At 38.5% G+C, this 55,716-nt stretch carries 51 protein-coding genes, 2 tRNA genes and 1 pseudogene; 25 read left to right on the top strand and 29 right to left on the bottom strand.

Going from position 1 to position 55,716, the window contains the following annotated elements:
• Positions 1 to 540 precede the first annotated feature (540 nt).
• The 3 genes from ACKTS5_RS14200 to ACKTS5_RS14190 all read left to right on the top strand — a co-directional run bounded on the left by ACKTS5_RS14200 (position 541) and on the right by ACKTS5_RS14190 (position 2,617).
• Positions 541 to 1,083, top strand: a complete 543-nt coding sequence (locus ACKTS5_RS14200) for an SMI1/KNR4 family protein (RefSeq protein ID WP_408044539.1) — start codon at positions 541 to 543, stop codon at positions 1,081 to 1,083.
• A 587-nt stretch (positions 1,084 to 1,670) separates the two neighbouring features.
• The gene (locus tag ACKTS5_RS14195; protein WP_408044538.1) at positions 1,671 to 1,997 is read left to right on the top strand and encodes a gamma-glutamylcyclotransferase; all 327 of its coding nucleotides are present in this window, start codon (positions 1,671 to 1,673) and stop codon (positions 1,995 to 1,997) included.
• Between the two features lie 116 nt (positions 1,998 to 2,113).
• Positions 2,114 to 2,617, top strand: a complete 504-nt coding sequence (locus tag ACKTS5_RS14190) for a hypothetical protein (RefSeq protein ID WP_408044537.1) — start codon at positions 2,114 to 2,116, stop codon at positions 2,615 to 2,617.
• Positions 2,618 to 2,718: 101 nt separating this feature from the next.
• Here ACKTS5_RS14190 and ACKTS5_RS14185 read toward each other — a convergent pair.
• Both ACKTS5_RS14185 and ACKTS5_RS14180 read right to left on the bottom strand, forming a co-directional pair.
• Positions 2,719 to 2,792, bottom strand: a tRNA-Met gene (locus tag ACKTS5_RS14185).
• Between the two features lie 339 nt (positions 2,793 to 3,131).
• Positions 3,132 to 3,205, bottom strand: a tRNA-Met gene (locus ACKTS5_RS14180).
• A 106-nt stretch (positions 3,206 to 3,311) separates the two neighbouring features.
• Between ACKTS5_RS14180 and ACKTS5_RS14175 the strand changes: the two genes are divergently transcribed.
• Complete coding sequence (locus tag ACKTS5_RS14175) at positions 3,312 to 3,695, top strand: START-like domain-containing protein (protein ID WP_408044536.1); 384 nt, start codon at positions 3,312 to 3,314, stop codon at positions 3,693 to 3,695.
• Positions 3,696 to 3,792: 97 nt separating this feature from the next.
• A complete protein-coding gene (locus tag ACKTS5_RS14170; protein WP_408044535.1) occupies positions 3,793 to 4,626 on the top strand; it encodes an aminotransferase class IV in 834 nt (277 codons plus the stop codon).
• Here ACKTS5_RS14170 and ACKTS5_RS14165 read toward each other — a convergent pair.
• The 9 genes from ACKTS5_RS14165 to ACKTS5_RS14125 form a co-directional block, all read right to left on the bottom strand.
• Entirely contained in the window at positions 4,623 to 5,186 is a 564-nt protein-coding gene (locus ACKTS5_RS14165) for a YqgE/AlgH family protein (RefSeq protein WP_408044534.1), read from the bottom strand. The genes ACKTS5_RS14170 and ACKTS5_RS14165 overlap by 4 nt on opposite strands.
• 72 nt (positions 5,187 to 5,258) lie before the next feature.
• Positions 5,259 to 6,008, bottom strand: a complete 750-nt coding sequence (locus ACKTS5_RS14160) for a LytR/AlgR family response regulator transcription factor (RefSeq protein WP_408044533.1) — start codon at positions 6,006 to 6,008, stop codon at positions 5,259 to 5,261.
• Between the two features lie 5 nt (positions 6,009 to 6,013).
• Complete coding sequence (locus tag ACKTS5_RS14155; protein WP_408044532.1) at positions 6,014 to 8,065, bottom strand: sensor histidine kinase; 2,052 nt, start codon at positions 8,063 to 8,065, stop codon at positions 6,014 to 6,016.
• 77 nt (positions 8,066 to 8,142) lie between these two features.
• On the bottom strand, positions 8,143 to 9,231 hold the full coding sequence (locus tag ACKTS5_RS14150) for a hypothetical protein (RefSeq protein ID WP_408044531.1): 1,089 nt from the start codon (positions 9,229 to 9,231) through the stop codon (positions 8,143 to 8,145).
• Positions 9,232 to 9,235: 4 nt separating this feature from the next.
• On the bottom strand, positions 9,236 to 9,451 hold the full coding sequence (locus tag ACKTS5_RS14145) for a hypothetical protein (RefSeq protein ID WP_408044530.1): 216 nt from the start codon (positions 9,449 to 9,451) through the stop codon (positions 9,236 to 9,238).
• Positions 9,452 to 9,597: 146 nt separating this feature from the next.
• Positions 9,598 to 11,787 (bottom strand): PepSY domain-containing protein, encoded by a 2,190-nt coding sequence (locus ACKTS5_RS14140; RefSeq protein ID WP_408044529.1) that lies wholly within the window; start codon positions 11,785 to 11,787, stop codon positions 9,598 to 9,600.
• 8 nt (positions 11,788 to 11,795) lie between these two features.
• Entirely contained in the window at positions 11,796 to 12,290 is a 495-nt protein-coding gene (locus tag ACKTS5_RS14135; RefSeq protein WP_408044528.1) for a DUF2271 domain-containing protein, read from the bottom strand.
• Positions 12,291 to 12,294: 4 nt separating this feature from the next.
• Positions 12,295 to 13,785, bottom strand: coding sequence for an ankyrin repeat domain-containing protein (locus ACKTS5_RS14130; RefSeq protein ID WP_408044527.1), 1,491 nt, complete (start codon positions 13,783 to 13,785; stop codon positions 12,295 to 12,297).
• 51 nt (positions 13,786 to 13,836) lie between these two features.
• The gene (locus ACKTS5_RS14125) at positions 13,837 to 14,742 is read right to left on the bottom strand and encodes a DUF6607 family protein (protein ID WP_408044526.1); all 906 of its coding nucleotides are present in this window, start codon (positions 14,740 to 14,742) and stop codon (positions 13,837 to 13,839) included.
• Between the two features lie 98 nt (positions 14,743 to 14,840).
• On the opposite strand from ACKTS5_RS14125, the gene ACKTS5_RS14120 reads away from it, so the two are divergent.
• From ACKTS5_RS14120 to ACKTS5_RS14110, 3 genes are all read left to right on the top strand, one after another.
• A complete protein-coding gene (locus ACKTS5_RS14120) occupies positions 14,841 to 16,931 on the top strand; it encodes a TonB-dependent receptor plug domain-containing protein (RefSeq protein WP_408044525.1) in 2,091 nt (696 codons plus the stop codon).
• 33 nt (positions 16,932 to 16,964) lie between these two features.
• Positions 16,965 to 17,588, top strand: a complete 624-nt coding sequence (locus tag ACKTS5_RS14115; protein WP_408044524.1) for an HmuY family protein — start codon at positions 16,965 to 16,967, stop codon at positions 17,586 to 17,588.
• A 183-nt stretch (positions 17,589 to 17,771) separates the two neighbouring features.
• The gene (locus ACKTS5_RS14110; RefSeq protein ID WP_408044523.1) at positions 17,772 to 20,666 is read left to right on the top strand and encodes an FG-GAP-like repeat-containing protein; all 2,895 of its coding nucleotides are present in this window, start codon (positions 17,772 to 17,774) and stop codon (positions 20,664 to 20,666) included.
• Positions 20,667 to 20,761: 95 nt separating this feature from the next.
• Here the strand turns inward: ACKTS5_RS14110 and uvrA are convergent, their stop codons facing one another.
• The 11 genes from uvrA to ACKTS5_RS14055 form a co-directional block, all read right to left on the bottom strand.
• Positions 20,762 to 23,560, bottom strand: a complete 2,799-nt coding sequence (gene uvrA, locus ACKTS5_RS14105) for an excinuclease ABC subunit UvrA (protein ID WP_408044522.1) — start codon at positions 23,558 to 23,560, stop codon at positions 20,762 to 20,764.
• Positions 23,561 to 23,708: 148 nt separating this feature from the next.
• The gene (locus ACKTS5_RS14100) at positions 23,709 to 24,059 is read right to left on the bottom strand and encodes a hypothetical protein (protein ID WP_408044521.1); all 351 of its coding nucleotides are present in this window, start codon (positions 24,057 to 24,059) and stop codon (positions 23,709 to 23,711) included.
• 262 nt (positions 24,060 to 24,321) lie between these two features.
• Positions 24,322 to 24,813, bottom strand: a complete 492-nt coding sequence (locus ACKTS5_RS14095; protein WP_408044520.1) for a DUF1842 domain-containing protein — start codon at positions 24,811 to 24,813, stop codon at positions 24,322 to 24,324.
• Positions 24,814 to 25,096: 283 nt separating this feature from the next.
• Positions 25,097 to 25,816: a hypothetical protein gene (locus tag ACKTS5_RS14090; protein WP_408044519.1), complete on the bottom strand. Its 720-nt coding sequence runs from the start codon at positions 25,814 to 25,816 to the stop codon at positions 25,097 to 25,099.
• Positions 25,817 to 25,927: 111 nt separating this feature from the next.
• Positions 25,928 to 27,016 (bottom strand): linear amide C-N hydrolase, encoded by a 1,089-nt coding sequence (locus ACKTS5_RS14085; protein WP_408044518.1) that lies wholly within the window; start codon positions 27,014 to 27,016, stop codon positions 25,928 to 25,930.
• Between the two features lie 27 nt (positions 27,017 to 27,043).
• On the bottom strand, positions 27,044 to 28,120 hold the full coding sequence (locus tag ACKTS5_RS14080) for a hypothetical protein (RefSeq protein ID WP_408044517.1): 1,077 nt from the start codon (positions 28,118 to 28,120) through the stop codon (positions 27,044 to 27,046).
• Positions 28,121 to 28,339: 219 nt separating this feature from the next.
• Positions 28,340 to 30,013 (bottom strand): FAD-dependent oxidoreductase, encoded by a 1,674-nt coding sequence (locus ACKTS5_RS14075; protein WP_408044516.1) that lies wholly within the window; start codon positions 30,011 to 30,013, stop codon positions 28,340 to 28,342.
• 179 nt (positions 30,014 to 30,192) lie between these two features.
• Positions 30,193 to 30,687, bottom strand: a complete 495-nt coding sequence (locus tag ACKTS5_RS14070; protein WP_408044515.1) for a hypothetical protein — start codon at positions 30,685 to 30,687, stop codon at positions 30,193 to 30,195.
• Positions 30,688 to 30,907: 220 nt separating this feature from the next.
• The gene (locus ACKTS5_RS14065; protein ID WP_408044514.1) at positions 30,908 to 31,654 is read right to left on the bottom strand and encodes a LytR/AlgR family response regulator transcription factor; all 747 of its coding nucleotides are present in this window, start codon (positions 31,652 to 31,654) and stop codon (positions 30,908 to 30,910) included.
• Positions 31,647 to 33,380, bottom strand: a complete 1,734-nt coding sequence (locus ACKTS5_RS14060; RefSeq protein ID WP_408044513.1) for a tetratricopeptide repeat-containing sensor histidine kinase — start codon at positions 33,378 to 33,380, stop codon at positions 31,647 to 31,649. Before ACKTS5_RS14060 ends, ACKTS5_RS14065 begins: the two co-directional genes overlap by 8 nt.
• A 17-nt stretch (positions 33,381 to 33,397) precedes the next feature.
• Positions 33,398 to 33,898 (bottom strand): hypothetical protein, encoded by a 501-nt coding sequence (locus ACKTS5_RS14055; RefSeq protein WP_408044512.1) that lies wholly within the window; start codon positions 33,896 to 33,898, stop codon positions 33,398 to 33,400.
• Positions 33,899 to 34,200: 302 nt separating this feature from the next.
• On the opposite strand from ACKTS5_RS14055, the gene ACKTS5_RS14050 reads away from it, so the two are divergent.
• Positions 34,201 to 34,785 (top strand): RNA polymerase sigma factor, encoded by a 585-nt coding sequence (locus ACKTS5_RS14050; protein ID WP_408044511.1) that lies wholly within the window; start codon positions 34,201 to 34,203, stop codon positions 34,783 to 34,785.
• A gap of 239 nt (positions 34,786 to 35,024) precedes the next feature.
• On the opposite strand, the gene ACKTS5_RS14045 is transcribed toward ACKTS5_RS14050, so the two are convergent.
• Positions 35,025 to 35,660, bottom strand: a complete 636-nt coding sequence (locus tag ACKTS5_RS14045; protein WP_408044510.1) for an endonuclease III domain-containing protein — start codon at positions 35,658 to 35,660, stop codon at positions 35,025 to 35,027.
• Positions 35,661 to 35,767: 107 nt separating this feature from the next.
• Here ACKTS5_RS14045 and bcp point away from each other — a divergent pair, with 107 nt between their 5' ends.
• Positions 35,768 to 36,223, top strand: a complete 456-nt coding sequence (bcp, locus tag ACKTS5_RS14040) for a thioredoxin-dependent thiol peroxidase (RefSeq protein ID WP_408044509.1) — start codon at positions 35,768 to 35,770, stop codon at positions 36,221 to 36,223.
• A 58-nt stretch (positions 36,224 to 36,281) separates the two neighbouring features.
• Here the strand turns inward: bcp and ACKTS5_RS14035 are convergent, their stop codons facing one another.
• The 5 genes from ACKTS5_RS14035 to ACKTS5_RS14015 all read right to left on the bottom strand — a co-directional run bounded on the left by ACKTS5_RS14035 (position 36,282) and on the right by ACKTS5_RS14015 (position 41,474).
• Positions 36,282 to 37,232 carry a sterol desaturase family protein gene (locus tag ACKTS5_RS14035; protein ID WP_408044508.1) on the bottom strand — a complete coding sequence of 317 codons (951 nt, stop codon included), beginning with the start codon at positions 37,230 to 37,232 and terminating at the stop codon, positions 36,282 to 36,284.
• A gap of 75 nt (positions 37,233 to 37,307) precedes the next feature.
• Complete coding sequence (locus tag ACKTS5_RS14030; RefSeq protein ID WP_408044507.1) at positions 37,308 to 37,946, bottom strand: alpha/beta hydrolase; 639 nt, start codon at positions 37,944 to 37,946, stop codon at positions 37,308 to 37,310.
• A 5-nt stretch (positions 37,947 to 37,951) separates the two neighbouring features.
• On the bottom strand, positions 37,952 to 38,269 hold the full coding sequence (locus ACKTS5_RS14025) for a hypothetical protein (protein ID WP_408044506.1): 318 nt from the start codon (positions 38,267 to 38,269) through the stop codon (positions 37,952 to 37,954).
• 5 nt (positions 38,270 to 38,274) lie between these two features.
• On the bottom strand, positions 38,275 to 39,531 hold the full coding sequence (locus ACKTS5_RS14020) for a dihydroorotase (protein WP_408044505.1): 1,257 nt from the start codon (positions 39,529 to 39,531) through the stop codon (positions 38,275 to 38,277).
• Positions 39,528 to 41,474, bottom strand: a complete 1,947-nt coding sequence (locus tag ACKTS5_RS14015) for a BatA domain-containing protein (protein WP_408044504.1) — start codon at positions 41,472 to 41,474, stop codon at positions 39,528 to 39,530. Before ACKTS5_RS14015 ends, ACKTS5_RS14020 begins: the two co-directional genes overlap by 4 nt.
• A 177-nt stretch (positions 41,475 to 41,651) precedes the next feature.
• Here ACKTS5_RS14015 and ACKTS5_RS14010 point away from each other — a divergent pair, with 177 nt between their 5' ends.
• The 14 genes and pseudogenes from ACKTS5_RS14010 (at position 41,652) to ACKTS5_RS13945 (ending at position 54,780) form a co-directional block, all read left to right on the top strand.
• Positions 41,652 to 42,317 (top strand): class I SAM-dependent methyltransferase, encoded by a 666-nt coding sequence (locus ACKTS5_RS14010; protein WP_408044503.1) that lies wholly within the window; start codon positions 41,652 to 41,654, stop codon positions 42,315 to 42,317.
• Positions 42,318 to 43,913: a bacillithiol biosynthesis cysteine-adding enzyme BshC gene (gene bshC, locus ACKTS5_RS14005; protein ID WP_408044502.1), complete on the top strand. Its 1,596-nt coding sequence runs from the start codon at positions 42,318 to 42,320 to the stop codon at positions 43,911 to 43,913.
• A 32-nt stretch (positions 43,914 to 43,945) separates the two neighbouring features.
• Positions 43,946 to 44,791, top strand: coding sequence for a 23S rRNA (adenine(1618)-N(6))-methyltransferase RlmF (gene rlmF / locus ACKTS5_RS14000; protein ID WP_408044501.1), 846 nt, complete (start codon positions 43,946 to 43,948; stop codon positions 44,789 to 44,791).
• A gap of 145 nt (positions 44,792 to 44,936) precedes the next feature.
• Positions 44,937 to 45,674 (top strand): hypothetical protein, encoded by a 738-nt coding sequence (locus tag ACKTS5_RS13995; RefSeq protein ID WP_408044500.1) that lies wholly within the window; start codon positions 44,937 to 44,939, stop codon positions 45,672 to 45,674.
• Positions 45,659 to 46,504, top strand: a complete 846-nt coding sequence (locus tag ACKTS5_RS13990) for an SMI1/KNR4 family protein (protein ID WP_408044499.1) — start codon at positions 45,659 to 45,661, stop codon at positions 46,502 to 46,504. The genes ACKTS5_RS13995 and ACKTS5_RS13990 overlap by 16 nt, the downstream gene beginning before the upstream one ends.
• 228 nt (positions 46,505 to 46,732) lie before the next feature.
• A complete protein-coding gene (locus ACKTS5_RS13985) occupies positions 46,733 to 46,873 on the top strand; it encodes a hypothetical protein (protein ID WP_408044498.1) in 141 nt (46 codons plus the stop codon).
• Positions 46,874 to 47,143: 270 nt separating this feature from the next.
• Positions 47,144 to 48,340 (top strand): RHS repeat-associated core domain-containing protein, encoded by a 1,197-nt coding sequence (locus tag ACKTS5_RS13980; protein ID WP_408044497.1) that lies wholly within the window; start codon positions 47,144 to 47,146, stop codon positions 48,338 to 48,340.
• 2 nt (positions 48,341 to 48,342) lie between these two features.
• Entirely contained in the window at positions 48,343 to 48,795 is a 453-nt protein-coding gene (locus ACKTS5_RS13975) for a hypothetical protein (RefSeq protein WP_408044496.1), read from the top strand.
• 1,165 nt (positions 48,796 to 49,960) lie between these two features.
• Positions 49,961 to 50,893: pseudogene (locus tag ACKTS5_RS13970) on the top strand (RHS repeat-associated core domain-containing protein); the annotation flags it as partial.
• Positions 50,894 to 50,899: 6 nt separating this feature from the next.
• On the top strand, positions 50,900 to 51,229 hold the full coding sequence (locus tag ACKTS5_RS13965; protein ID WP_408044495.1) for a hypothetical protein: 330 nt from the start codon (positions 50,900 to 50,902) through the stop codon (positions 51,227 to 51,229).
• A 920-nt stretch (positions 51,230 to 52,149) separates the two neighbouring features.
• Positions 52,150 to 52,461: a hypothetical protein gene (locus ACKTS5_RS13960; RefSeq protein ID WP_408044494.1), complete on the top strand. Its 312-nt coding sequence runs from the start codon at positions 52,150 to 52,152 to the stop codon at positions 52,459 to 52,461.
• Positions 52,461 to 52,898: a hypothetical protein gene (locus ACKTS5_RS13955; protein ID WP_408044493.1), complete on the top strand. Its 438-nt coding sequence runs from the start codon at positions 52,461 to 52,463 to the stop codon at positions 52,896 to 52,898. The genes ACKTS5_RS13960 and ACKTS5_RS13955 overlap by 1 nt, the downstream gene beginning before the upstream one ends.
• 392 nt (positions 52,899 to 53,290) lie before the next feature.
• The gene (locus ACKTS5_RS13950) at positions 53,291 to 54,313 is read left to right on the top strand and encodes an RHS repeat-associated core domain-containing protein (RefSeq protein ID WP_408044492.1); all 1,023 of its coding nucleotides are present in this window, start codon (positions 53,291 to 53,293) and stop codon (positions 54,311 to 54,313) included.
• A gap of 2 nt (positions 54,314 to 54,315) precedes the next feature.
• Positions 54,316 to 54,780: a hypothetical protein gene (locus ACKTS5_RS13945; protein WP_408044491.1), complete on the top strand. Its 465-nt coding sequence runs from the start codon at positions 54,316 to 54,318 to the stop codon at positions 54,778 to 54,780.
• A gap of 42 nt (positions 54,781 to 54,822) precedes the next feature.
• Here the strand turns inward: ACKTS5_RS13945 and ACKTS5_RS13940 are convergent, their stop codons facing one another.
• The gene (locus tag ACKTS5_RS13940; protein ID WP_408044490.1) at positions 54,823 to 55,035 is read right to left on the bottom strand and encodes an XRE family transcriptional regulator; all 213 of its coding nucleotides are present in this window, start codon (positions 55,033 to 55,035) and stop codon (positions 54,823 to 54,825) included.
• A 57-nt stretch (positions 55,036 to 55,092) separates the two neighbouring features.
• Here ACKTS5_RS13940 and ACKTS5_RS13935 point away from each other — a divergent pair, with 57 nt between their 5' ends.
• Positions 55,093 to 55,383 carry a hypothetical protein gene (locus tag ACKTS5_RS13935; protein WP_408044489.1) on the top strand — a complete coding sequence of 97 codons (291 nt, stop codon included), beginning with the start codon at positions 55,093 to 55,095 and terminating at the stop codon, positions 55,381 to 55,383.
• Positions 55,384 to 55,716 lie beyond the last annotated feature (333 nt).

The following is a 55,716-nucleotide window of genomic DNA, read 5'->3' as shown; positions in this document are numbered from 1 at the left end:
GAAACTTTAAAAAATAGTAAAAGCGCAAACTTATGTTGGCGCTTTTCTGTTTATGTAACTTTGATTGTTCTCCCAAAAAAAGATAGAAATTCCCCAGTGGCTTAAACATTGCCATTTGACTCAGGGTTTGGACTACATCAAAATAAAAATGTGAAAATATGATTGGACCTCTGGTATTCTGGTGTTTTTAAAGGGAAGGAACTTGATCGTTTTTTGTAGTCAATTTAGCACCTTTTAAAAGTTGTGATTTTTACTTTTTTGGATTGCGATTTTCTGAAATTTAAAAAATCTTAAGGATCCATAGTTTGTAGGTGGTGTAAACAAAAACAATTTTAGACTAGTTTCAGATGAGATAAGTGATGAGGTTGTTTTAAACGGTGTGAAACGGTCAATCTGTAGGTTTACTTTTCAAAACTAAGAAAGTAATTTCTTCGTTGAACTATGAGATTCCCTTTGTAAAGGCTCCTATATAAAAATGAGAATCCAATTAATTTTTTTAAGTTAGCTCAGAACGAAACGATGTTTCGCAATTTTTAGATCATGAACGATATAGAGAAGATCATCGATGTCTATTTGGACGCACTTGTATGTGATAAGCAAAACAAACTTCCACTTCCGATAGTGCCTGCAATGGCTGATGCTAAACAAGATATTGAGGAGGAGTGGAGAATTTGGTATCCCATTAAAAGTGCGGTTACGGATAAGGAGTTAAAAAGGTTTGAGTCTAGTATCGGCTGTACGCTACCGGAATCGTATAAACAATTCTTAAAGTACAAGCATTTTTACGAACTTCAAATTGGGGCTTGTTCGTTTTGCGAACATCCAGCAGGTGTTTGGGAGACTTCCTTAAGCGCTATGATCTTTGATGAATCGTCAAAAGAACAGGTGTTTGATAAAGGTAAAATACCTTTCGCTACTTGGGAGGACTGGGCGTTGTTGTGTTTTGATACAACTGCTAAAAATGACCGTGAAGAATATGCTATTGTGCTCTGGGATCCTGAAGCTTGTGATTGTTTTGAATTTGTGTATGACAGTTTTGAGGATATGATGATATCGCTGCACGAAGAACAAACGGAACAATAATGCAACGATTCATGTCTAGTGAATGCTATTGCTTCCTCTTAAATTCTCTGTAAAATAGCCTCATAGGAAACAAGTTAATATAGAGGGGGAGGCTTACTGCTTTAAAGGAAAACTATTTTTTAGGAGCCGGTATAGGTGAAGAGGCATCTGACGAATATTCGAAGTGCGCTATAGCGTTGTATCTCTACATCAAAGGAGTTAAATATGCCACCAGTGAGCGCTCATGACACAGCCAATAAAATAGCACTAAAAGCAAATACAAGGGGAGATTAAATAAAGTAGTCCCGGAGTTTGCCATTGATTAAAACAAAAACATTGTTGGAATTCCGGTAATATTTGTGAAAGTGGCGTACTAATTAGTATTACAGCTAAAAGCAGTCCCGTAAGTTTGACAAAAAGTGGGTGTTTTTTCGTAGAGATAACATCCGAAAAGGGTAGTAGATTTTCATTTTTCATAGTGTAAAGTTACTAAAATAATTAGAACCTTATTTTGTTAACTTAGCGGAGTGAGGCTCCATTATTTTTTATGGAGCTGAAACAGCGTGTATTCAATAAAATGTAAAAAATAACTAAAACACAAGTTGAAAATGGAAAAGCTATTTGTTTACGGAACCTTAGGACCCGGCCGTCCTAATGAGCATATTTTAAAAAATATAGGAGGCACATGGAAAGATGCTTTTGTTTTTGGAGAATTATTTGAAGAAGGTTGGGGGGCAGAAAAAGGATTTCCAGGAATACGCTTTGAAAACAAAGTTGCTAAAGTTCGGGGCTTTGTATTCTATTCAGAGAACTTAAAGGATCACTGGAAGGAGTTGGATGCGTTTGAGGGTGCGGCCTACCAACGGATAAAAACCAAGGTAACTCTCACCGATACAGAAGAAGTAATCGAAGTGGATGTGTATGCCTTAAAATAAAGAGGAAGTGCGTTGATATCTAAAGGTTCGGCTGTGTTTTTGTTGAGAATGGCGCAGACTAAAGAACTTCGCGTTCGTTTGAATGAGTAAAAACTGGTATAGCAAAAATTGTAAAGATGATAAAGGGACTCCTAAAGATGACCGTACTTTTTAACTGTTTAACAGTACCTATTTATATATTGTTTTTAATAGATATCGGAAAAAAACAAGTATATAGAAACGAGTATAAACTTACGGAGGCACGTATAAAAACCGTTGAATACGACACTGATGAAGGGCATACAACGATTGCAGTCGACTATTGCATTCTGAAAGACACTGCTACTATTGGGCGTGTTGATTTTTCGTTGGGATCAAAGGAGTATCTTCATTTTTCTGACCAAAAGGAAAAAGGAATCGTTTGGGAAATTTTCGGGACTAAAACACCGGCGGATGTGGGAGATGTTATTTGGGTGTGGCATAATGACCATGCTGTCGATTTTTATGCCTTGGGTAAAAAAGATACTTTTAATCGTATTGCAGCACAACTGAACCGCGACTTTATCATATTCTCACTGTTGCTCATTTTGGGAGTAATTTCGATATACAAGTTTCACAGTATCATGAGGTATTTGACCTAAAAACATGGAATTGATGTGTTTTGTATGGCGATTTTGAAGGGTGCGAATAAATAAAAAAAAACTCCAAATTCCCAATGTTGATAGGGTTTTGGAGTTTGTTGTAGCGAAGACGGGATTTGAACCCGTGACCTCAGGGTTATGAATCCTGCGCTCTAACCAACTGAGCTACCTCGCCTGATTGCGGGTGCAAATATAGCAACATTTTTTAGTTATGCAATAAAACCAGCCCGTCAATTGCGAAAGAATTGGTAAGTTTTACGTTTTGAGTAAGTTAGGGGTTTAACAGCTGCTGCTATGGATACGACTGCTTTTTGAACAGGCGATTTAATGTTGAAAACTAGTGTAGGATTTGGTAAAAACCGTCTTTTTTTTGTGTGGTACAAACCGGAAACAACTGGGAGTTCTAAACTGAATTTCTCCTAAAATGAAGGAGGAAGTATACTGTTAAATCATAGTTTTTCTAAAAAGAAAAAACTCCAAATTCCCAGTGTTTATAGGGTTTTGGAGTTTATTGTAGCGAAGACGGGATTTGAACCCGTGACCTCAGGGTTATGAATCCTGCGCTCTAACCAACTGAGCTACCTCGCCTGATTGCGGGTGCAAATATAGCAACATTTTTTGATTGAGCAATATTTAAAATAAGTTTTTTTTTAATTTTAATTTCTCTATATTGTCGCACAAACAAATAATGTAAATGAGTAAAGTTAAATTTGAACTAGAATTCCCAATTCATGCTTCTCCCAGCATGCTGTATCAATATCTAGCCACCCCTGCCGGATTAGAAGAGTGGTTCGCTGATCGAGTGAACTCGAGAGGAAAACAAATTACTTTTATTTGGGATGATGCTGAAGAGGAAGCAAAAATCATTGCTAATAAAGCCGATGAGCGCATTAAATTTAAATGGACCGAGAGTGAAGGAGATGAAAGCTATTTCGAGTTCAAAATTAATGTAGATCCGCTTACCAAAGATGTAGCGGTATTAGTTACGGATTTTGCCGATGGAGATGACGAGGTAGAAGAGGCAAAGATGTTGTGGGAAAATCAAATTGAGGAGCTAAAACATACAATTGGAGCCTAGCTTCCTTTTTGTTTCATAAATTAACTCGACAATTGTCGGGTTTTTTTATGCCGTAACTTTTCTGAAATTAGTAATTTTGCCACCTAAAACTAACACCATGGTAAATATTAATGGAACCTTAATTCCATCAAACGATTTCCAAATTACCTATCAGAACCGAGCGTTTAAATACGGTGATGGTATTTTTGAGAGTATTAAAGTCCTCAATGGTAAAGCGGTCTTTTTCGAGGATCATTATTTTAGATTGATGGCTTCTATGCGTATGTTACGTATGAAAATTCCAATGGCCTTTACCTTAGAATACTTACAAGAAGAGGTGCTAAAAACGGTGAAAGCTCAGGAAAACCTCGCTGATGTGATGCGCGTACGCCTTACGGTTTACAGAAAAGATGGCGGGCTGTATACACCAGCGACCAATGAAGTTGATTTTGTTATCGAAGCTGGAGCACTCAACAGTCAGGTGAAAGAGCAGTATCGAATTGATTTGTACAAAGATTTCTATAACTATTCCGGAATGCTCTCTACCGTAAAAACGACCAATAGAATGCTCAATACTTTGGCCGCAGTATTTGCTGAGGAAAACGAGTATGACAATTGTATTCTATTAAACGAACGTAAAGGCGTTGCTGAAGCAACCAATGGAAACGTGTTTTTAGTGAAAGGAACTACGATCAAAACGCCAGCCTTAACGGAGGGATGTATTAAGGGAATCATTAGGAAAAAGCTTATTGATATCTTAGAAAAACACCCAGAATATACCATCGAGGAAACAGTAATTTCTCCATTTGATATCCAAAAAGCAGACGAGGTATTTATTACCAATGCAATCACAGGTATCCAGCCCGTTACCCACTATCGCAAAAAGGTATTTGGGACGGCAATTGCAAATAAATTACAAAACAGCTTACGCATCGCCAGTATTACGGGCTAGTTAAGCTGCACATCACTGGGTGCGTTTGCCCATAATTGGTATTCGCCCCCTTTTTCTAGAAGTTGATCCTTCCAATACGATTCGTCTTTAATATTGAAAATATTAGGGTACTTGTTTTTTGATACAAACCACGAATTGGTGCGCAGTTCATCTTCTAACTGTTGAGAACCCCAGCCAGAATATCCTAAGAAAAAACGAATGTCGTTGGGCTGTATTTGGTGGGTGTTTAACAGCTCTTTTAAACAGTCAAAATTACCACCCCAATATATACCGTCATTCACTTCAATGCTGTTGGGTAATAATTCGGGAACCTGATGTATAAAATACAGGTTGTCTTGCTCTACGGGACCTCCGTGATACACCGTAAAGTCACAATCAATATCCGGGACTAAATCTCTTAAACTATAATGTAATGGTCGATTCATTATAAAACCTACTGAACTGTCGTCAGAATGTTCAGTTAATAAAATGATGGTTCTGTTAAAAGATTGATCAGTTAATATCGAAGGCTCCGCAATCAACAATCTACCCTTACTCGGTTTTACTATGTGCCTACTCATATAAGTGTATTTAAAACTCTAATATAAGTAAAAATTAATAAAACTTTAACACAAAACGTGAAATATGTTAAATTATAAACCTTGAAGCGCTTCGATTACTTCATTTCGCTTTCGCACAGAAACGGGAATGCTTTGTTTGTTGTGCAGTACAATATAGCCACCGTCCGATTTAACGTACTCTTTTACAAAGTGTAAGTTGATAAGGTGACTTTGGTGTACACGTAAAAATTCATACTCTTTTAAGATGTCCGCAAAGTATTTTAATGTTTTACCCACAAGGATCTTTTGACCGTCGTTCATGTAAAATTCAGTGTAGTTATTGTCCGATTTGCAGTGCACTATGTCGTCTAAATTCACGACTTGAATCTTATCAGAGGTGTGCAGCGAGATCTTTTTAGGGCGTTTGTGAGGTTGGTTAATGGATTCTTGAAGTACAGATAGCTGTTCTTTGTTTGGGTGTAACTGGCGTTTCGCTTTTTCGATGGCCTCACTCAATTCTTCGGGGTTATAGGGTTTTAGAATGTAGTCTATGGCGGCAAACTTAAAGGCTTTAATGGCGTATTCATCACTAGCCGTTACGAATATTACTTTTGATTTTAGGTTCGGATGAATTTCTAATACGTCAAATCCAGTGCCATCACCTAGCATGATATCTAAAAATAAGAGGTCTGGTTGCTGTGAACTCAGTAATTTAGAAGCTGAGATTACACTGTGAGCGGTACCGCTAATTTCAATTTCAGGGTGATAGGTGTTGAGGTCGTTCTTGAGGAGGTCAAGAGCGGCAGGAATGTCGTCAACTAAGAGGGCAGTAAGTGCTGTCATGGCGTTTAAAAATCTGTTTTTAGTGGTATTTTAATGGAAACTTTGGTACCGACAACGCGATCGTTCTCTTGTAATTCTTCAAAAGTGAGAGCGCTTCCGTAGGCTAAGTTGGCAATGCGTTCTTTCGTAACCTTAATGGCGAGTGATTTGTGTGATTGCGTCGTTTTATTTTTTTGCGACTGGTAAATTCCCATCCCATTATCGATAATATCACAATGTAAAAAATCGTGTCGATCGTAAAAGTTAAGAGTTATAGATCCGTCGTTTTTGTGTTGAATTCCGTGTTTGATACTGTTTTCAACAAAAGGTTGTATAAGCATCGGCGGAATGAGTATCTCTTCGGGATCACAAGATAGGTTAGGGCTGATCTTGAAATCAAAATTAAACGGACTCATCTGCTGTTCCAAGGCCAAGTAATTAGTCAAGGTTGTAATTTCTTCTTGAAGGCTTACTTCTTCCTGACGTGATGTATTGAGTATACTTCTTAATAAACTCGAGAATTTATTAATGGTAAAGGTCAATTCTTGGGTTTTACCAGCCAGTCCCATCGATTTTATACCGTTGAGTACATTGAAAATAAAATGAGGATTCATCTGTAGTTGTAATGCCTTTTGCTCAAGGGTCAACAGGTGGTTTTCTAGTTCCAATTGTTGAATTTTCGCTTCGTTTTTAGCACGTATTTTTTTTACGGTCAAATAGGCGCTCAGTACTATCAGTAAAAACACGCCAATACCACTGCTCCACAAAAACCAAGTTTTTTTGTAAAACGGCTTATCGATGTAAAATTGAAAGGCAATGGGAGAGCTTTCCTGTTCATTAGCGATTTTTGACTGTACGTGAAAGGTGTAAGATCCCGCCTGTAAATTGGCCAGATTTACTTGGTTGTGATTGGTCCACGGGCTGTATTCGTCATTGAGCTTGTATCGGTAATACACCTTTTTGGGGTTGTTGATATCAATTGATTTATAGGTAAAACTCAAGTGGTTTTTACTTGGAGGGAGTTGTAAGATACCGTTGTAGTTGTTAAAGTTTATACTGTCAATTGTTTGGTAGACTACCGCGATATCTTCAAAAGAAATGGCGGGTTTTTCTTTGTTGGCTTTAAGCAAACTCTCCAGCTTTATCAGTCCTCGATTTGAGGTTCCAATCCATATATTTTGTTGACGGTCTTCTGCGATGTCTGTAATTGAGTTGGTATTGAGTGAGTTGTATTTGTTTATTTTACGGTTAAAACTAAAATCACGGTTTAAGATTTCAATTCCATGGGTATGCGAAAAGAGCCAATATTGGTTTTTGATGTACTTGATACCGGCAACATTGTAAAGCGTGGTGGATAGGGTAGTTATTTCAGTTGGGCTTATTCGCTTAATACCCTTATTCTTGGTCGTGGCAATCAATTGCTGCTCGCCTTTTAGCAAGGCGGTGACATTGCCATCACATACTTTTTTTATTTGTTGTGGTACGGTGAGGTGGTCGAGCTTCCAAAGGCCCTTAGGAGTGGCCAACCAATACCAATTAAAGGCGTAAGCGAGCGCGTTTACCTGATGTTGGTCTATGGTCATATTGGTTCGAAGTGGACTGATAAAATCGTCTTTGACTAGGGCAATTCCCTTATCCGTACCGAGTACGATTTTCGCATCCAACTGAGCAATGCAATGTACTTTTTTACTTTCGAAATAGCGGAAAGCATCTTGATCTTTAATATAGAAGGCTTCATTGCTCCCAAGTAGTAATTGGTTTTCCAACGGAACTAGCGTAGTGAAGTAGTTGCTTTGCAAGCCGTCTTTTCTGGTAAAATGAGTAAAATCTCTACCGTCAAAACGCGTGATTCCCTTGTTAGATCCGAACCACAAATAGCCTAGACTGTCTTGGGTAATGCTCGTAACGCGATTGCTCAATAATCCATTTTTTACACTGTAATTTTTTTGACGTTGATACTGTGTGTCAAACGATATTTTATTGGTGAGCACAAAGCTGTTTTCTTGAGGCGCCTGTCCCTGTACAACCCCGAGGAACCACCAATATCCGATAGCAATAAGTAACTTTCCTAGTTTCATAAAACAAACTTACTAAATTATATGAAGCCCCTAGCAAATAACCGCTCACAATGAGCGGTTATTGGGGCGAATTGTTTTTACTTCATGGCGTACAATCGTTTGTTGTTGGTATCTGGTTTTACGTGCTCCAAATCGCCATAGGGTTTGGTGATGGGTTTGAGTACACAGAGTACTGTACTGAGCCCGGTAATGGTGAGTTGGCTATCTTTAACACGGTATCTCCAACGAAATTTATGAACGGGAATATTCAGTTTTTCCACTTCCTTTTTCAGTTCTGTATGATTGGTGATCCAACTGATGAGTTCGGCATTTGAGGTAAAGCTCGGAATTTCATCATCCGAATTTTTGTAGTCTATTTCCAAGGTAACCGGAACGTTGTACTGTTTGGTATAGGGCTCACCAACATAGCGCTCGCGCTCATTGGTAAGCGCCGAATACCATTCTATCTCCTTTTCATTTGGGTATTTCTTTGCAATTTCTTTCGATAAATCAACTTTTCCTGGCGATTCTGCCGTTGGGTAAAATACGTAGTACGGCTGTGCCATGTAATGATTGCTAAACGATCCTCCAAACACACTGAAATACGGAGAAGCAATTACTTGAGGTGTTTTATCCGTGATAAAAGCAGCTTTTAAGGTATTAATTAACTGGGTGTTTTGAGCCAATTCATTGATGTGGAAAATTAGTTTACTCTCATCAGTTAGTACGTTTTTTAAAGCTGGTAAACTACCGTTATCGATACATTCTTGTAAATTTTTAGCGCTGGCCTTTGTTCCGTTTACCGTGGTTTCAAGTTGGAGACCGAACTGAGGTTTGTTGTTGTTTACAATATGAATATCTCCATAAGGATGTGCGGTGGCGTTTGTGTTGAGCCAGTCAATAATTTCCTCTATGGCAAAGGTTCCTTCTACCAATTGATAGTTTTTACCTCCAAAGTACTTTTTGGCACCTTCGTAGTATCCCGCTTGGTCTTTGTCGTATCCGGTTAAGAAAACCACGGGTGTTCTCACTGATTTTTTGGACGGACTTTTGACCGTTTCCGCCATTTCTTGGTGAGTACTATGTTGAGTAGCCTGTTCACTTTTCGCTTGTTTACAACTCATAAAACTGCTGGTTCCTAGAATTAAACTCAATCCTAATGCTGTGGTGCTGATTACTTTTTTCATAATTTTATTGTTTTAAGGTTACTGTTAAATTTTCTGTAGGCAACGGTTGATTAGCATAGGTGTTTAAGAGTTTGCATAAGTTTCGATCGGTAGACCAAAACCCATTTTCTAATCGTTCCGTTTTAATGATCTGTCCAGTGTCATCTGTATGGATTTTAACTTCGCGGTATTTGGTTAAATAAGGGATTAATATGAATGTATATGGAATATTGTTTATCATGGTTTTGTGCTTTTGATACTTCAAAGGTAGGAGAGAAGCCCAGCGTTTTTTGGCGGTAATTAGAATTCGTATCGATGAAATTAGAATTCGTCGAAAATAGCAACAGCTCCCGTGAAGAGAGCTGTTGAAGAGGTGTTTGTTTAGGATTAGTAGCAGTCCGTTTTGAGACGTTTTTGTTGAAGGAGTTTTGCTGTATTGAGTGAGGTATCCTTCAATATTTCCGAGTCTAGTAATTCCCGAACAGCTTGTAGCATTGCCAGTGAGCCACAGATGTACATTTCTGCACCGTCGAGTAATTGGGTACGTAGTTCGTGTTTATTGCGACGCAGAGCATCCTGAACGTATTGTTTTTCGGAATTTTCTCTGGAATACACCAGGTGACATGCTCGCAGTTTTTGTTGTTGCTCTGCCTGTTCTAAAATAGGAGCAAATAGCTGAGATGCAGCTTTGGTAGTTCCTCCCCAGTACAAACTAAAGTTTTTTGAGGCAGTTCCTGATTGTACCATTCCTAAAAAGGGAGCGATACCTGTTCCGTTTGCTATAAAGAGTACGTTGTTGCTCTTTTTTGAAAGTTGAAAATTTGGATTTGCTTTGATGCGTCCCTGCACTAGTGCTCCTTGGCTGAGCCTTGAAAGTAGGGTAGAGCAGACTCCCAATTCGTGTTTTTTGATACTCAATACGAGCTTATCGTTGATTTTTCCAATCGAATAGAGGCGCTCAATGCCATCCGCTTCAGGGAATATTCCTAGTAAATCTCCCGATTGAAATGCTGTTTTTTTCAGTGGTTGTAAATGTAGCATAAAGGTTCCTGCCTCGGTCAATCCTGTTTTGTGTACTACGCGAAAGCTCGATAGTTTGGGGATGGTACGTTTGGGCGGAACCACCTTGATAGCAAGTCCTGTTACTCGGTTGAAATCTCGAACCCAATGGCTAAAGGCATCCACGGACTGTTGATTAATTTTATGCAACGGCAATAATTCCTTAAAATTTGCTCGGTTCGCGAGTGCTGCAGCAACATCATCGGCAAACTGGCAAAATTTAGGGTAGGCCTTAGAACCAAATCCAATAATAGCATATTGAAGCTGTTGTGGATTGGAGGTGTTTTGAAATCGTTCTAGAAAGTTACGGGCATTACTCGGTGCTTCACCATCTCCGTAGGTAGCGCTCAGGATAAGGAGGTATTTCGCCTTCGGATATTGAGTGTATTGATTGAGCGTAGTAGTAAATACCGATTTGTTTGCGGCTTGAAGGGCATGGTGTAATGCTGAAGCGAATTGTGTGGTTGCTCCTGACTCCGAACCGCTGAGTATAACGTACTCGGCAGCTGTTGCTAACTGCGAGTTTTTAGGTAGTTTACTTCGGACAGGTTTCGAAAAGGTTATCACGAATCCGGAGTAGATAAAAAATAACAAAGCCATACAAACACCAAACAATAAAAAAGACCAATAGAAAGTGCCTTTTCCGGTATGTAGCCAATAGGCAAGCTCGTAATACGTTTGGAGGTCTGTGACGTTGGTTTCCTGTAAAATTTGGCCAGTATATTGGTGAATACTGAGTGATTTGCTGCGTAGGTTGAGCTCAAAAGTATCTTCCTGATCTTCTGAAAATGGAAAATCCAAGCGTTTTAAGTCAGCTAACTTCGTAGTTGTAAAAATTGCGAAGGACGTTGTTTGCTGTGTAGGTAAGTTAGATTGTAAGGTGTAGGATTGTCGTTGCGCTTTTGTTTTTGGAAGCCATTTTAGGGTATCCAAACTCAAAAACACTCCAGAAGCACTTACGAGTATGAGCAGCGGGAAAGCCCAACGACCAATGGCCACGTGGTAGTACTGGTTAACCGATTCTTTTACGATGGTTTGAAAATACTTGGCATAGCCTCCTTGACGTTTTGCTACGAGTACAATTCCAGTAATTCCTATTAAAAATAAGAGGAGGGCACTGATTCCCATGAGCAAGCGTCCTGTAGACTTTAAAAAGAGCGAGCGGTGCAGTGTTTGTGCGAACTTAAATAGCTTTTCTCGTTTTTGAGGGCGGCCAATGATGTGGCCGTTTCCTGGGTGAACAAAGGCTTTGATAGCCTTTCCATCGCGGGTTACTAAGTGCGCTTGTACGCGATGATAATCGTCTATTTTGACCTGACTTACCGCTTGATGACGCTCATTAAGTGCGGTTAGGGTGGTTGCTAAGGAGTATTCGTGTAAATCAAACTGCGGAACCTCTAAGGTGTTTTTAACGGGTTCTACAGCCAGTATAGCGCCTGTTAAAGCAGCGAGTAGTATAAAAACGAAAGAAGATATAGCCAGTGTTAAATGGCTATATCTCCAAATAGAAATGGTCATATATAAACTTAATCTTGCGGTATTAAACGAACATATCTAATAAATCCTTTACCTTCAATTTTATTGGCTAAATTCTCACTGGTCAAGTCAAATTCTACATCGTCTTTGTAGTATTCTTGATCTTCAACAGCCGATTCAAATCGGATTTTATAGCCCGCGTCAATTTTGTCTTTAGGAATTTTGATCACGCTAACCGAGCGATTACCACCACTGATGGTAGCTCCGGTAATGGCATCGATATCTGCGCGTTTTTTACCTTGGAAGTTCCACCATTCGGTAATGTCGGCATACCACTCGTCATCGTCGCCTTGAACGTAGAGTGTTTCAACGTACTTAGCATTGGCATCCAGTAACGAAATAACAACATAAGCACCTTCACCCGAATAATTTTTCATTTGGATAAGGCATTTGTAATTAACGGCTTCTGTTGCTGTAAAACTGTACAATCCCCCAACAGTGATAAGCACTATGCATAGTTTTTTTATGATATTCGTGTACTTCATAAGATTATTTTAAAAAGTTTAAATCGGTTTGCTGCGCACGCAATACCTCGTTTTCTTTGGCAAGGTCATACACAGACTCGCCAAAATTAGTAACAATCTTTTTATCGGCACCTAATTGTAGTAGGTATTTGATAAGTTTAGTGTTTTTGGCTTGCATTACAGCACGGTGCAAGGCAGTCATTCCATCGCTGTCTTTTGCATTGATATCAAGCTTGAGACCGGTTAATTTTTTTAATAAATTCAAATTGTTTTTCTCAACGGCGATATGGATAAGGGTTTTGTTGTTAGCTTGTAATTGGTTTAAAGCAATGCCTTGCTTCTGTAGCAGCGCTAGCTTTTTATCGAAGTTGTCAACAGCCCTGTCAGAATATCCTTTCACCAAGTAATACGCGATGCTATTCCCTTTTTTATCAAGATGCTTTGCATTGGCACCTCGTTGCAACAAAAATGCTACGACCTCTGGAGTATTTCCATAAATGGCATTCGTCAAGGCGGTTTGTCCTTTTTTGTTAGCGGTATTGATATTTGATGTTTTGTCAGCGAGTAAGGTAACGATAGCGAGGTTATTGCGACGTGCAGCATTGCTAAGTGCAGTGTTCCCTTCCGCATTCTGTTGGTCTACAGGTGTCCCTTTTTCGATGAAATAATTTAGGGTTTCGGAGTCTTTATTTCCGTATGCTAGGTTGTGTAAAGCCGTTTGCCCATCCTTAGAAACGATAGCAGGGTTTAATCCTAAACCTGTTAGATATTTGAAAAATTCCAAACTATTATAACCTTTTCTAGATCCGCGTGTGGCAAGGATAAAAGCATTTTCTCCTTTATTGTTGAGCTTTTTATACGGCAATCCTTTTTCAATCAACACTTGTAATAAGGTGGTGTTTCCTGTTTTAGCCACGTAATTAAAAGCACCATTTCCATCGGCATCCACATCTTCCAAATGCATGCCTTTGGCTGTAAAATAAGGAAGTATACTCAAGTCTTTTACATGAGGTAGTAGGAGTAATAAGGCATGAGCACCATGACCATCGAGGTCATTTTTTAAATCGATACCGTGTTGAATACACAGATCGTAAATTTCCGTATTCGTTTTTCCGGTAGCGGCGGCAAAAGTAGCCACGGAATACTGATGAGAATCTTTTAAATCCATACGAGCTCCGTTAGCAATTAAATAATTCATTAAAGGAACGTTGTTAGCATAGGCAGCCCAAAAAACATAAGTCCTCTTATCATGGGTAATTTTGTTAACGCCATTTCCTTCCAAACTGAGTAAATACTGAATGCTCTCCAGGTTAGCCTTTTCTAAAATGGCGTAAACCACTCCGTCAAAAGCATAGCGATTTAAGGCAGTTGCATCGTGTCCTTCGTTAATTTTATCTTTAATTAAGGCAACAGAAGGATTGCTTTTCCAAAAAGAGCGCGATAAAAACACGTTTTCTCCTTGTGCGTAAATTCCTGTAGTAACCAGCAACAGTAATAGTAGTGTAAATCGTTTCATGAGTTTTCTTAAAAATGAAAACAATGCTCCGAAAAGCATTGTTAGGAATTGTTATTTTTTAATAAAAGATTCGATGATAGCATCAATTTTTGCTGCTTCCTTCACATCTTTTTTAAACAGGTGTTTGTACAATGGTTTATTGTCCACTTTTTTCTCTAAGCTGAGGTTGGCGTTTCTGTTATATACATTATCCCAGGTATTTCTTACTAACTGCCACTTTGCTTCGTTCTTTTTCCACCAGTCTTGGGCACCTTGACAACGACTATCCGGAACGCGTACATAGGTATTGTACCCTTTTTCAGCGGCTAGTTTTACGTCGTCCTTACCTGACTCTCTGATGATTTTAAGGTTGTCCTGATCGTGTAACCAACCGTAATCTGTAATTTCATGACGATTTCCACGTAAAGTTACGTTGTAATCGCTTCGCTTCGTATACTCACGTCTTGGTAACGGAGCATCTGTCGTGTTTTCCCAATAGCTTTTCCCGTCTACATGTACCCAAGTACCCGAACCTTCATAGCGAGGACTGTCGTCTACTTGATATACTTTTTGTGTCCACTGCTTGCGAACCTCTTTCTTTGGTTTAAACTCATAGACCCATTTGTTGTCTCCGTCATAACGGTAAAAATCTTGGTTTTGGTACAACCAATCCTGACGCCAGTGTTTTACGATATAAGGCTTTTCAGGATTTCCTACTTGCAGTAAATGTTGAATTACAATCTCATTTTTATCGTCTTTCACCAGCTGTGCCCATTCTAAGGCTTTGTCTGATTTCATTTTTGAAGGCTTGTAAAGAGAATCTTTACTATAGTTGAATGTTTCAGCAAAATTGAAGGTCACTTCAAAGCAACCACACATTTTTTTGATAGCTTCTCGATCTTTTTTCTTTTTGCTTTGAGCGTTCCCAGTATGGCTTAAAAACAGCGCTAAAGCGGTAACTACGAGTACATTTTTCATTCTGTCGGTATTTAAAATATGATATTCTTCTGCAAAAATATGAAATTTATTTAGATTGATTAAAAATAACATATATATTTGCATCAAAATTATTAAGAATGTTTCTAAATAATATGTGGAAGTTAGTATGGTTTTTGAGTTTTGGGGGATTTATATACGCTCAAGAGCCAATGGAAAGCCAAATAGATTCAACGAAGGTGAATGAGCTGGAAGAGGTAATCGTAACGGCAACACGAACAAAAAGACAATTATCATCGGTGCCCATGCCCGTGATATTAATTAATAAAAAGCAAATCCAGAAGTCGGGATCTGTACGTTTACGTGATATCCTTTTAGAACAAACCGGAATAACTTTGGTTAAGGATGTTGGAAATTCAGAAGGAGTACAATTACAAGGGATATCAGCAGATTACACCTTGATCATGATTGATGGAGTACCGATAGTGGGTAGAACCGCTGGAAATATAGATTTGAATAGAATAACGGTAAATAATATCAAGCAAATCGAGGTGGTCAAAGGACCTACATCGTCACTTTATGGATCAGAAGCCATGGGTGGTGTAATTAATATTATTACCGAAAAACCTACGAAGGAACAGTTAAAAGGTTCTTTGCAATTATTGACGAGAGGAGGCGCCAGAAATGAATTCGACGCCAACGGTGAGTTCAGTTTTCGAAAAAAGAATTTAGGCCTTATTGCCGGACTGAATTTGAATTCGAGTGGAGGATTTGATTTGGTGCCACAAACAACGGCTCCAACGGTGTTTCCGCATCAAAATATTACGGGGAACTTACAAGTGATGTACGATTTTAATAGCACTTGGAAAATCGATGTGGCCTCGCGTTTTTTTGAGCAAAAACAATATGTGAATTCGGTGATTAACAAACAGACGGATTGGAATGTAAATGCCAAAGTAACTCAGGCAATCCATAACAACTGGAACGTGTTGTATACGTTTTATGGTACGCGTTTTAATACGGAAAGTACGCTAAATGGGGAGACCTCTTTATTTAATAGAAGTTTATTTCGTCCTGAAGTGCGTTCGACAGTAAACCTCAGCAATAGAGAAAGTATTGTTGTTGGGCTCGGTGGAAATATCGACGGGTTGGACAGGACCTCTATTAACGGAGCGAAAGAGTTTAGAGCTTGGTATGCCTACGGACAGTACGACTTTTTTGCCACTGAAAAGCTCAATGTAGTGCTCGGTGCGCGTTACGAAGGGAGTTCGAGTTATCAATCGGCTTTTAGTCCAAAAGTTTCTGCGAGCTACGAGGTGTTTGACGATTTTATCGTAAAAGCCTCTGCGGGATACGGATTTAAGATTCCTGATTTTAGACAGTTGTTCTTCGATTTCAGAAATATAACGCACGGATATATCGTGTTAGGTACACACACCTTACACAATTTATACGGAAATCAAGTGGACTTGAGTAGGGTGGAGAAGCAATTAAAGCCTGAGAGTTCAAAAGGATACAATGTTGGATTCCGATGGAAGCCCATTCAGGCGGTAACTGTGAATGTAAACGCATTTAGGAATGATATCCAAGACCTGATTGACACGTTTGATACGCGAATTGACCCAACAGCCATTGGTTTACCGACGGGAACTCGAACGTTTTCCTATCGCAATATCAACAGGGTATTTACGCAGGGAATTGAAGTGGACATGAATGTCAAAATTAACAAAAACATTCAATTGTTTGGAGGGTATCAGTATTTGGATACAGGAAATAAAGACGATATCGCACGCATTGAGCAAGGCTTGTTTTACAGAGATGCTAACGGAGTGTCGCAGCGTTTACAAAAGTCATCGTATTTCGGATTGGTAAACCGTTCGAAGCACATGTGGAATGCCAAGCTGTTTTACGAGAATTTCGCCCATGATTTTTCGGTGAATGCCCGTGGAATTTACCGAAGTAAGTTTGCGCCGTTTGACAGTAATGACAATGCCGTAATCGATGAATTTGACAATTTCGTAAAACCGAATTTCCAGTTGAACATAGCGGTAAACAAAACCCTGTATAACTGGATAGATTTTCAAATAGGAGTTGACAATGTGCTCAATAATACAGGAGCAGAGAATGGAAAACTCTTTAATTACCGCAGGACGGATGGAACGGTAATCCCAAATGAGAACTACTTGTTACTAGGTAGAAATTATTACGGAAGAGTGCGATTTAATTTTTAATGAATATTACAAACGAGAAAATAGGATTATATAATGAGAAATTTTAAAACAATTTTAGGAGCAGTAGTAGTGGCCTTTTTAATGGTGTCATGTAGTGATGAGAAAACTCCAGAGCAACAACCGCAACCCTTAGCTACGAAAACCGTGAAAAACTTTGCAGCCCCTGCAGGAGGTGGTGGTGGAAACTACACTGGAGATTTTGCGAAGTTCAGTTTTAAAACAGGAGCTAAAACAACGGGTGATGACTGGGATATCGCATTCCGTGCAACTCAGATTATCGTAAATGGAGGTGCTAAAATTGAAAGTATCAACGAGGAACCAAACCGTACAGGAAATGCGGCAATAGCCATCGTTTCAAATACCTTAAAAGATTTAAAAGATGCTCCAGCAGATAGTGAATTTAAACAAGATGCTAAAGGTACTTTTGGTTTAACTACCGGAAGTGGAAAAGGATGGTACTTGTATGACCCTAGTAATCATACCATCAAACCAGCTGCCGGAAAAATTTTGGTTGTTAAAACGCACGATGGTCGTTTTGCTAAAGTAGAAATTGAAAGTTATTATAAAGATAAAAATGCATCAAACCCTGCTAATGGACGCTATTTTACATTTAGTTATGTATACAACCCAACTGCAGGACAGAAAAGTTTTCAGTAAGTATATTTATTGAATTTTGTTAGTTTTTGTTACGTTAAACAGCCTAATCAGCATTGATTAGGCTGTTTTTTAATGTCTGTGTTAACATTTAATTAACATAATTTAACACTGTTAAAATAACTTATTTTTATTTAGAATAAATAAGAATAAGGTATTTTTGCATCTTGAATAAATGTATATGACATGAACAAAATTACACTTACTACATGTTTATTAATCTTGTCTGGGCAGTTAGCCATTGCCCAACAATGGAAAAATACTACGCGCTTGGAGGCCAAGGTCACCAAGGCCAACGATAAATTTGGAACCTCCCTAGCGATCAACGCAACGAACAGTTTTGTGGGAGCTTCTTTGGATGATGAAGCGATTTCAAATGGGGGAGCTGTCTATGTTTATGACGGCAACTTAAAGTTTACTGAAAAACTTTTCCCTTCAACCCCCATGAAATCGGCCTACTTCGGGAACAGTATGACCGCGAATGACAAGCATTTGGTGGTTGGAGCTTACTACGGTAAACACGATGTTGCGACGACAAAAAAAGAAGGACTGGTATACCTGTTTGCTAAGGATGCCAGTAACAAATGGAAGGAGACTAAAATCCTGAAACAAGAAAATGGAAATTCCTATGATTTGTTTGGTCGTGATGTAGCCATCAGCGGTGATTATATATTAGCTACCGCAAATGGTGAAGACGAAGGAGAACGTAGTTCAGGTGCTGCCTATATCTTTTTTAAAGATCAAGGAGGTGCAGACTCTTGGGGACAGCAAGCAAAATTGAAGGCCAAGGACATTCAAAAGAATGCTTATTTCGGTTGGTCGGGTGACTTGTCGGGTGATTATGCAATAGTCGGAGCTTATAAGTTTGATGCACCAGGAGTTACCGATGCCGGAGCTGCCTATATTTTTAAAAGAAATGGAACCAATTGGGAAGAGCAGGTAAAATTAGTACCGACCAATACCCAATCGGATGATCTTGTTGGTTATGACGTAGCCATTGCGGGAGATTACGCTGTAATTTCAGCTCCAAATGCCGTTGTTGACGGAGTGTCTCGTGCGGGAAAAGTTTACGTATACAAGAAAAATGCATCAGATACCTGGGAATTGAATGCTAGTTTAACAGCACCGAATCCGACAGTGAATGAAACCTTTGGACACAAAGTTGCCATAGAAGGAAAGCGATTGATCATCAGTTCAAAAGGAAATCAAAATAGAAAAGGGCGCGTTTTTGTATTCACCTTGGCAAATAAGGAATGGGGAATTGCGAAAGAACTGACAAAAACTACACCGGTTGCTGAAGATAATTACGGAGTTAGTGTTGCTTTGAGAGGTGAACGAACCTTGATTGGTAGTGACGAAGGTACGGACAGAGTAGGAGCTGTATACGCTTATGAAGAATACCTGCGTTTTGAGGAAGTAACTGCCGGGATCAGTAATTTCTTTTATGCTTCGTTAGATTGGGGAGACTTTGATAACGATGGTTATAAAGATGTAATTGTTTCTGGAGGTATTGATACTACCGGTGATCACAGTGCGGATCAGAGTGCAGTAAAATTATTTAGAAATAAACAGGACGGAACTTTTGAAGAGGTGGTGACACCAATGTACGGATTGCATTTAGGGGCTGTAAAGTTTGTCGATGTGGATAATGATGCAGATTTGGATGTGGTAATTTGTGGTCAAAATTACGCGGATATTACCAAATATTACTTAACCGTTTATGAGAACGACGGTGCTAAGTTTAAGAAAAAACAAGATTTAGACGGGTTAATTTACGCTTCGTTGAGTTTTGCTGATATTGATAACAACGGAACCTTAGACATGCTGGTTACTGGAGCATCACAAGCACATGGTGGTGCGGCACAGAAAGCCTTCGTTTATACCAATGAAAAAGGAATGTTTAAGAAGTCGAGTATCGCTTTACCAGGAGTTCAAAATGGACAGGCAGAATTTGCTGATATCGACGCTGATGGAGATATGGATATCTTGATTATGGGTACCGATAAAGATGACAAGTATATTTTAAAAACCTTTAGCAATGACGCTGCTACCTTTACTGAAAAGCAAAGCTTACCAGGGATGTACTTAGGAGGATTGGCATTTGGTGATTTTAATGCAGATGGTTATCCTGATTTCGCTGTAATGGGGGATGATACTAACGATGATTACGCCGCCTTGATTTACAAAAATACCAAAGGAACCTTTGCAGAATACAAGAAGTTAAAAGGAGTAGATAGCAGTAGTGGTACTACGCCTGTTGCTTGGGCAGATTACGATAACGACGGAGACTTAGACTTGCTTTTGGCAGGAACCGATGAAGATTATAACGACGTTAGTTTAACCTATAAAAATAACAACGGAAAATTCCATTTGACAAACGAAGGAATTCAAGGACTTGGAGGGAATGTGAGTTTAGGATGGGCCGATATCGATAATGATAACGATGTAGATGCATTGGTGTCTGGATGGTATACAGATAAAAAAGGGAATTATACCTCTGGAACTTTATTGCATAAAAATACAACGGTAAAGGCAAATCTTGCTCCTTCCGCTCCAACCAACCTCACTACAACGACGGCGGGAAATGCGGTTACTTTTGCGTGGGATGCCGCTACTGATGATACTACGAACAGTAATGGTTTGTTTTATATGTTGCAGGTAGGAACTACTAAAGGAGCTCACGACGTGGCGTATTACCCAGTATACGGAACCACTTGGACCTTAAAAGGAATTGGTAGTGGACCCTTTTATTGGAGTCTTACTACTGTTGATGCCGCTTATGTACAATCGTCAGTAGCAGAAGGAACCAGTGTAACTTTAGGAACAGACAAGGTGGAAAAAGAGGCAGCGAATGTGTTGGTTTATCCAAACCCAATTCAAGAAGAGGCAAAGGTAACCTTACCTAAGCACCTAACCAATGCACGTTGGAGTGTGTACGATATCAACGGACGTCGCGTATTGGCAGCTCAAAAAATGACCAGCAATGGAGTTGTAAACATGGCAGCCTTAACTTCGGGAACGTACGTGTTAAAGATTACGACAGCAAATGCTGTAGTTACCAAAAAGATTGTAAAATACTAAGGGTCTCGGACGTTTAGTTCTTTTAATTGTGTTGTGTAAAAGACAAGCCTAGTTGTACTACTAGGCTTGTTTTATATTTTGTACTATTTGTAGTTTTAAGCGTGTTCTGCTAATTTTTCTTTGATAAAGGGTGCGGTTACTGAATTCGGATGCGTTGCTAAGTCTTCCGGAGTACCGGCAAAAAGTAAATTTCCTCCCTTTTTACCGCCTTCTATTCCCAAGTCAATAATGTGATCTGCACATTTGATGAGATCGATATTGTGTTCAATAACGACTATAGAATGTCCTCGTTCTATCAAGGCGTTAAAAGAGGTTATCAATTTTTTAATATCGTGAAAATGCAAGCCAGTGGTGGGTTCATCAAAGATAAACAAGGCTTTTTCTCTGCTCGTTCCTTTGACTAAAAAAGAGGCGAGTTTAATGCGCTGTGCTTCCCCTCCTGATAGGGTAGAAGACGATTGCCCTAGCTGTACATAGCCCAAACCAACGTCTTGTAATGGTTTGAGTTTTCTCGATATTTTAAGTTCGTTATGACGGGTAAAGAAGTCAATGGCATCGTCGATGGTCATATTTAAGATATCGTCGATATTTTTGTCTTCGAATTTTACTTCGAGTACTTCTTTTTTAAAGCGTTTTCCGTGACAGGTTTCGCATTGCAAATGCACGTCTGCCATAAATTGCATTTCAATGGTTACTTCTCCTTCTCCTTTACACACTTCACAGCGTCCGCCTTCAACATTAAACGAGAAGTGCTTGGGCTGATAGTTTCTGATCTTTGATAGCTTTTGCGAGCTCAACAGCTTTCGAATATCGTCATAGGCTTTGATATAGGTTACTGGGTTGGAACGCGAGGATCTCCCGATAGGGTTTTGATCAATAAATTCAACCTGTTGCAATAGGTCCAGGCTGCCGGTAACTTCGGTGTGTTGTCCGAGTTTGTCACCGTATCCATTGAGCTTTTTTTGCATGGCAGGGTAGAGGATTTTTTTGACCAATGTACTTTTACCACTCCCCGAAACTCCTGTAATCACTGTTAAGTTGTGTAGCGGTATATGGACGTCTATGTTTTTGAGGTTGTTTTCTCTTGCTCCAATTATAGAGATAAAATCTTTAGATACTCTGCGCAGGGCAGGAAGCTCAATTTGTTGCTTTAGCGATAGGTATTGCGAGGTTAGTGAATTGGATTGCAGCATGTGTTCAAAACTTCCCTGAGCAACCACTTCACCACCATAACTACCTGCTTCAGGACCGATATCAATAATATAGTCCGCTTCTTTCATAATATCTTCATCGTGTTCAACGACAATGACAGTATTTCCGAGGTTGCGTAGATTTTTCAATACCTTGATAAGGCGTTGTGTATCTTTTGGGTGCAAGCCGATACTGGGCTCGTCCAAAATATACATCGATCCCACCAAACTACTACCGAGAGAGGTGGCCAAGTTGATACGTTGACTTTCTCCTCCTGAAAGTGTGTTTGACGTTCTGTTCAAGGTGAGGTAATTGAGGCCAACATCACCTAAAAACTGCAGGCGATTATTAATTTCGGTGAGTAAGCGCTGGGCTATTTTTTCTTCGTATTCATCCAGCTGGATGGTCTTAAAGAAGGCCGCCAGCTCATCGAGGGGTAAGTTGACTAATTCTGATATGGTTTTCCCGTATACCTGAATGTAGTTGGCTTCTTTTCGCAAGCGATCGCCATGACAGGTGGTACAGGTTGTTTTTCCGCGATATCTCGAGAGCATCACGCGGTTTTGGATTTTGTAATTTTTGGCTTCAAGTGTGTCGAAGAGGTGCTGAATACCCTTAAACTTTTTCGTTCCCTTCCACACGAGGGCACGCTGTTCATCGGTGAGTTCAAACCAGGGTTTGTGAATGGGAATTCCAAACTCTTCGGCGTGTAAAATGAGGTTGTTTTTATACTTTCTATAGCTGTCCGTTTTATAAGGAAAAATAGCATCTTCGTAAATAGAGAGGCCGGTATTCGGAATAACGAGTTCTTCATCGATTCCGACAACATTACCATAACCTTCACAGGTAGGGCAGGCACCATAGGGATTGTTAAAACTAAACAAGTGTGTATTAGGCTCCAAAAAGCTCATACCATCTAGCTCAAACTTATTGCTAAATTCGTGTTGTTGTTCGTTTTGTAAGTCATGAATAAAACAAAGGCCTTTTCCTTCAAAAAAAGCAGTTTGCACAGCATCACCTAGTCGATTGTAAAAGTCTTCTTCGTGTTTTACAACGACCCTGTCAACAACGAGTAACAGCGGTTCACCGTCATAGTTCTCTTGCGGAAATTCTTCAATGCGGTATACAGTACCTCGGTGTTGTATACGGGCGTATCCTTGCTGCATTAGTACTTGTAAGCTGGTCGCTAATTTGCGTTCAGCATTGATTTGTATAGGAGCGAGGAGTAATAGCTTGCTGCGCTCATCAAAAGTTTTTACAAAATCGAGTACATCACTAACACTGTGTTTTTTTACCTCATTGCCAGAAATAGGTGAGTAGGTACGGCCGATACGAGCGAAGAGTAATTTGATATAATCATAAATCTCGGTAGAGGTTCCTACTGTCGATCTAGGATTGGTAGAATTAACTTTTTGTTCAATGGCGATTGCTGGAGCAATACCTTTGATATAGTCTACTTTCGGTTTGTGGAGTTTTCCTAAAAACTGTCGGGCATATGACGATAAACTTTCCACATACCTACGCTGTCCTTCGGCGTAGAGGGTATCAAAAGCCAGAGAGGACTTTCCAGAACCAGATAAACCCGTAATTACTACCAGTTTATTTCTGGGAATCACTACGTCAATATCTTTTAAATTGTGCAGTTTTGCACCTTTAATGATGATGTTTTCTTTAGGATCTACGTTCGTAATATCTATATTCATATGCTCAAAAAAACTAAGCGATAAAAATACGGTATTCTGAACTAGAAAGAAAAGAAAGTTCAAAGAGATTCAAAAAGCAAACTAAGCCTTTGAACAACAAAACCCTAGTTGTAAAGTAAACTAGGGTATGTAATTTTTAAAATAGAAACTACCAGCTAAAAAGTCGGCCGCTACCTTTGTATACATTGTGTCCAAATACAGAGACCTCGACGTCGTAGTCTATTTCTTTTTTATCGAAATCAGCCGATAATTCAACTTTGGCCTCTCCGATACCTACACTACCTCCGAGGGTCACATCTGGGTGCTCTGGATTGAGGAGTATCGAACCAATGGGTGCACCGTACAAGGAAGCTTTTCCTGTGATTTGCGGGATGGCTAGGTCTATTGAATACTCGATGGTTAAAGGACCGAAGTGTTTAACTCCTCCGATATTTTGTCCTAATTTTTTTGCTTGTTCGGCACTCATGGCCGTCTGTGGAGCTGCTACTGCTGTACTCATAATAATTTGGTTAGTTTCCTACTCGTATGGCTTTTCGGATACGCCTCGTTTTTTTCGTAGTGCTGAACTCTACGGTGGTTGTATTTCTTTGAATACCATGAGTTTAAAGGTAGTTGTGATACTTGAGATTGTAGTGGTGTAGGTTTTAAGTGGTTGGTTTTGAGGTTTTAATGAGGTTGTTTGAGGAAGGGGCGTAAAAAAAACTGTACCGCCAAAGCGGTACAGCCACAAATAGAAATAAATATAAATACGAAATGAGCAATTAAGCGTGTGCTGGCAACTCAGCGTGCTCTTCTTTTACAGCGGCAGCTAAATTTTCAACGGTTTGCTCTACTGGAGTCTCAATAAATTCAACTTTTTGAGGTCCAACGTTTACCCATTGCCCGTTAATTAAATACGAATAAAAGGCGATTCCAGACTTCCAATCTTCTTCTAATGACATACGTAAAGTCACGTTTTTGATCGGTTGTGGAGCACCCATTACTAATGGAGCGAAAGGAGCGTATCCGTCCGCAACAACGAGTATATTACAAGATTTCATCGTTGCCATATACGAGTAATCACCTACGAGATTGGTTTCGATGTTTAATCTTGGATTTGTTGCTTGGAAGATATTTCCAGTACCAACAACTCTATTCGTCTTTCTGTTGATGATTAATGACAAGTTGAAAGAAACACCTCCCATCAAGTTATTACTAATTCTGTAGTTGTTTTGATACAGGTAGTGGATTTCATTGTCTTGCTTGTTTTCCATTTTGAAAATGTTTTAAAGTTAGTTCCTTACTCATTGGCTTTTCAGGTAACGCCCCGTTTTTTGAGTAGTTTCTGGACTCTACTTTTTTGTTAGATTGTGCAAAATAATCGGTAGCGCTGAGTGATTATTTCGCTGTGGGCATGTACGTAATGCATACTAAAGATACAACCTAACGCAACGCAGTCCAACGGGGAAAAACACCTTAGTTTATCTTCAGTGTTAGCCCTGATACCAGGTAGTAATTGCCCTAAAAAAAAAGCGAGGTATTACCCTCGCTATAGCACTATCCGATATTGTTGATAATAAACTTTTGTTTGCTGGAACAGGCTCCCTGCCAATTACCACAGTAATATCCTACCATGTATTGGCCACCTTCGTTTAATTCATCTGTAGTAAGCAAGGTAATGGCATTGTTGGTTGTACTCTGAACTCGAACGCCTTTAATTTGTTTGTACTCAGGAGTTGTTTGGAATAGGAAAATACTATCTCCGTTTTGTTTTGGATTTATTCCAGACAATGCACTCGACTGAATTTCTAGCTCAAAGCCCATGTTGTTTGCAGAAATGGCGAGCACTTCAATTGATTCGTGGAAATTGGCCCCGTCTTTTCCGTTGATGAGCTTTAAGTAACTGCATAAGGTTTGGGGTACGTGATTGATGCTTACCGATAAACCGATAATGAATTGACCAGACTTAAAATTGAATTTTGAGTTGATGGTGACTTGTCCGTTATCCGATGGTTGCACTGTGAAGGTTTCTGCAGGTGTTCTGCCCACAGGATTGTCTAAACCTTCGTATACAGCAATAGTGTACTTGTATTTTGTAGTCGAACCAATCGGATTCGAATCTACCGTACTGTAAAATACGTTCAATTCTTTTGGAGAATTTGGGTTGACTGCAGCTCTTATTACTTGTGCGTAATAATTGTCAGTTACGTTAAATAGCACGGCGGTACCTTGTGAAAGTTGAAGTGCTTCGTTTTGATGTACTAAAGTAGTTTCCATAATTAGTAGAGTTTTGGTTATTATTATTAAATGGTTGTTTTGAAGTATGTGGTGTTGAAACGTCGGAGTAAGTGACCCGTTCTCGAAGTTCGAGAACAGGTTACTACTAAACTAGGCCAAGGTCATTGCTTGGACAGCAAAAGGATCATCGGCCTTCTCAAACTTATCGTAGCAGGCTCCGTAAAATTCCTTGTTGATAAATTTACCTTCTTTTAAATCGACGACTACCAGCTGTGATACAGGGTGGGTAAGTCGATCCAGTTCGTTGAGGTCAATATAAAGATCTCCCATAGTGCGTGCATTGCAAAAGAAGTACAAGAGGTTGTTGTGGTCACTTACACTCGTCCATAAGGTCTGTGCAATATTTGGAAAATTATCATCCTCAGAATTGAAGTTTACCGGTACTGAGGCGTTCATTACGATAGATTTTGACTGCGCTAATGAATCGGCACTGGAATGCGTTGGGTGCAGGTGGTTTAAGTAGTACGAAGCTCTGGCAAATCGATCAGACGGAAAAGGTCCTCCTGGTAAGGTACTACTCGGAAAGTGGTTTTGGCTACTCCACTGCCAACGCCAGTATTGGTTGAGTTCGATTTGTTTGGCATACGAAGGCTCATTTGTCATGATACGGAAGTCCATATTGTGGTAAATAACGAAAGTACCTTTGTGTACTTCGATGATCGCAGAGTCTCCGAATTTGTCCGATACTGCTAAATGCAAAGAGGCTTCTTTGGTACTACCTGGTACTTTAGCCCCGATGATTTCAATTTGCACAGTAGCATTTTCATTGAACTGATTAACTACCTCTTTGACCGATGCACAGGTATCCAATACGAATTGTACCCAACGAAGTACATCGAGTTGTTTGTATTTCGCACTGTCATTACGGTGATAACTCGCGTCGCTGTCGTATAGTAAATTGGCAACCAATCCTGCGCTATTAATACCGTCAGAAGCACCATAAGGAGCACTGACACCAACCATATTGACGACGCTGTCATAACGGGCAATCCAAGTTAAAGGATTGTCATGCAGGGCATCGGTATCTTTTTCTGACAGTCCTATTTTTTCGGTTGGCTTGTCGAGGTTGGTTTTAAACACGAAAATAGTGGTGGGCATTTGCTCGGCCCAATCCATGTTTCGAGCAGTGGTTAAAAATTTGTTTTCCGGATTAAAGTTGTTGTAGATTCTAGTACACATAATTTAAAAGTTTAGTAGTTTAAAAAATTATTGATTTTTAGCAATCGCTAGGTTCAAGTGTTCCAGTTCTTTAGAGTGGTCATTGATAGCGATGGCTTGCATAGACATTTCGTTGGTGTTCAGTATTGATTTTACAAGGAAAGCTTGTGGTGGAATGCTGATGGCAAGGGTAATCAAGCCACCGCCTAGTACTGGTAAATTAACGCCTTTCATCAACGTTCCACCAAACCACCAGTTGTTCATAATGTGTTGGTTTGAACCTTGACCGATGAGAACGTTTTTAATCGTATACTGCTTGCCTGCTAAGCTAAATTGTAAGGTTCCCTTGATGGCAAAGTTTAATTCATCAGGGAGTTGTTTTCCAGTAAATGAGGCAATCGCACTTCCTTTGTTTATTTCATGTGCAAACCACTTGGCAGGAACCTTACTTTTACTTCTTCCGGCCTTAATGATAAGCTGCCCTTTTCCGTTTTGAATACTCGTGGTCACTCCGTTATAGGGTTGGCCAATAGTTACCTTGCTATCGGTCACGTTAAAACTAAAGTTGTCTAGCTTTTCATTGCCAAACGATAGTAAGAATTCGTTGTTGTGTAGCCCTGATAATTGGCGTACGCATAAGATGTTGAAACTGTAGTTTCCTGAAGGGTCTAGGTAAAGTTGTGTGGTTGCGCTCTGCTTTGGAGAGTACAAAACGCCTCCTTTGTTATTGTCTTTTGCTTGTATGGCCGGCGAGCAAAAGTGCCAATTGTTGGTGGCAACGTGATTTCCTTGTCCAATACAAACGTCGAAACGCTCGTCATTAATATACAAAGTGCCTTTTATTGCAAAGTTTAGTTCGTCAGGACTGTTACTACCACCGGCAGTATGAATCATACAGTCAGTGTCGTAGTCTACAGATTTTTTATAAAATGTAGCCGGACCCGTATGTTTATGGCGATAGGCTTTTACGGTGATGATCAGCGTTTTTCCTTTTCGTTCCACCTGAAATCCCTTCCAGTTATCTTTAGGATTTTCAATATTGTAGTCGGCGAGTTTAAAATCGAGTTTCGTCAGTTCAATATCTGCTTTGAAATTCAGTTTGAATGTATTGTCTGTTTTTGACATGATGGTAGTTTTTAGTTACTGGTATATTGACCTCTAGGGCCTTTTTGTTTGGGAAACGCTATGAGTTTCGTTAACGTTAGTGAAAGTAGTACAGAAAAGCAGGCAGTAATTGTCCGGTGTAGTGAACAGAGAAAAAGATGTAGTGAATTCCGTAAAAAAAGGCATGGTTTTTTTGGGGAAGGCCAAAAAAAATCCCCTAAAAAGGGGATATAGTTGGGGTTATAAGATTGTTTTGCGGGATCTAAAGTGATTGTACGGATCACGAGCATACTGCTCTTTAATGGCAATGAGCTTGTGATAGTTTTGAGCAAAGTAGGTTTCCGTGGGTATGGAGCTGTCTTTAAAACTGATAAAGGCACCTGAAGTGTTGGGGATATCAGCCGCCCTGCAACGTTCTATCCAATCCATTGCTTTATTGGTACGGTTGTAAACCTCATTATTTTGAAATTCATTTTTTTGATAAGTTTCCTCGTTCCACCAGCATTGGTATTGAATGGTGTAAAGCTTGTCGGGATACGGAAAGGCACTAGCATCATGAGTGTTTTTGTGTTGCAGGTAATAGTCACCAACGATCGCTCCCAGGGTAACGTAGTTAAATAATCCCAAGCGCCTATTGCCCGTTTCGAGAAGGTCAGAGCTCAAGCTCTCTAAAAGCTTTTGATATCCGTTGGCACGGTTGGCGTCGAGTCCGTTTTTAGACACCAATCGAGAGGTGATTTTATGCGGTGCAGGCTGGTCTTCATCGGGTTGTAAGGGAGTGCCTTGCACAGTAGTAGTCATTTTCAAACGAATCTTAGTAAAGGATTCACGATCCCACGAGCTCATTAAATGCAAACCGTAGGCACGTGTACCATAGTTTGCTCCAGTAGGTGGAGCAATTGTGATCTCACTCGGACGGAGTTCGCCAAAGAAATTGTCATCTAGGAACTTGCGTAAGCTTTTTTCATCGCCTTGCCAGTATCCGTAAAAGACGCAGTTATGTGCTACGGTAGGAGGAAGTGGCAGGTCTTTTTGCCAAGGACGCGCATTAATTTTTAAATTGGTTCCTGTGAGTTGTGCTGTTTGAGTCGATTGAATAATCGCTTCCCACTTTTTCAGTACTTTTAACGTGGGAACATTTTCTTGTAATTGGTCTGGGTTGAAATCTTCGTAGGGGTTCCAGACTACTTCAAAGCGATGTAGTATGGGAGGAAGTGGAAACGTTTGAATTCTAAACTCAGTGACAATGCCGTAGCTCATGGCGCCACCACCTCGCAGTGCCCACAGGATATCTGGTATTTTTCCTTCACTGACATCGAAATCCTGAACGGTACCATCACCGAGTACAACCGTTGCGCCCACAAGGTGTTCACAGCACATTCCATGGCGTCGTGTCCAAGGGCCCCAACCGCCCCCCATGGTGAATCCAGAAATTCCAACAGTAGCACAGGTTCCGTGCGGAATCATGACATCTTTATCGGCTAGAGCAGTGGTCAAAGTTTCAAAGCGTATACCGGGAGGAATGTGCGCCACCTTAGTAATTGGATTTACGATGACTTGTTCTTTTTTACTCATTTTAGAGAGGTCAATCAAAACGACATTGGTTCCTATACACTCACCTTCATGATCGTGCCCACCTGCTCGTACCTTGATAGGAAGGTTGTTGTTTTTGGCAGCTAGGTAGGTTGCCTGGACATCGGAGGTCTTTTCGCAATACACGATGACAAAGGGGTTGAACTGTAGACGTCTGTTAAAAATCTGACTGTTTTCGTTGTGTACAAAGACCTCGTCGAGATTGCCCCAGTTTTTTGAAATCTCTACGGTTGTAGGCAAACAGGCTTGCAGTTCTTTTAAAAAATGTTGTACGTGAATTCGCAATTGTTCACGAGTAGTTTTCGTTGCTGTTAGTTTCATAGTGGTCGTTTCATTAGGAAGGTTAATAAAAAGGGAGTCCCTTTACCAACAAACTATTAAAAAAGGAGTTAGACTTGTGATTGGAGGGTATGAGTACTTTGAAATAGGGTAGGAGTAGCTAAGTTGAGGTTATGAGTGAACAAGACAGCCTTTAGCCGGCTGTCTCGTTGTTGTAGTGCTTATTCTTCAAAGACCTTAAAGGCTTCCATGCGCAGGCTGGCATACGTAAGTACGGAGTCGCTTTCGCCGCAAACAGGTAATTCTCCTGTCTTTTTTCCAATTAGGGCTTGCAATTTGTGGTCTTTATACTGCCAAATAGCAATGTCGACCTCAAAAAATTTATGAGATTCTGCAAAGAGCTCTCCCGATCCGGTATGATAGTCTAACCAACGCCCTTTATAAGGACCATTAGCTATTTCATAGGTGAAATGATCTTTTTTGGTGTACTTCGTTAGCTTGACATTAAAAACAGTGGCATCGGACTTAGAAACATCACAAATCAGTTTGTCACCGCTTCTTTTTTTATCAAATCCGAGGTAGCCTCTATCCTTACCATCCAAGGTAACTTTGAGTTTTACACTTTTCAATGTTCTGGCACTTGACAGGGCTTCTGTGGCTAATTGCTCCAGAATTTCATTCCCTAAGGTTCGTTTTTCTTCTACTAAATTTTCCATATGATAGTTTTGGTTAGTTTCTTACTCGTATGGCTTTTCAGAGTCCGCCTCGTTTGTTGGGTAGTTGCTGAACTCTACCTTGCAAAACAACTGCTATATAACAGTGTTTCGAGGGTAAACTTACTGGAATTAGGTACTGTGAAACTCAGTATTGTAGTGAATGCCTATTGTTTTGTTGTGAGCTAAACTATAATAGGCATGGAATTGGAGAGGCAGCGGATTATTTTAGTATTGTAAAATTATTGATGAGGTGTTTGTAGCTGTCACTGAATGCAATGCGGTGCTCATTTGCGAGTACTAGGGTATGGGTACTGGGGATAATTTGTGTTATCTTTTGCGTATTGACAATAAACTTTCGATGTACTTGCTGAAGAAAATTTTCGGGCAGGTATTCGTTGATTTTTTGCAACGAGATTTGAATGACAAAGGTATCTGTTTCGGTAACCAAGGTGCAATAGCGATTTTCAACTTCTATGTAAATGATAGCAGTGAGTGCTACTTTTTTAAGTGATTTGTGTTTTTTGATAAAGAGGTGGTTGCTTCCGATCACTGTATTTTCAAGTCCACCGGCAAAAACATTGTTTTGGTAATAGAACTTTTCTATAGCCATTTCTAGGGTGTACAACAGTTCGAGTTCATTAAAAGGTTTTAATAGAAAACGAAACGGTTTGCTGAGTTTAGCACGTTCAAAAATGGAGCGATCTTTTGAAGAGGTTAAAAAAACAAAAGGTTTTTCGGCATTGGGGATGGTAGCAATGGTCTCGGCAAATGCGAGTCCTTCAGGGTTGTTTCCCAAAAAAATATCGATGAGTACCAGGTCAATTGTTTGAGAGAAAAATAAGCTAACAGCTTCTTTATAGGTAGTGGCAATACCGACCACATGATAGTCGTTATCGGTAAGGCAGTCGTGTAGTGATTGCGCGATGTCAGGCTGATCTTCGATGATCAAAATAGCTAGTTTATTCATGGGGAGTTGCTTTTTTAAAATAGATTTCGATACAGGTTCCTTCGCCTTCCGTACTTTTTACCAGTAGCGGAGCGCCGTTCTTTTCACAGAGTGATTTACACAATTGCATTCCGAGGCCTGTACCTTGTATTGCGGGTTGTTTTTGGGTAGCTTTTTTTTGTATAGGAGTATTTAAGGCGTGAATGAGTTCGGGGGGCATGCCCGGTCCGTAATCTTCTAAGCTGAGCAGAATGTACTCGTCATTTTCAGAAGTCTTCGCAGTTATCAAGCTATCTTTTGGTGAAAACTTAATGGCGTTGTCAAGCAGATTTCGGAAGATGATTTTAACGGAATCAATATCGGCAGTAATAAAATGTCCGGGTACGACGTCGTTAAAAAAACGAATGTTTTTATGCTCGAGTAATGGATGAAAATTATAACTCACTTGCTCAATAATGGAATGCAGGTGAAGGGTTTCTTTATGAAAATACAACTGTTCTGTTTGTAAGGTAGCCCAATGCAATAGATTTTCTAAGAGGTGGTAGGTAGTATCGGCAGTACGGACATTGGTTTGTACGATGCGTTCAACATCATCGGGCACCTCAGTTGGGAGCTTTTTAAGTACGCGTTCGTTGTTGTACTTAATCAAGGTGAGCGAGGAGCGCAAATCGTGACTTACCACTGAAAAGAGCTTATCTTTAGTTTCATTAGCTACTTGGAGGTGATCCTTTTGTTCTTGAATAATACGATGGCTTTTGCTTTTATAAATGTAAAAGTACAGACCTACCATGAGCAAGATAAGGAGAAGGCCGGCGATGAGTAATAAACTATTGCGTTGGTTGATTTGTAATTGCTGTTCTGCGGCCAGCAGATCAATTTCTTTTTGCTTTTCACTGAGTGCTAATCGCTTTTCGTATTGGGCTACAGACCAAATTTTTTGTTGGCTGGTCAGCGAGTCTTTCCAACGTTCAAATTCTTTGCGGTAGCGCAGCGCAGCGGGATAGTTCTTTCTGTTTTCTTCAACTACCGACATATTGAGTGCTGCCTTTCTTTTCATTTCAAAGTTGTCGCTGTGTTTGGAAAGTGCATAGGCTTTTTCAAAATACGGAATGGCAAGTGCGTCTTTGTATTGCACGTAGTATACATTTGCTATATCCATATACGATCCTATCAGGCGAAGGGTGTCGTGAGCTGCTTGTTGCATGGCGGCGCTTTTGGCTAAGAGTTTGCTCGCTGTTTTATAGTTTTTTAAATGGAAATGCGCAATGCCTTCGTCGTGAATAACCGAGCTTTGGTGGTAGCTGTGTCCTTTAGGGAGCGGCAATTTTTGCAGCTGTTGAAAATAGTCAATGGCCTTTTGGAACTCTTTCTTCTCGAGGGCCATTCCGCCGTAGTTACGTAAAATTTGATGGTACAACGGAAAGTTTTCGGCTACCTGTTGGTATTCATTTACAGCGGGTGTAAATAGTCGTTTCTTCATAAAGGCATGGCCGCGCATGTAGTACAGCAAGTTTTTGCTGTGCTTTGTAGGGTTTTGTACCAGTGATTTCGCACTGAAAACCAAGACAGAATCCCAGTTTTGTCGCTGAAAATAATGAGCGGCTTTTAATAAAGATTCCTCTTGGGGTTGGGAATTGGCTAGGAGCTCTTGGAATGTTTGCGCAAAGGTTTTTGATGGTTTTTGCGCAAACAGTACGCTTACAAAGAGCATGCAGCCTCCCCATAATATCGATCGTAAGATGTTCATAGGCTGCTGTTTGTGGGTTAATCAGTAGTTTGGACAGTCGTTTCGGTTCCTCGAGAGGTTTCTGGATCAATGTCCCACACAAAGGCTTGGGCCACGTGGATTTTTTTCATTAAGACAGGAGTGTTTCCTTGTGGATCGTCAAAATGGACGTGTTTGGTTTTAAAGGAAATTGCATAGGCTTGATACTTGCCGGGAGTTCGTACGAGATTGTCGCGGTCGTGTTTGCTACAATACACAAAAAACTGCAATTTATAGGCACCGTAATTACTGATGGAAAACAATTGTTTTACCTGTACTTTGGGCAGTATAGAATTGGAGGCGACAAAGAATAAGATTTTGACCTTTAGGTGTTTTTTCTTTTTTACATACACGGCTTCGACTATAGGAGGCAGTGGTTTGTGGTAATTAGATGTAAACTCCAGGTTACCTGTTACAGTGGGGGTTAGGGCATTTTCAGCTGTAAATAAGCTAACGCCAGGAGGAAAAATGTACTCTTTTTCTGTGATGGTTATTTCCATAATATTAAAAGTTTTGGTTAGTTATCGGTTCATTAAATATAAGAAGAAACCTAGATACTATCTAATTCCATCGCAAATTAGCACCTTGCAAAATTGTCAAGGTATTAGAGGTCAAATTGTTAATTGAAATAAAAAAAACGCTAAAATTTTATGATATTATTTGTATTTCTCTCTAAAAAAGACAATATTTGTAACTCATTATTAATCAATAAATAAACGCCTATAGCATATAATTACTTTTAAAAATTAACATACCCCTAACCCCGGAAGGATACGCTTATCCTTTCAAAAAAAGTAATTATATGGACAGAAATGCTGTAGCAGATAGTCTTTTAGTGAGAGACTATATCAATGGAAACGAAGTCGCGTTGGAATTTTTGATTAAGCGTCATCAACAGAAAATTTATAGTTTTATATATAGTAAAATCCAAGATAGAGATTCGACAGAAGACATCTTTCAGGATACTTTCATCAAAGTAATTAAAACCTTAAAAAAGGGAAATTACAATGAAGAAGGGAAGTTTTTACCTTGGGTAATGCGTATTGCACACAATTTAATCATCGATTTTTTCAGAAAGAACAATCGCATGCCTAAATTTAACAGCTCTGAAGATTTTGACATTTTCTCGGTCATCTGTGACGGTTCATTAAACGCAGAAAACAGAATTATCAAAGATCAAATTTTAGAAGACGTAAAACTATTGATTGAAGAGTTGCCAGAAGAGCAAAAGGAAGTACTTAAAATGCGTATTTACAACGATATGAGTTTTAATGAGATTTCTGAAAATACAGGAGTAAGTATCAACACCGCCTTGGGAAGAATGCGTTATGCACTGATCAACTTGAGGAAGATTGTAGAGAAAAATAATATAATTTTAGTAAACTAAACAATATAAGAGAAAAAATAGCGTTAAGTATTTGAAAACAAATTATAAACAGGAATAAATGACGCAACTTTACTCTGATAGGTCTTCGGACTTTACCATGAAACCCCAAAGAGAAACAATTCAATTTTTACTTGATTTTTCGAAATCGCTAAAAGTAGTTAAAACTAAATCAAACTATCTCATTGAATTGAATTTGAATTAAGAGTGGAAAAAGCTTCAATAGTATATTGGAGCTTTTTTTATTTCATCACTGATTTTCGTCCTACAGTTTGTTGGATGATATCGTTTTCCATATCCCATCCACGTGCCGGACTGTATTCACGACCGTAAAAAATAATTTGTAGGTGTAGTTTGTTCCACAATTCCTTTGGAAAAAGACGTTTGGCATCTTTTTCGGTTTGGGCAACACTTTTTCCATTCGAAAGGTTCCATCGATACATTAAACGTTGAATGTGCGTATCGACCGGAAAGGCCGGAATGTCAAAGGCTTGGGCCATGACAACGCTGGCGGTTTTATGTCCTACGCCGGGCAACGCTTCTAGGGCATCAAAATCAGCGGGAACTTCTCCGTTGTGCTTTTCAATCAAAATTTCCGATAAACCGTGAATCCCTTTTGACTTCATAGGCGAGAGTCCGACGGGTTTGATAATATCACGAATCTCCTCGACGGTCAATTTGATCATGTCATAAGGATTGTCTGCTTTTTCGAACAGCAAAGGCGTAATGGTATTGACACGGGCATCCGTACTTTGGGCAGACATCAATACTGCTATCAACAGGGTATACGGATCCTTGTGATCTAAGGGAATCGGTGTTTCCGGATATAATTTTTCTAGGGTGTCAATAACAAACTGTACTTTGGCTGCTTTGTTCATTCGGATAAATTTAGCGATAAACAAAGGTACAAAGTTCTGATTTCTCCCTGTGAATTTTGAGCAGTAATTTGTAACTTTGAGTTGAATAAATTTTAAAGATTTCAGATATGACAAGCTTACAACCTGGAGATAAAGCACCGAATTTTGAAGCCTTGGACGAACAGGGAACTACGAGAAAGTTAAGTGATTATGCCGGAAAAAAACTGGTATTGTTTTTTTACCCAAAGGCGAGCACACCTGGGTGTACGGCAGAGGCCTGCAACCTACGTGACAATTACGAGCGCTTTTTAGCTGAAGGCTATGAAATTTTAGGGGCGAGTGCCGACAGTGCCAAGCGTCAACAAAACTGGATTAACAAACACGAATTGCCGTTTCACTTATTGGCAGATGAAGATAAAAGCGTTATCAATGCCTTTGGTGTATGGGGACCTAAAAAATTTATGGGTAAGGAGTACGACGGAATTCACCGTACCACTTTTGTAATCAATGAAGAAGGTATTATAGAAGAGGTGATTGCTAAAGTTAAGACCAAAGAGCACACGGCGCAAATACTGCCGGCGTAAACAGTGCGGAAAAGAATAAAAAAAGCGGATAGTATTGGTACTATCCGCTTTTTTTATATTACGATGCTTCTTGTAATTCTTTTTTGAGTTTGTCAGTGTTTTTGGATTCACCAAAGAGTTCCTTTTGCAGTTCTTTACTCGTTTTTGAACTTCCGTCATGACTCCATCCTGGAGGCATAAAAACGTATTTTAGACGGGTCGTAAACGGCAATGCTTTTTTGCGGTCAAAGAAATCTTTAAAAATTTCTTTCCACTCGTGGAAAATCACATTGATAGGTCCGCGGTCTTCGAGGTCTTTCGTCAATCCGAATTTTAACTTCTCATAAGAAGTTTCATCTTCTTCGGCTTGGAACGTTCCAAAAATTCGGTCCCATATTATTAAAACCATCCCCATATTCTTATCCAAATACTTGGTGTTTGAGGCGTGGTGAACGCGGTGGTGTGAGGGTGTTACAAAGAAGAATCCCCACAAACCGAGTTTACTTTTGATGAAATTGGTATGACACAGCGTTCCGTAATTTTGATTCATGGCATAGGCAAACATGATGTGTAAAGGTTCAATACCTGCAAAAGCGAGTGGTAAAAAGAACATATAACGGAACAACGGCTGCAATACCGGTGATCTAAATCCAGTAGAAATATTATAGAATTCCGAGTTGTGGTGGGTTACGTGCACGGCCCAAAAGAATCTCGAATGATGGTCAACATAATGGTGAATATAGTACAAGAAATCTTGTCCTATAAAAGCCACTAACCAGTATACAACTTGGTTGTCAATGGTAAACAGTCGATATTTAAAGCACAAACCCATAACGAGAAAGGAAAATCCCTTCATCAATAAATCCAAGCTAAAGTTTACCAAGGCAAAATACACATTGGTTGCTGTATCTTTAAATTCGTAGTTTTTAGCCTTTGCACGATAGCTAAAAAACATCTCTGTAAAAATGACCAATAGAAAAAATGGTGCACTCCAGAAATACAAGGTATCTTGATTTAATATATCAAACATAGTTCTTAAAAAAATTTATGCAAAAGTATTCGATTTATACTTTTAGCAACTGACAAATGTCATATTTAACAATAATTAAAGCCTTTTTTCGATCCATTCTTTAAAACTGTAGAAGTTTTGAGGAGCTACTCCATGGCCTACAGGATATTCCGAATATTCGTTGTCCAAGCCGTGCATATTTAGATATACCGGTGCTTTTCGTGCCCAATCAACAGGTAAAACCTGATCTACAGATCCGTGTGAAATGTAATAGTCGGTAGCAATTGCTGGCGGCATTTCGGTTGGAATGAGGTCGTCATTGATATATCCGCTCAAAGCAACCACGTGGTTGACTAAGTTAGGGTAGTGGAAGCTCACAGCATAACTTAAAATGGCCCCTTGGCTAAAACCTAACAAGAAGGTCTTTTCCGGAGCAGTTTGAAATTCCTGCTGTATTTCTTTGACAAACTCAGCTATTTTCGTCACGGACGATTTCGCTTGTGGGATGTCAGAGAACTTTCCGTTTTGGTCGTCAAAGTTAATGGCGTACCAAGCATATCCTCCATAGCCCATATCAAACGGTGCTCTGGCACTGATAATCAACAATTCGTCCGGTAATTCTTCAGCAAAAGAAAACAGGTCTTGTTCATTACTGCCGTATCCGTGTAATAAGATGAGTAGCGGTGGTTGTGCTACCGCTGTTTTGGGTTTTCTAACGAGGTATTCTAAACTCATGTATTTTAGATCGATTTAAACCATTTTTCGAAGTAGGCTCCGAAAAAGGGTACTAATTTTTTGTCTTTATTTAGGGCTCCAACAAAGGCAACGGCCCATAAAACTACCAAACAGATTCCTGAGATATTGCTGGTTGTTTCTCCGGCGATTGGGCGAATTACCCAGGTATTGAGTACCGAAAAAACGTGTAAACCTATCATTTGACGAATGTGAAAACTCGTAAATGGATTCGGTTTTTTGTTGTTGTTTACAATGGCTATGGCCGTACCAATAATGGTCAAATAGGCAATAACACCGTATTTAGTATTGTTAGGAGTTCCCATAAGGTTTATTTTACTACTAGTTGCTCATTGGCGTAAATTCCGTACACGGTACCTCGTAAGGTTTTGTGATAGAATGCGCTGTTTTTAGAGGTCGATAGTACGTTCTTTTCTGTAAATTCATAACTGCCTTCAGGTGAAAATAAGCTGAGGTTTGCCTCGGCGTTTTCAACGATACTCACTGCATCCAATCCAAATCGTTTTCTTGGCTGTGTACTCAAACTGCGTACGATAGTTTCGAGGTCGAAAAGGCTGTTTAAAACTCCAAAAGCCGACTCTAATCCGATGGTTCCGTCTTTGGCAATGGAAAATTCTACCTTTTTGTATTCAATATCTATCGGGTTGTGATCGGTAGTGATCATATCAATGGTTCCATCTTGTACCCCTTCAATCAAGGCTTCTGTATCCGCTGAGGTTCGCAGTGGAGGATTTACTTTTTTCGTAGCTTCAAACTCACATAACTCATCGTCTGTTAAACTCAAGTTGTGAACGGCAACACTACAGCTAACATCCAAACCACGTGCTTTGGCATCTCTGATAAGAGCTACGGATTTTTTTGTCGAAATTGTTGGAATGTGTAGTTTACCACCGGTGTATTCTAACAAAAATAAATCGCGCGCTACTTGCAGTTCTTCTGCTAAGGCAGGAATTCCTTTGAGGCCGAGTTTGGTGCTGTTATAACCTTCGTGGGCCACTCCTTCACCTGCGATGTGTTTGTTTTTTGGAAAACTTTGAATGAGTCCGTCAAAGTTTTGTGCGTATAGCAAGGCAATTTTTAACAAATTGTCATTAGTTATAGGACGCTTGTAATCACCAAAAGCGATGGCTCCAGCTTGTTTCATATCAAACAATTCCGCCATTTCTACCCCTTCACTTTTTTGAGTCAAAGCACCAATAGGGTACAGGGTAGTGGCCGCTCCTTGTGCCTGGGTTAACCAGTACGATATGGCCGCTTTAGTTTCGGTAATTGGTTGGGTATAGGGATTTACAGCGACTGCGGTAAAACCCGATTTAGCAGCGACGTCAATACCGTGTTCAATGGTTTCACGCTCTTCGTAACCAGGGTCACCAAAACAAACACTCGAATCAAACCATCCGGGACTCACATGGAGGTCGTTTAGGTTGAGTACTTGGTAATCGTCTTGTTCAGCAATGGTGTCTTCGATGGCAATGATTGTGCCTTTTGATATTAAAATATCCTTAACTTGTAGGTGATACGGACTGGTGGTATCAATTATTTTAGCCGACTTTAACAGCGTTGTCATGGTTTGAAGAATTTTAAAATAAAAATTTCAAGAAGCAAAGATACAATGGAAACTCCTAAAAACCATTTCCAAAGCCAGTGAACTTCATTTTTTTTACGAATGTTAAGCACGGCTTCTTTGACGCTGTTGTGAATCGCTGTTTGTTGTTGTGCTGGCAAGGCTGCTGAAAGGTCGGTATATGTTAAACTACTTTCGAGAGCTGCGTAGTTGAAAGCGAGTGTTTTAAGTGTGTCTTTGTTTTTTACGGCATATGAAAAACCGGCGGTATTGGGTAATGCCTCGGTTTCTAGGCGTACTTTGTTTCTGAAGCGCTGTTGTAGTGGTATAAAGTTACTGCTAGCGTTCACAATACTTAAAACGGTGTTTGGGGCTACTTTTGCAGGAATATCAATACTGTTTTTTACGCCTGCTACATAGGATAATTTCGGGAGCTTAAAACTGCTTTTTCCCAAAGAGTACAAGGTAGGAACGATGAGAGAAGCTCTGGTGAAATTACTTACTGCTGGATTTATTGGGGCCGCCATCCAATACACATGGGGCTCGTTGGCTGTCGTTTGGGTTAAAAAGGCTTGCTGATTTTCTAAACTCAGTAAGGGTTTGTTGATGTTTAGCCGCGTAGGGTACCAACTACTGATTTTTGGATATTGAAAATTACTCACCTTTTTCTGAAATACCGATTGGAAAACGGGATGCTGGTAGTGTATGGAGGCAATAGACAAGCTGTCGTTTTGAACTTTTCGGAGTGTACCGATCTTCAGGCGTGTAAATAATTGCTGATAAGAGTCGGTATTGACTGCCACTCCAGGAATTACAAGTAGGGTTCCGCCCTGTAGGTGAAATTTTTGTAAGCTACTAATGAGGGTGCTAGGGAGGGTGTTTATTTCGTTGAGTACTATAAAATCTTGTTTTAGCAGTAAGTTGTAATCTACCGAATTTGCTGTGGCTTTGGTAAAGGTGAATTCGTCTTGTGTAAACACTCGTCCTAAATAAGGAGCGGGTTCGCCAATGGCCATAATATTGATTTTTTCACTGGAATCGATGTTAAAATAGTAGTGATTGTCGAAATCAAAATTATCCAAGAGGTCAATGCTAGCTTTTAAACGCAATTCTCGTTGGCGTGGAATGGTAAAGGTGACAATTTCTTGTGCATAATCATCGATGGAAAATAGTTGTTTGTTAAGGATACGTCCACGATCGTAAAGAGCCACCGGTACTTGTTTTCTAGCCGTTCCCTTGTTCGTTACATGCAGTGAAATGCGGAGGTTTTGAGCATTGTCATTGCCAATACTCACACTGTCAATGCTGATGTTGTTTTTTTGCTGAGGAGCCAACTGTACAAAGACTGTTTTTGCAGGCAGTTGTTCCAAGTCGGTTTTTGGGGCATTCTGAAAATCGGAGATTATAACCGGAGTTACACTGGTACCCAAGGTCTTTGTGAGGGTAGCAAACTGCAAGACAACTTGACCGTAGGTGAGTTCGGAAGCACTAGGCTTGCTGTTGAGCAAGAATTCCTTAAGGCTGGGGAGGTCTTGATTTAAGAGTTGTTGGTTGTGAGTGAACAAGCTGATATTGGCATCGGCGGGTAAACTTTCGAACAATTCTTGCGCCGCTATGTTTAATAATTTTCCTTTTGCTCCTTTCGCTTCCATACTCATTGAATTGTCTAAAAAAATGAGGTAGTTAGCTTGGGTGTCTGCTTGTTGATTGCTAAAATAGGGTTGCGCAAATGCCAATACTAGTCCGGCAAAGGCGAGCATTCTTAGCGATAAGACGAGCCATTTTTTTAAACGGGAGCTCTTTCGGGTTTGCAGCGCTAACTGCTGTAAAAACGCAACGTTGGTAAACGGTGTTTTGACAAAACGCTGTAATTGAAATAGGTGTACAATTATGGGAATGCACAGTAGGGCTAAAAAATAAAGAATCTCAGGATGTTTAAATAGCATGTATCGGGCAACTTAAAATATTTAGCGAAGTGTTTGCTTGCTGGTAATCCAGTGGTTTTGCACGCACTTCTGCGAGTAAAAATAACTAAAATCAACGTCATAGCGCAATTGAGTTAAAAATATGTTAGAAGGATACCACCTTTTCGACCAAAAGGTAAAATTTAGTATTTTTGAACTATGACTACAAAAGAGAGTGACTGTACTATTTCGGGAGGAATAGATTTACAGCAGCATTGGGAACAGGCTTACCGTACCAAGAACACAGAACAACTGGGATGGTACGAAGCAGATGCAGCACACAGCGTCGCACTTATCAAGGAAACAGGAGTAGCGACTTCAGCAAAAATTTTAAATATCGGTGTCGGCTCGTCCGTACTTATAGACCAATTGGTAGCAGAGGGCTACGAGCAAGTAATTGCCAATGACTTGTCTGGAAAAGCATTGGAGGATATCGAAATCCGATTAGGAGCAGCCTCGAAAAACGTCGCGTTTATACAAGACGATTTGTTGGAAGGGAACCGTTTAGCGGCACTCGGCCCGGTGGCCGTTTGGAACGACCGAGCGGTACTGCACTTTTTTACTGAAAAACGCGATTGGGAACGCTATTTTAGCCTTTTAAACAAGGTGTTAATGCCAGGAGGGTATGCTATTATTGCCGTTTTTTCAGAAACGGGAGTTCAGAAATGCTGTGGCTTGCCCGTGCAGCGCTATACCGAGGAATTGTTGACCGAAAGAATGGGAAGCAACTTTAGCCTACTCAAGAGTTTTGAAACCACTTTTATCAATCCCAATGGCGGCGAGCGCCCTTATATTTACACCTTATTCCAGAAAAAAGACCTTTAAATGAAAGCAATTACAGTACCCTTTAAAACCACTGGTTTTTTTTCAAAAACCATGACGGATTATTTAGATAGAGACCCTAAAACCACCCCTTTTTACCACCGTTTTCCGGAGTTAGCCAATTTTCGAGCACAGATTGATGAAAAGCAGGCTTCATTCTCGCCAGACACGAGGGCAGTGCTCGTCAAAGCCTTAGAAGGGCAATACCAAACAACGACCGTATCAGCAGCAACGAGGGAACACCTCAGTAAGTTGGCGAACCCAACGACCTTTACAGTAACTACGGGGCACCAGTTAAACCTGTTTACCGGGCCTTTGTACTTTTTATACAAAATTATCAATGCTATTAATTTAGCTGAGGAGTTGGCACAACAGTTTCCGGAGTATCATTTTGTTCCCGTTTATTGGATGGCTACCGAAGACCACGATTTTGAAGAAATCAACTACTTTAATTTTAAGGGCAAAAAAGTAACCTGGAATACTGGACAAACGGGACCCGTTGGGCGATTTTCAACGGAAGGATTGGATGAGGTTGCAAGTATTTTTGCGGAGCATTTAGGGACTTCTAAAAATGCTCGTGCTTTAAAAGAACTTTTTCATAAGGCCTATGCTGAAAAGGCGACTTTGGCCGAAGCTACTCGCTTTTTAGCCAATGAATTGTTTGGAGAAGAAGGACTTGTTATCGTAGATGGTGATGACAGCGCACTCAAAGGGCTCTTTCGCCCCTATGTACAAGACGAGCTGGAACAGCAACTATCGCATCACAAGGTACAGGAAACGATTGCCGCTCTAGAAGCATCGTATAAAGTTCAGGTAAACCCGAGAGAAATTAATTTGTTCTTTATTAAAAACGGATTGCGCGAGCGCATTGTATTAGAAGAAAATGTATACCGCGTATTGCATACTGATTGGCGCTGGAATAAAGAGGAACTCTTGGCACATTTAGAAGCGCATCCGGAAGATTTTTCTCCCAATGTGATTATGCGACCTTTGTATCAAGAAGTGATTTTACCGAACCTCTGTTATATTGGAGGTGGAGGAGAGCTCGCCTATTGGTTTCAGCTAAAAGCTTATTTTGAGGCTGTAGGGGTGCCATTTCCGATGTTATTACTGCGTAATTCGGTACAGGTGATGACTCAAAAACAAGAAGAAAAACTACAGAAATTAAACATCAGCACAGAGGAACTCTTTTTAAACCAACACGAGTTGGTAAAGAAAAAGGTAGAAGAACAGGCGGTAGTGAGTTATGATTTTGCACAACAGCGGGCCACATTGCAGGAGCAGTTTGCTACTTTAGCGCAATTGGCAAAACAAACAGATGTTTCTTTTGTAGGAGCTGTGGAGGCACAAGAAAAAAAGCAATTAAAAGGGTTGGCAATGCTTGAGAAACGCATGCTAAGGGCCGAAAAACGCAATCAGTCTGATCGTGTGCAACGCATCCAAAGTATACAAGACGCGCTGTTACCCAACCAGAGTTTGGAAGAACGACAACGCAATTTTTCGGAGTACTACTTGGCCTATGGTCCAGAATTTATTTCCACCTTAAAAAAAGAATTAGCACCGCTATCGTTGGCGTTTACCGTGTTGGTATTGGAATAAGTACTATTTTTGCAAGCATTTACTTATAACAAATGAAGGCACTACACCCAAATAATGTACATAACAAAGCCTATGACTTTGAACTGCTAGTCCGTGCGGTTCCTGCGTTGGAGGCGTTTGTATTGGAAAGGCATGGTCGAAAAACGTTGGACTTTGCAAATGCTAAGGCGGTAAAACTGTTTAATACGGCGTTGTTATCGGTACATTACCAAGTTGCTTATTGGGAGTTTCCTTCCGAAAATTTATGTCCTCCAATACCGGGGCGTGTAGACTATATTCATTATCTAAACGATTTGCCGGTAAGCGGGAAAAATTCTCGAGTGCTCGATATCGGAACGGGAGCTACTTGTGTTTATCCTATTTTAGGGAAGGCAGTTTACAATTGGGATTTTGTCGGAACGGATATCGATCCTAAATCCTTAAAAACTGCGGCTACCATAGTAGGTGAAAACGGGCTTGAGGGGGCTATAAGTTTCCGTCATCAACGAGACAAGACATCGGTATTAAAAGGGATTGTTAAGCAGGAGGATAAGTTTCAGTTTAGCATGTGTAATCCACCATTTTATCGATCTGCTGAGGAAGCGGCTGCGGCGAACTCACGGAAAACAAAAAATCTAAAGACGGCACGTGGACGCAATTTTTCAGGAAATACCAATGAGTTGTGGTATCAAGGTGGTGAAAAGGCCTTTTTACATACGTATTTATACGAGAGTTCATTATTTCCGGAGCTTTGCGAGTGGTTTACGAGTTTGGTATCAAAGAAAGACAATATACTCAGTTTAAAGAAATCTGCCAAAAAGCTAGGTGTTCAGGACTTCCGCATTATTGATATGCAGCAGGGGAATAAACTTACCCGAATTGCTTGTTGGCGTTACTAAGCTCTTCCTTAAGTGGAGGTATATGAGTAAGATATATTGAGGGGTAGCTAGTTGCCTCTAGTAAATTGGCAATTTAAAAGAAAGGCTGGGTACTTTACTGTCCTCAATATTTTATTGGTAAAAGAAAATTGAATTTGACAAAAGTATGGAAAAGTGGTTGCGAATTTTAATCCCGACGGTTTTGGCAGGGAGTTTTGCGCTATGGAGTTGTCATACGCATACAGGCAGCGTGAATTCGGCTGCCGCAAAAAATGAGGTCAAGGTAACTAATAAAGAAACTGAACGGTATCCCTTTTGTCTCAGCACTCAGCCGGTAGATAAAGCAAGTGATATACACCGACCTCAAAATATTGAAGACAACTTTTTGTCTGATTCTGATTTCAATAAAATGTTAGGAGGTATTGCTCATAAAACTAAAATTAAAATTGATTCTACAGTCATTTATACTACGCATAAAGATTTTCAAAGAGAAATCATAGTGTCAAAAGCATGTATAAATGATAAAGCATTTGGAGAAAATTTAATGAAAGAACTTTTTGTTTCTGATTTCATATATGATCAAATTAGCTTGATTAAATCTGAAAACAAGAACATTATTAATTTCGGAGATGCACTCATCTATGAATATGAAATTATTGGTGGTTCAGAATACAATCCTCATCATATCACCTTAGTTCTTAAAGAAGAGGGGGCTAATTATGTTGGGATTTCTATTTGTTCGGATGGTATGAGGTGGGAAAAAGTTGCTGAAGGAGCCTATTTACCACTGTTTGTTGAACGTGTTCGAATACATAAGCAATATGAAATCCCAATGTTATATATGAAAAATAAGTTTATTCCCTTAGGATACCATAAAATCCCAGAATTGTGGAAAGAAGATTAGAAAATCTTAAAGGAGTAGTGACTAAAAAAGGAAAGGATGGAGATGAGGCACCTCCTGTTATTAATACTGAAGAAAAAGCTAGCGTAAAACACGTTACTAGTTCTGATCATAGAGGAGCGGCTTCCGTTATGCATTCACTTAGAAAAGTTCTGGATCGCACAGAAGTTAGAATAGCAACAAAAAACAAACCTGAAATAAATAATATGGTTTATGACCAATTGTTAAAAAATAGAAATTTAGAGTTTAATGCTTTAGAAAAAAGTACGGATTTACATAAATTAGACATCCAAGATAAATATTTCCTTGATTTTTTGGAAATAGTAAACGGAGGTTATTTTTATAATAATTCTTTTCATATTTACGGTATTTCTGAAAAATTAGATTTTCATGACCTGAGATTTATGGATAATTTTTTCCATGAAAGTTATCAAGAAATAGTTAAAGGGATGAAGTTTTTTGCTGAAGATGTTTTTGGAAATCCCTTTGCCTTCCTAAATAATAAGGTTTATTTATTTACTATTGAAACGGCAGAGATTGAATGTTTAGCTGAAAATTTTAAAGACTTTATTAAGTTATTATATGAGGATTTAGATTATTTAACAGGGATGAAACTTGCTGCTGAATTAAGTCAAAATGATAATAAATCACTTACAGAGGGAAAAAGGCTTTCGGCTAAACAGCCTTTTATAATTGGAGGAGAATATGAGTTAAGTAATTTATATCTTAAAGATTTTAAAAAAAATATAACTTATAATTCTTCAATAGCAAAACAAGTATATTATGTGCCTGATGGAACTAAAATTAAAATTGTCACTAAGGATAATGATTAAGTATAGCTTTTTATTTTTAAGTTTCCTGAGCTCATGTTGTAGCTTAAATTGTAATGATTTCAAAAAAGGACATTTTATAGTTCCAAGCGACTCAGAAAATACAAAACCTTATACAATTATTAGAGATCACAATTCTCAGATAGAAATAGATGTGAAGGTGTAAAGAGATATTCTAAAATAGAATGGCTTAATGATTGTACATATATTTTAAGGTATGATGATTCCAAAATGGAATTAACCGAATTTCAAAAAGAGGTTAATAAAAATGGAGGTATCGTAGTACAAGTGGTAAATGTTGACAATAATTGTTTTAATTACACATCAAAGATAAAAGGCGCTCCCGATAATGAAAAAATAAACGGAGTTTAAGTAAAAAATAATTTGGAAATTCATAACAAATTTGTTGTGGTTTTTTCTATGATCTAAAGTGAACCCCGCGCTCCCGTATGATTGTATCGTTTAATTGAGTAGGAGTGAGTAATAGCAACAAATTAATAATTAAAAGTGGCAAGAAGATGGACTTAGGTTCATCTTTTTGTTGTTTAGGACTATAGTTTATTATAATTTTACTAGGCTTGGATATAGGTTAAGTATGGCTAAACACGTTCTTATACATACGATTGCAATACTTCTGGACTAATGGTAGTCAAGACAGTAAGTGGAAGTTTATCGAGTCCGGTAACTACGGAATACGCCGGGAACTATATTTACAACAAGGTTTCGGGTCGTGGAGTTTCGGTAAGCTTAGCGTTCTTTAACCACCCAGAGGGTTATGTAAGTAATGATAGCGGAAGTTTAAACTATGTATACCAGTATAAAGACCACCTAGGAAATGTTCGATTGTCATATACCGATGCTAATAAGGATGGTATTGTAACTGCTTCTACTGAGATTGTTGAGGAATCTAATTACTATCCTTTTGGACTTAAACATCACGGATACAATAATAACGTCTCATCCCTTGGAAATTCTACCGCGCAGAAGTTTGGGTATAATGGAAAAGAGCTTAATGAAGAACTTGGTTTAGAATGGCATGACTTCGGGGCTAGAAATTACAATCCTTCCTTAGGTAGATGGATGAATATTGACCCATTAGCAGAACAAATGCGTAGGCACTCTCCGTATAATTATGCGTTTAACAATCCTATTTATTTTATTGATCCTGATGGAATGGCGCCTCAAGATATTATATTAGATTCAAAAATGTCCAAGACGGAGAGGAAAACGATCTTAGCTGATTTACAGAAATTAACCGATGACAAGTTGTCTATGGATGGAAACAAAGTCATTATTTCAAAGAAGAATAAAGGAAAAAAAGAAAACGGAACAGGATTGATAAGGGCTTTAATAGGTCATGAAAAAACTGTGACTATTAATGTTAGTAGTAAGGATCAAGGAGCGATGGAGGAAGCTGTTAACAAAGCAAATTCAACAAATGGTAAAGGCTCGGATAGTATAGTAACTATTGGTTCATACAGTATTGCTGACGATTTAAAAACAGAAGTATACAAATTATATGATGGGGTTCCTAAAATGCTGGTTGAGGATAAAAATACCGGTAAGTCTGTTCTTGAGTCACAACCTAATGAGCTTACTTTAGGTCATGAGTTATCTCATTCTTTAGCTACCATGGACGGAGCATCTGTGTCTTTAGATACAAAAGTCTTGTATCGTTATCGAGGACAAGATGGTAAATATAAAACGGCATGGGAAAGAAAAGAAGAGCTTTATGCAACAGGTATTTATAGTAGACCCTCAACATCTAAGAGACGTAAATATTATTCAGAAAATGATTTGAGAAAGGATAGAGGTTTAAATAAAAGGATAAAGTATTAAATATGAAGTTTAAAAGTGTTTTTATGGTTTTAATTTTGTTTAGCTTACTTTCTAGTTGTAGAACAAAATTTTCGAATAAAGTTTTTTATGCTAATTATGGTTGCGCCCATATTTTTGAGTTTTCTAGGGATGGTTTTGGCTCTTTGAAAGTTGGAGAGTATGATCTAGATCTTAATGAAAAAGGAACTAACCTTAATAATATAAAGTTTGAAAAGAGTTTTAAAATGAAGGACTCTAATTTAAGGAGGTTAAATGAGATAATAGATACAATTGAGAATCAAAAACTAATTTTGACTGATAGAACTAGAAAAGGAGCATGGTATTTTGGATTGACTATAGAAAATAAAACTAAAGTTAGAATTTATGGAGAGATGACAGATTCCTATAATGAAATATTAAGAATTTTACTAGAAAGCTCTAAAGGTAGGTCTAGTTTTGATTGCTCGGACTATTAAATAGATTACAACCTGGAGTAACTACATTTGTTGGTACAAATTTTTGAAGTCCATAAGTATTAAATTTGAATTATGGAAAAACGAGTTCACAGTATTGAATTTAAGACGATGATTGTAGAGTTGAAACAATCAGGAATGTCTACCAAAGATTTAAGCAAAGAATATGACTTAAACCCGATAGCGCGGACTTGCAGTCCGTGCCGAGTATGAGTAATTAATTAGAAATTAACTTTTAAAAATAATAAAGATAAAGCCACGTTATGAGTAATTGTAACGTGGTTTTTTATTTATAGGCCTGTTGTGTTTTATAGTCTCTAATCACAGAATCTATGATAGAAAATAAGTGAGTTTTAAAATCACTAGACATCTCTTCAATAGCTTGTAAACGTTGTAATGTTTTTTGTCAAAAGAAGCATTTATACCTTCCCCTCGCTAGCGCTCGAATCCTTTCGGGTGCCAAGCAAGAGTAGGCAAGAACAATAATTAAATATATAAAACCACAACATTTTTATAAGTGTTGTAGTTTTTTGTTTTTAAGATATCGGTAACTTTTAATTGCATAGAACAACTAGATATAAGAAGAAGTTGATGTTTTTACCATAAACAAGATAAAGAGTGTAAGCTTCCCCAAGTTAGAACTGCTTACTTGTAGAATTTTTTCAAAATTACAATAGTTTATTTTGTGTTTACTGTAATTTTACTAGGTTTGGATATAGGTCAAGTAAGGCTACACAAGTTCTTATATATACAATTTCAATACTATTGGGCTATCGTTCGCCAAGACGGTAAGTGGAAGTTTATCGAGTCCGGTAACTACGGAATACGCCGGGAACTATATTTACAACAAGGTTTCGGGTCGTGGAGTATCGGTGAACTTAGCCTTCTTTAACCACCCAGAGGGTTATGTAAAAACAAGCAGTGGCGCCTTTCACTATGTATACCAATATAAGGATCATTTTGAGGGCGGAGCGTTAATAAAAGGTATGGTATACCTTTTTAGCGAACGAGCCATCTGGCGGGTTGGTAAAAGAGTATAATATATCGATAATAACAATGATGGTGTTATTTCTCCAAGTACGGAAATTATCGAGGAAATCGACGAAGGCGATTCACCGAATACCAAAATAAGTAAAGAACGGTGAGGTAATCTAATTACTATCCTTTTGGTTTAAAACATAAAGGGTATAATAACGTGGTTACTTCAACAAATCCTGCTCAGAATTACAAGTTTAATGGAAAAGAACTCAATGAAGAGCTTGGGTTAAATTGGTATGACTATGGAGCAAGAAACTATGATGCTTCAATAGGTAAATGGTTTAATATAGACCCTCTTGCTGAAAAGTATAGTGGAGTATCCCCATATGTATATTCATCAAATAACCCTGTTTTATTTGTTGACCCTGACGGAGAAGATGTTCATATATCTATTGGAAATAAACCAGTGGGAACAACATCAATTAGATTAATTGGAGCTAGTGGTGAAGCCCCTAGAGAGGTGCAGATTGATATTTATGAAATGACAGTAACTGATGATGTCACTGGAACAACATCAACATATTATGTCACTAGAGACGCTCCATTATTAAATCAAAGCAATCCAGTAAATGAAGCTAATGGGGTTTTAGAATTTTTTGGATTAGATGACGATACTTTTAATGTTACTAATACAGCTTTTGAGCCAGCTAATGGAGATGGAGAATATAAAGCTGTAGCTCTTCAAGATCCTTCTGGAACAGATTTAGAGGCATTAGCTTTGAGAAATGAAGATGGTTCCTCTGAACTCGATGTAGAGCCAAATGAGAGTCCTGAAAGAAAAAAAGGAAAAAAAGATAAAGCTACTGGGGTTATGATTCATGTCGGTGGTAGTTATCAAAAAAATGACGGAAAAACTTATGTAGTAGGCTCTTTTGGTTGTTTTGGTTTATGTGACAAAGATTCAGGAAACAAAGGAGCGAAAAACTTCATTAAGGATATTGTTAATAGAAGAAATAAAAATAAAAAAGCAAAAAAAGGTACAGGTATTAATGTGACAGTAAAAAAACGAAAAAATGTTAACTGGGATTGGGAAGTTGATAAAAAAGGAAATAAAACAAACTAAATTTAGATGAAAAAAATGTTAATAATACTGAGTTTTGTCTCGATTTTATCGTGCAAACACTCTGAAATCACAAAAGAGGATATTATTGGTAATTGGTATAGTGAGAAAATAACTTTGGAAGTTACTGAAACCAATATAATTAGAAAAGAAAATGGTAATAAAATAGTTTACAATAATTATTCGATTTCTAAAGACACATTAAAACTCATTCAAGAATCTAAATTTGAATTACATTTGATTTCTTTAAAAAATGGGAAACTAATTTTTAATCCAATTAATGCTTTTGAAAAAGATATCCAATTAATGGATCAGACAATTTTTGTAAAAAAAGAATAGGACAACTTATTATTTATCTTAAACGCTCATCCTAACCCGATGAGCGTTTCTTTTTTATGCTTATATATTTCCCAAAAACTCAAAATCGGTTATACTATTATTAACAACCAAGTAGCCTAACCCCTCTTTTATGAGGACATGGTTCAAATAGCCTTAGGCACAAACCAGACTAAAAAACCCATCATCATGGGTTGTGCTGGTTTGTGCTACACCATAGAAATTTGTGTGTTTACTGTAATTTTACTAGGTTTGGATATAGGTCAAGTAAGGCTACACAAGTTCTTATACATACAATTTCAATACTATTGGGCTATCGTTCGCCAAGACAGTAAGTGGAAGTTTATCGAGTCCGGTAACTACGGAATACGCCGGGAACTATATTTACAACAAGATTTCGGGGCGTGGAGTATCGGTGAACTTAGCATTCTTTAACCACACAGAGGGCTATGTAAAAACAAGCAGTGGTGCCTTTGACTATGTATACCAATATAAGGATCATTTTGAGGGCGGAGCGTTAATAAAAGGTATGGTATACCTTTTTAGCGAACGAGCCAGCTGGCGGGTTGGCAAAGAGTATCATATATAGATAATAATAAGGATGGTGTTATTACTCCAAGTACGGAATTTAGCGAGGAAATCGACGAAGGAGATTCACCGAATACCAAAATAAGTAAAGAACGGTGAGGTAATCTAATTACTATCCTTTTGGATTGAAACATCACGGATACAATAATAACGTCTCATCCCTTGGAAATTCTACCGCGCAGAAGTTTGGGTATAACGGAAAAGAGCTTAACGAAGAACTTGGAATACAATGGCACGACTTCGGTGCTAGAAATTACAATCCTTCCTGAGGTAGGTGGATGAATTTAGACCCACTTGCTGAGGATTATGTTAGATGGTCGCCATATACATATACTATGAATAATCCTATATTTTTTATTGATCCAGATGGAAAGAGAATAAAAATTGGAGATAGTTATTATTCTTATGAAAAAGATAGAAATTATGATGATAATGAAAATTATACCTCAAGAAGGGAAAATACATCAACCCAGTACAAAATTCTTTCTTCAATTCATGGAGACTTAAGTTTTACAAATAAAGAAGAAGAATATACAACAACTCTTGCGAATCAAGCAAATGAAAAATTAAAAGAAGATAAAAGAACTAATTATTTAATTGAGCCTTATACTACGGTTGGCACAACTACAAAAGAAAAAAAGAAGTGATGATAAAAAATATATTTGAAAAATTATTCATATTTATTTTTTTATGTGGTTCATGTAACCAAAGCAAGATTATGAATAAAAAAATAGAGATTATAAAAAATAGCTCTTCCTTAGTTTATGATGATGATATGATAACTTCTCAAAACCTTAGTAGGTTTTTTGGTAAAGATTCTCTTTTTATAAGAAAGACTATTAAAATGAGTGATGGTTTTTCCAGTGAATTAAGGAATATAATAGATGAAATTAAAAAAACTAAAAAGAAATATTATTCAATAGCCCTTGGGGCTTATGAATATGCTATGATTTTTGATAAGGATACATTGTATACTAGTCGGGATTTAGGTTTCTGGAGATATAGAAATAAAAGTATTTTATACAAAAGTAACCTAGTTAATGATATTGTAAATAATATAGGATTTAATAAATTGAATAATTAAAACAAGCAAGAAGATGGACTTAGGTTCATCTTTTTGTTGTTTAGGACCATAGATTGTCGTAATTTTACTAGGTTTGGATATAGGTCAAGTAAGGCTACACAAGTTCTTATACATACAATTTCAATACTATTGGGCTATCGTTCGCCAAGACAGTAAGTGGAAGTTTATGGATTCCGGTAACTACGGAATACGCCGGGAACTATATTTACAACAAGGTTTCGGGTCGTGGAGTTTCGGTAAGCTTAGTATTCTTTAACCACCCAGAGGGTTATGTAAGTAATGATAGCGGAAGTTTAAACTATGTATACCAGTATAAAGACCACCTAGGAAATGTTCGCTTATCTTGTACCGATGCTAATAACGATGGTATTGTAACTGCTTCTACTGAGATCGTGGAAGAAAGTAATTATTATCCCTTCGGCTTAAAACATAAAAGGTATAATGGGAATGTTTCTTCTTTAGGAAATAGTGTTGCACAGAAGTGGAAGTATAATGGTAAGGAATTTGACCAAAGTTTAGGGTTGAACATGTACGACTACGGGGCAAGATTTTATGACCCTGCTGTAGGTAGGTGGTTTACTCCAGATGCTATGGCTGAAAAGTACTATGACCAGTCTATTTATACTTACACACTAAACAACCCTATTCTTTTTGTAGATCCAGATGGGAACCAAGTGGCGATGTGCTGTGAAGATTTGCTTAATTGGGCGAATGAATACCGCAAAGGAGCTTGGGAAGCAGGAATGAATATGATTACAGGGGTAGCAACATCAACATATAACAATATTTCTAATGGTGTTAATGCAGTAAACAAAGTGGTTGATGCTTATCAAGAAGGCGGCGTTAATGTTGCAGCGGGAGAATATGTAAATCAAGTTTATGAAACAAACGGGGCTAAATCAACAGTAGAAACAGTTAGTACTGCTGCACAAGGTGATCCCAAAGCTATTGGTAAAACAGCAGTTATAGTAACTGCTTTGGTTATGACTAGACAAGTTGGTAAATCCAAATTATCTACGACAAGCACTGGGAGTAAAGTAGATTTAATGGGAGGTAAAAATGGTACAAAAGGTTATACTAATTTTGATAAAGTAGCGGAGACAGGTATAGTTGATGATGTAGCAAACTTTGGTAAACACTTTGGGAAAAATGCTGTCTATGAGGTAGTTGTAAATAATCTACAAGCGTCTTTTCTGAAAGAAGTTACAAATTCTATGCAGTCAGGAGGAAAAATTATTGTTAGAGGTACTATGTCCAATAAATTTTTTAATAAAATTTTTAATGGAAAAGCTGATGGACTTAACGGTTACAATGTAAAAAGTAAAACTATTAACGTTGAAAATAAAGGATATACAAGAACAGATGTGAAGCCTGTGACAGGTCAAATCAATGAAATTATTTTGGAAAGAAATTAACTATGATAGTACGTGAGAAAATTGAAGAATTAGATTCATTTGAATCCTATTTTAAAGTTATATATAGAGATGAAACTAGCTTAATAATAGCGTATTTTAATTTAGGTATTAGCGAACATAGTGAGTTGAATTTGGAAGAAAGATTAAAATATATTGATAGAGCGTATTTGGTATGCGAGGATATAACATTTTTGTCTATTAATAATTGCGTAATTAAAAATTTAAAAATAAACTCTCCATCATTTTATTTTGGAGGGTTTGATTTGAATAACAACGATGATGAAAAAATAAATGATATAGAAGTTAAGGCTAATAATATATATTTAAAATTGCCTGATAATTTTATAATATCAAATTCTTTATGGTCACCATTTAAAGTTGATAACAATTTATTTAAAGTCATACCAAAATCAAAAGTAGATAATTTACTAGAGTTTAAAAATTACCTCGATAGCAAGGACTTGTAGTCCCCGTATATAAAAATGCAAACCACTCTACGGAGTGGTTTTTTATTGCAGCACGTTTTGCAGTTTAGTCTGCTTGATAAAGGCATCAAGCATAGCAAAAACGTGTTCTTTATCCTTGGGATTCATCTTGGTAACTTCCTGTATGCGCTCAATCATTTTTTTATCGAGTTCCAAATCGGTATGACCCACAAGCCAATCAAGGGAAACGTTTAAAAGTTCAGCCATTTTAGCAACAGCTTCAATAGATGGCTTCATCTAACCAAAGGATTTTATTACATAAGACAAAAATATGGAGGGCCTATTATTTATTTTATGCACACAGCTAAATTGAATCAAAAAGATAACGATATGTTAGGTTATAGCAATATAAGTTATTACAGCTCTTCTTATACAGCTGATGGAACTCGTTTAGTTTCTGCAACCAAAGAATTGAAAGATTTTTACAAAGGTTTAACAAAGTATATAAAAGGTAATTCTAAAATATGTTTTCCTCATTACAAAAGAAAAATATGGTTAGGAAACAATGCTCATAAGAGTGTTTTATCAGGAACATTATTGCAAGATGTACAATCAGATGTATTAGAAATGATTTATGAAAATTAAATATGTATACATTACTGTTTTGTTTTTTGTGAACACAATAACAGCTCAGAGCAATTTTGAAGGAATTATAAAATATAAATTGTCTTTTCAGTATAAGTCAGGAGAAATGACCGATGAAGAATCTACTCATGCTCCCACATAATTGTATTGTGTGGTCGAGTAAGAGTGAGTAAGAACAACCTATTAATATTTAAAACAAACAAAAAGATGTACTTCGTTGCACCTTTTTGTTGTTTAGGATTATAGTTTATTATAATTTTACTAGGTTTGGATATAGGTCGAGTAAGGCTACACAAGTTCTTATACATACAATTTCAATACTATTGGGCTATC

The organism is Tenacibaculum litopenaei, from assembly GCF_964514025.1.
GTDB lineage: Bacteria > Bacteroidota > Bacteroidia > Flavobacteriales > Flavobacteriaceae > Polaribacter > Polaribacter litopenaei.
Note: the sequence above shows the minus strand (reverse complement) of the source record. Positions and strands in the feature narration are given on the sequence as shown.

Excerpts from the sequence above, each read along its gene's own strand:
- ACKTS5_RS14200 (WP_408044539.1), top strand. The coding sequence starts at position 541 with ATGAACGATATAGAGAAGATCATCGATGTCTATTTGGACGCACTTGTA.
- ACKTS5_RS14195 (WP_408044538.1), top strand. The coding sequence starts at position 1,671 with ATGGAAAAGCTATTTGTTTACGGAACCTTAGGACCCGGCCGTCCTAAT.
- ACKTS5_RS14190 (WP_408044537.1), top strand. The coding sequence starts at position 2,114 with ATGATAAAGGGACTCCTAAAGATGACCGTACTTTTTAACTGTTTAACA.
- ACKTS5_RS14175 (WP_408044536.1), top strand. The coding sequence starts at position 3,312 with ATGAGTAAAGTTAAATTTGAACTAGAATTCCCAATTCATGCTTCTCCC.
- ACKTS5_RS14170 (WP_408044535.1), top strand. The coding sequence starts at position 3,793 with ATGGTAAATATTAATGGAACCTTAATTCCATCAAACGATTTCCAAATT.
- ACKTS5_RS14165 (WP_408044534.1), bottom strand. The coding sequence starts at position 5,186 with ATGAGTAGGCACATAGTAAAACCGAGTAAGGGTAGATTGTTGATTGCG.
- ACKTS5_RS14160 (WP_408044533.1), bottom strand. The coding sequence starts at position 6,008 with ATGACAGCACTTACTGCCCTCTTAGTTGACGACATTCCTGCCGCTCTT.
- ACKTS5_RS14155 (WP_408044532.1), bottom strand. The coding sequence starts at position 8,065 with ATGAAACTAGGAAAGTTACTTATTGCTATCGGATATTGGTGGTTCCTC.
- ACKTS5_RS14150 (WP_408044531.1), bottom strand. The coding sequence starts at position 9,231 with ATGAAAAAAGTAATCAGCACCACAGCATTAGGATTGAGTTTAATTCTA.
- ACKTS5_RS14145 (WP_408044530.1), bottom strand. The coding sequence starts at position 9,451 with ATGATAAACAATATTCCATATACATTCATATTAATCCCTTATTTAACC.
- ACKTS5_RS14140 (WP_408044529.1), bottom strand. The coding sequence starts at position 11,787 with ATGACCATTTCTATTTGGAGATATAGCCATTTAACACTGGCTATATCT.
- ACKTS5_RS14135 (WP_408044528.1), bottom strand. The coding sequence starts at position 12,290 with ATGAAGTACACGAATATCATAAAAAAACTATGCATAGTGCTTATCACT.
- ACKTS5_RS14130 (WP_408044527.1), bottom strand. The coding sequence starts at position 13,785 with ATGAAACGATTTACACTACTATTACTGTTGCTGGTTACTACAGGAATT.
- ACKTS5_RS14125 (WP_408044526.1), bottom strand. The coding sequence starts at position 14,742 with ATGAAAAATGTACTCGTAGTTACCGCTTTAGCGCTGTTTTTAAGCCAT.
- ACKTS5_RS14120 (WP_408044525.1), top strand. The coding sequence starts at position 14,841 with ATGTTTCTAAATAATATGTGGAAGTTAGTATGGTTTTTGAGTTTTGGG.
- ACKTS5_RS14115 (WP_408044524.1), top strand. The coding sequence starts at position 16,965 with ATGAGAAATTTTAAAACAATTTTAGGAGCAGTAGTAGTGGCCTTTTTA.
- ACKTS5_RS14110 (WP_408044523.1), top strand. The coding sequence starts at position 17,772 with ATGAACAAAATTACACTTACTACATGTTTATTAATCTTGTCTGGGCAG.
- uvrA (WP_408044522.1), bottom strand. The coding sequence starts at position 23,560 with ATGAATATAGATATTACGAACGTAGATCCTAAAGAAAACATCATCATT.
- ACKTS5_RS14100 (WP_408044521.1), bottom strand. The coding sequence starts at position 24,059 with ATGAGTACAGCAGTAGCAGCTCCACAGACGGCCATGAGTGCCGAACAA.
- ACKTS5_RS14095 (WP_408044520.1), bottom strand. The coding sequence starts at position 24,813 with ATGGAAAACAAGCAAGACAATGAAATCCACTACCTGTATCAAAACAAC.
- ACKTS5_RS14090 (WP_408044519.1), bottom strand. The coding sequence starts at position 25,816 with ATGGAAACTACTTTAGTACATCAAAACGAAGCACTTCAACTTTCACAA.
- ACKTS5_RS14085 (WP_408044518.1), bottom strand. The coding sequence starts at position 27,016 with ATGTGTACTAGAATCTACAACAACTTTAATCCGGAAAACAAATTTTTA.
- ACKTS5_RS14080 (WP_408044517.1), bottom strand. The coding sequence starts at position 28,120 with ATGTCAAAAACAGACAATACATTCAAACTGAATTTCAAAGCAGATATT.
- ACKTS5_RS14075 (WP_408044516.1), bottom strand. The coding sequence starts at position 30,013 with ATGAAACTAACAGCAACGAAAACTACTCGTGAACAATTGCGAATTCAC.
- ACKTS5_RS14070 (WP_408044515.1), bottom strand. The coding sequence starts at position 30,687 with ATGGAAAATTTAGTAGAAGAAAAACGAACCTTAGGGAATGAAATTCTG.
- ACKTS5_RS14065 (WP_408044514.1), bottom strand. The coding sequence starts at position 31,654 with ATGAATAAACTAGCTATTTTGATCATCGAAGATCAGCCTGACATCGCG.
- ACKTS5_RS14060 (WP_408044513.1), bottom strand. The coding sequence starts at position 33,380 with ATGAACATCTTACGATCGATATTATGGGGAGGCTGCATGCTCTTTGTA.
- ACKTS5_RS14055 (WP_408044512.1), bottom strand. The coding sequence starts at position 33,898 with ATGGAAATAACCATCACAGAAAAAGAGTACATTTTTCCTCCTGGCGTT.
- ACKTS5_RS14050 (WP_408044511.1), top strand. The coding sequence starts at position 34,201 with ATGGACAGAAATGCTGTAGCAGATAGTCTTTTAGTGAGAGACTATATC.
- ACKTS5_RS14045 (WP_408044510.1), bottom strand. The coding sequence starts at position 35,660 with ATGAACAAAGCAGCCAAAGTACAGTTTGTTATTGACACCCTAGAAAAA.
- bcp (WP_408044509.1), top strand. The coding sequence starts at position 35,768 with ATGACAAGCTTACAACCTGGAGATAAAGCACCGAATTTTGAAGCCTTG.
- ACKTS5_RS14035 (WP_408044508.1), bottom strand. The coding sequence starts at position 37,232 with ATGTTTGATATATTAAATCAAGATACCTTGTATTTCTGGAGTGCACCA.
- ACKTS5_RS14030 (WP_408044507.1), bottom strand. The coding sequence starts at position 37,946 with ATGAGTTTAGAATACCTCGTTAGAAAACCCAAAACAGCGGTAGCACAA.
- ACKTS5_RS14025 (WP_408044506.1), bottom strand. The coding sequence starts at position 38,269 with ATGGGAACTCCTAACAATACTAAATACGGTGTTATTGCCTATTTGACC.
- ACKTS5_RS14020 (WP_408044505.1), bottom strand. The coding sequence starts at position 39,531 with ATGACAACGCTGTTAAAGTCGGCTAAAATAATTGATACCACCAGTCCG.
- ACKTS5_RS14015 (WP_408044504.1), bottom strand. The coding sequence starts at position 41,474 with ATGCTATTTAAACATCCTGAGATTCTTTATTTTTTAGCCCTACTGTGC.
- ACKTS5_RS14010 (WP_408044503.1), top strand. The coding sequence starts at position 41,652 with ATGACTACAAAAGAGAGTGACTGTACTATTTCGGGAGGAATAGATTTA.
- bshC (WP_408044502.1), top strand. The coding sequence starts at position 42,318 with ATGAAAGCAATTACAGTACCCTTTAAAACCACTGGTTTTTTTTCAAAA.
- rlmF (WP_408044501.1), top strand. The coding sequence starts at position 43,946 with ATGAAGGCACTACACCCAAATAATGTACATAACAAAGCCTATGACTTT.
- ACKTS5_RS13995 (WP_408044500.1), top strand. The coding sequence starts at position 44,937 with ATGGAAAAGTGGTTGCGAATTTTAATCCCGACGGTTTTGGCAGGGAGT.
- ACKTS5_RS13985 (WP_408044498.1), top strand. The coding sequence starts at position 46,733 with ATGGAATTAACCGAATTTCAAAAAGAGGTTAATAAAAATGGAGGTATC.
- ACKTS5_RS13980 (WP_408044497.1), top strand. The coding sequence starts at position 47,144 with ATGGTAGTCAAGACAGTAAGTGGAAGTTTATCGAGTCCGGTAACTACG.
- ACKTS5_RS13975 (WP_408044496.1), top strand. The coding sequence starts at position 48,343 with ATGAAGTTTAAAAGTGTTTTTATGGTTTTAATTTTGTTTAGCTTACTT.
- ACKTS5_RS13965 (WP_408044495.1), top strand. The coding sequence starts at position 50,900 with ATGAAAAAAATGTTAATAATACTGAGTTTTGTCTCGATTTTATCGTGC.
- ACKTS5_RS13960 (WP_408044494.1), top strand. The coding sequence starts at position 52,150 with ATGAATAATCCTATATTTTTTATTGATCCAGATGGAAAGAGAATAAAA.
- ACKTS5_RS13955 (WP_408044493.1), top strand. The coding sequence starts at position 52,461 with ATGATAAAAAATATATTTGAAAAATTATTCATATTTATTTTTTTATGT.
- ACKTS5_RS13945 (WP_408044491.1), top strand. The coding sequence starts at position 54,316 with ATGATAGTACGTGAGAAAATTGAAGAATTAGATTCATTTGAATCCTAT.
- ACKTS5_RS13940 (WP_408044490.1), bottom strand. The coding sequence starts at position 55,035 with ATGAAGCCATCTATTGAAGCTGTTGCTAAAATGGCTGAACTTTTAAAC.
- ACKTS5_RS13935 (WP_408044489.1), top strand. The coding sequence starts at position 55,093 with ATGCACACAGCTAAATTGAATCAAAAAGATAACGATATGTTAGGTTAT.